Source organism: Priestia filamentosa (genome assembly GCF_900177535.1).
GTDB classification, from domain to species: Bacteria; Bacillota; Bacilli; order Bacillales; family Bacillaceae_H; genus Bacillus_I; species Bacillus_I filamentosa.
In genome coordinates this window covers 114,064-171,734 of record NZ_FXAJ01000006.1, presented here as the reverse complement: position 1 = coordinate 171,734, position 57,671 = coordinate 114,064, and the positions used below count along the sequence as shown (strand labels likewise).

The window sequence follows — 57,671 nt, the reverse complement described above, 5'->3', positions numbered from 1 at the left end:
GTGAGAGCCGTAAAGGTAGAAACTTTAGTAATAGCGAGATTGAAAAAGTTATTAAGGAGATCGAAAGAGAGTTACTAGAGGAAGCCATTATAGATCATACTTCTAAAACGGTAACATGGTTAGATATTAGAATGACCCAAGATTGGACTGTTGAACCTTTAAATAATCAATTGTATGACGGTTTGCCAGGCATTTACTTATTCTTTGCCGCATTGGATTATATGACTGAAGGAAATGATTATAAAACAATAAAACAATATCTTAAAAATACTATGTATACAATTTATGCAGAACGTACACTGTCAGCATTTTTAGGAAGTGGAAGTTTAATTTACCCTCTTCTTGTTGATTATTCATTAAATAATGACACTGAATCTTTACAAGTTGCAAAAGAGATTGCCGGTAGTTTGATGGAGAATTCACCAGAGGAAGTTAATCAAGATTGGATTCAAGGTCAAACAGGCCTAGTTGCAGTGTTCAAGAACTTATATGAAATAACAGAAGTTAAGAGTTATAAGCAATTTGCTCAACAGCTATTACAAAAGCTTCACAAGGCACCACAAGGGGAATATATGGGGTTTGGACATGGAGATAGTAGTTTGTACTATGCTTTATCTTTAATGGATGATAAAGATGTTAAGGGAATTAAGCAGATTATAGAGGATGAAGATAAGTATTACTCTAGAAGTGAAAAAGGCTGGCTTGATCCGAGATATAAGGAAGGCAAGATAAAGAATGCTTGGTGCCATGGAAGCCTTGGAATTTTATTAAGTCGACTAGCAACTGAACAGAAGCTTGAAGAAAGTATAAATAGCGTTGATGAAATCAAAGGAATGGACTATCTCTTTGAAAATAAAGAGGATGATTGCCTATGTCATGGAAATATGGGGGACGTAGAATTATTAATTCAGCTTTGTCATTCTTATAATGATCCTTCATTACACGAGATGTTAGAGAGCAAAGTAAATGATATACTGTCATATCGTGATCATAATGGACACTTCAAATTACAAGGAACAAAAGGCTTTAGAGCAAAAGGTTTATTTACAGGGCTAGCTGGTATTGGGTATCAACTTATGCGTTATCTCAATCGAGATATTCCAAACGTACTTTTGTTAGAGGCTCCAATCCTCGAAAGAGAAGGTAGATCATGAAGAAAGTTCAGTTCATAGAACAAGCTGAGCATAGTGAATGTGGTTTAGCCTGTGTTGCTATGATTTTAAACCATGCTGGAGCCCAAGTTCGTATACAAGAGTTGCGTGATAAATATGGAGTGCCTAGAGGTGGCTATAAGCTTACAGATTTAAAAAATATGATGGAGGAGTTTCAAGTTACGACTGCTGCAATAAAAGTTTCTGCAGAAGCTGTCGGGGACTTGAAAACTCCCTTTATAGCATTTTGGAATCAAAAACATTACATTGTCGTAGAAAGAACAAAAAAACAAAAAATTCTTATTTGTGATCCAGCTACAGGAAGAAGATGGATTGATCAACAGGAATTTAGAGAGAAGTTTTCGCAAATTGGCTTAATTGTAAAGGAAGTTGGAGAAACAAGCCGATTTGTTAGCGAAAGAAAAACTAACTTTCTTGTAAGCTTTCTCCTAAAGAAGTTTAAGAAGCCACTTCTTCTTCTATGTGGATTGACGATGATATTACAGTTATTTAGCTTAGCTGTTCCAATTACAATTCAAAAGTTGATTGATAACACTTCTTTCTTAAATGAATTCTCTATTGGTGCATTCACATTGTCAGTAATCATTGTTGGGTTGAGTTACTATGCTCTCCAAACTTTCAGGGGGCTTATAGTGGCTATGTTTCAAAAATCTTTTGATTATGAGCTAATGACACACTTTATGGGGAATATGCTTAGATTGCCTCTTTCCTTTTTTATTAATCGTTCAACGGGGGAACTAATCTTTCGATCAAACCTTAGTGTCTATATTAAACAAATCTTAACGCAAAAAGTAGTTCTATTATTTGTCGATAGTCTTTTCTTAATATTCTATATTGGTCTAATGTTCTATTACTCTAGTGTACTTACTACTATAAGTCTAATGATAGCTGCTGTAATCGTTTTTGTTTCAGTTGTAAATACAAAGCGAATTAAGAATTTTGTAGACTTAGAACTTATTGAGCAGGCAAAAGTGCAAAAAAGTATTACGGAGATTATTGAAGGAATTGAAACAGTTAAAACTACAGGAACAGAGAAGAACTTTTTTGATAGCTGGAAGGAAAATTTTCAAAAACAAATTTTTATCACTCAAGAGAAGGAAAGGTTTCAATCAAAGTTTGGCACTATCCCTCAAACATTACAATTTCTAATGCCTTTGTTTCTCCTTTGCACAGGTCTATCACTAGTAGGACAGAATCAAGTTACACTTGGTACCCTTGTTGCTTTTATTTCACTATCTGGGTCTTTTCTTAATCCAGTCATGAGTTTATCAGGAGTATACAACGATATGGTGATCTTGAAATCTTATTTTACTAAACTTGAAGAGGTTATCCATTATCCCGTTCATACATCTAATTGTAAGGAAGTTGAACTAGATTCTTTTAGGGAGATCTCCTTAAAGGGAGTAGAGTACTCGTATAGTAAGTATGATAAGCCAGTTATTTCTCAAATAGATCTCCAGGTTAAAAAGGGTGAGAAAGTAGCTATTGTTGGACCAAGTGGTTCTGGGAAAAGTACGGTTTTAAAGCTATTAGCAGGGCTTATTCATCCGACAAAGGGAGCCGTCTATTTTAATAAAATAAAGCTTGATGATGTATCAGAGAATACAAAAAATGAAAAGATTGCAACAATTAGTCAATCCCCAATGGTTTTTAATATGTCTGTTAAAGACAATATTACCCTAAATAAACCATTTGATTATGGAAACAAAGAGGACTGCAAAAAAATGGAGGGTGTACTTGAAGATTCCGATGTACTTTCCATTGTGCGGCATTTACCGTTAGGAATTGAAACAATGGTTTCGGAACAAGGAGCTAATTTATCAGGAGGACAAAGACAAAAAATTGCCTTAGCGAGAAACCTATATAGAGACCCAGAGCTACATTTACTTGATGAACCAACTTCAGCTTTGGATAATATCTCAGAGAGACATATAATGAAAACTTTATTTAAAAAAGATACAACTGTCGTAGTAATAGCTCACCGCTTACAAACGATTAAAAACATTGATCGAATTATTGTGATGAATGAAGGAGAAATAGTAGGCGATGGTAGTCATGATTACTTAATGAAAACAAATGTTTATTACAGAAATCTCTATACGGAGGAACAGAAGATGGAGGGAGTATCATGAATTATAAGAAGCTTATTATAAGTTTTCTTATTACAATAAGTTTAGCGATCAATGTGTATGTACCTAATAGCTCGGCTTCATCTTCTGAAACATCATCTTTAACCTTTATGCTTAAGGACGAAGCTGAGTTTAATGAAAAATTGAGAGAGATACAACGTATTGCTCCTGACGCAGAAATTAACAAGATAAAAGAGCTATATTTGATAGAAACAAACAATTTATCTCCAGCGGAATTTTCTAAATTAAATGATCCTTCTAATGAAGATAACCTTGTTGGACAGTTACCAGGTATCTATGTTGAAACAATAAACGCAGATACCGATGAACGGAACTTAATATTGTCTGATCATTATGAAAAGTTTAATTGGGGCTACAAGCGTATAACAGGTAATCTTTCAGAAGTGGATCAACCTAGAAATATGGCAGACGTAAAGGTTGCCGTAATCGATAGTGGAATTGATGAAAATCACCCACTCTTGAAAAATCACCTCCTTAAGGGGAAAACTTTTGTAGAAGGAGATTCTTCATTAGCTGATGATTTTGGGCACGGCACTTCTGTATCTGGGGTCATTACTACACTGGCCCCCAACGTCTCTATAGTTCCTTATAAGGTTATTGGGAAAAAAGACGGTGAATCAATGTGGGCGTTGCAAGCTATTGTAGAAGCAGTAAAAGATGATGTAGATGTAATTAACCTAAGTTTAGGTACTTACAAATCAAGTAGTAAGGAAGATGAGCAACTTATTATAAAAGCATATGAACGAGCAATCCACTTTGCCAAGAAGAATAAAGTTACTGTAGTTGCTTCCTCTGGAAATGAAGGATATAACCTTGATAATTTAGCAAAAGAGGAAGGGAAGCTTCATCTGCCAGGTGGCCTACCTAATCTAATTACAGTAGGAAGTACATTAAGGAATCAATCTATAGCTCCATATTCTAACTTTGGGCAAGAAATCGATGTTACAGCTCCTACAGGTTATTTTGGAGAGAACTATGAGACTAGGGGAGAAATTAATGTAACAGAAATGATGTTAACGACATTCCCTACTTCCAAGGACAACACTTTTATAGATCAAGCAGTTGGTTTACCAAAAGGATATACTCTTTCATTTGGAACAAGTCTAGCAGCTCCCCAAGTATCAGCTACAGCTGCTTTACTTATAGGAAGTAGTCTTGATGAGGGGAAGAAGATCAATCCAAATAGAATAGAGAAAACAATTTATAACAATGCAAAGGATCTTGGTGATAAAGGCAGAGACTCTTACTTTGGCTATGGAGAACTTGATATATATTCAACATTATCAGACGTGAAATGAGGTAATCACCATGAAAATATTAAAAAGTCCTATAATGGTTTTTAGCTTTATATGTATCATCCTAATTTCGATTTCGATCTCTCCTTTAAATATTGCAGAAGCTTCTGAGAACATTCTATGGCTTGCAATCTGCTTATTTTTGACACTTCTTATACATGAATTAGGTCATATGATTGGAGGGATATTAACTGGTTCTTCATTATTACAATTAACAGTGGGTCCTTTCGTTGTACAGCGTAATCATAGTTGGAGATTAAGAATGGGTTTTAATAATCAATGGAGTCATATTGGTGGCATAACAATGTTACAGATTGATAGTAGGAATGAAAAATTCTCCCAAAAAACAATTGCAACTTTCCTAGGAGGTCCGTTAGCTAGTTTCATCTTCTCCATGTTCATATTTGCTGATGGAGAATTTCTATATTATTTAGGAGTATTCAACTTGTTTATATTCGTAGTAACTATAGTCCCTTATAACTTTTCTGGCTTATTCTCTGACGGTTTTGTAATCATTAAATTTCTTACAAAGGATACTTCTTTCATTACGTATCATAAGATGTCTAAAATTTTGGTTGCTCCAGAACAGGCTGTGCAATGGGATTGCTCTTTACTTGAAGAAAGCGCAAGTATAGATCCAAACACCTTATCAGCAAGTAAATTGCCTTTGTACATGATGTTTTTATTCTATGGAACAGTAGCAGTAGGGGATAAGAGATATTTGAGAAAGTTTATTCATAGAATTAAAACCAATGAACTAGAGAAAATAAATAAGGTTTATAGAATAAATGTTATGCACTTCTACCTTGCTTCCCAATTCATATTAGGAGAAGAATTAACATTTGATGAAAATGATTTTAAAGAGGGACCTACTATTGACGTGGTTTCCAAGCTTCGCACGATGAGTATTCTTGAACAAGTGAAAGGAAAGCAAATCAATAATACCAAAACATACGTTGACTACATAAAGAAAAACCACACAAATCGGTATGCTTTTTGGAATGCAGAAAAAGTATTTGTCAAACAGTATTTGTCCCAGCATGCATAGATATTGTTGAATTTAGATATCTTGAGGAGGAGATTTCTATGAAAATGTGCATAATATCAGAATACAGCTTATTTCTAGAGAGTCTAACATCAACATTGAAGTTGAAAAATCCTAATTTAGAGATATCTACTATTCACTATAAGCAACATGATTATTTTAAGGAGTTAGAAGTTATTATTCAACAAGGGGGCAAGGTAATTTTAATTGATGTGTCTTCCATTTCTTTTGAGTTTCATCTGAACTTAGCAAAGTTGATAATGAAAAGATATCCAAACATCACTCTACATTTTATTGCTAGTGAAAGATTAAATGATCTTGCCCAACGAAGTGTTGAAAATGGCATTAAAGCATTCCATAGCAAGCACCTGAAGGTGAAGGAGTTATTAGCATTTCTAATGGATGATAGGAAAGAGCCAGACATTTTGATGAATGATCATTCTTCAAACTCCTTTAAGGAGATTGAGTTGAACATTCTTCAATTATTGGGGAAGGGGCATACAATAACATATGTTACTGAGAAACTTGGACTCTCCTCTCATCGGTTGGAAGGGTATTTATCTTCTATTACAAAACAGCTTGGTGTCCATAGTTATCAAGAAGCCATACAAAAAGCTTTCAATCAGAAACTGATAAACGTTGATTAAAATGTTGCGATAAATCATAGAATTCAAAACTTTAGTTATCAAATAGTAATGAATTAGGAAAAAAGAAACGATAATTATTACGTTTACGTATGAATTTTCTACGTTTACGTGATGATTATCGTTCTTTTTATGTGATAATTATTAATTTTAGAACGTTTAGTAGGGATTTTTCTGTAAATAAAAGAAAGGTATTACAATAAAAGTAAGAAAAGGGGGAGGGAAGATGGAATTAACTCAGCGTGAAGAAAGAATAGTAGCATATTTTTCTAAACAGCTTCAGTTAGAAAAGGTAGATCAAGTAAGGATGATTTTTGGATGGAAGCTATTTATTGCTGATTTAAAGAAACTGCTCATTGTTTATTCATTAGCTCTCTTACTAAATTGTTTCCTAGCTACATTTTTAACTCACGCATCATTTTATATGATTAGACAAGTCGCATATGGATTTCATAATAAAAATATATGGATATGCACAATAGTTAGTTGTATGATGTTTCCACTTTGTTCACTAATATTAAGTGGGATAGAAATCTCAGCTACTCTAAACTTCTTTATTTATTTCATTTCCATCCTTCCATTGCTATTCTTCGCTCCAATAGGCACATCAGTTAACTCAATCATCAATGATAAACACAAGGCTTATCTTAGAAGGAAACTTAAATTTAGATTAATTTTAATTACTTTACTTATCCTTTTTATTCCGAGCACCATAACCAAATACCTTGTTTTTGGAATCGCTATTGAAAGTATCAGTGTTATATTATCTACGATCTTAAAAGGAGTCGATCAAAAATGAAAGAACGTATTGAAAAAATGGTTATGAAAGTTTTTGGCTTATCTTTAGTTAAGTTAGGGACTATTGGTACTACTCAGATGTGTGCAGCTTTATTCCATGAAGTTGAAGTACCAGAGGAATTAAAAGAAAATATTAAATTTTAAACATTCTTTCAATATCTTCCTGCATATCATATAATTACAATATAGGTAATATGTAGGGGGGATTACTGTTAATATCAATTCAGGTTTAGCAACAGCTATAAATATACCTATTCAATTCCTATCTATCATTATTATAAATAGTTTTTTACAAAGTTATAAATTAACAGCAAAAGATTGGACCTTAATTTCTTTCTTTATTGTAATACCTACGTTCTCACTTTTTTATATAATCCATACAGATGCGGCTTTTTATCTTATATTTACGACAGCAATTTTCTTCTATTGGAGGCTAAAAAGTCGCGTTACAGTTTTACATGTTATTGTTTCATTTATTTTAGCCATTATAGCTGATCATTTAGCTTCTTTGATTTCTTTAGAGGTGATTGGTAATATCCATTCAGAAATCGTCTTTATTATATTTAGAAATCTTATCTTTTGTTCAATGTTATACATATTTGTCCTTTTATATAAAAAAGGGATAAAGTATATTCTTTCAAATCACATGATAAGCCACAAGCTTATGCCATTTATTACACTTATTGTATTACTCACCTTGATTGTCTTCTATATGAATATTTTTGCTATGTCTGATAAGAGTTCGTTTATCAATATAGCTTCAAATTTATGGATTTTTATAGTGTATTTAATTTTAATAACTGTTCTATTTGCGTTGATGTTACGTTTATCAATTAAACAGTATAAAATAAAGCAAAAAGAGAAAGAAAATGAAAATTTTGAGCTTTATGTAAAATCTCTAGAACAAGCTAATAATGATATGAGGAAGTTTCGACATGACTATGTGAATATTCTCTCTACATTAAGAGCGTATATTGACGAGGGAGATAATGCAGGTCTTAAAGAATACTTCAATAATCATATATTAGCTACACAGCAAAAGGTTGTAGATCACAATTTAACGTTAGGTAGACTTAATAACCTTGGGATTAAAGGAATAAAGGGTCTATTAACAACAAAGATTATCCAGGCACAGGAAAAGCAGGTAGAAATTGATCTAGAAATTACAGAACAAGTGAAGTTCATTAACATGGATACTATTGAGCTTAATCGGGTTTTAGGAATTCTATTAGATAATGCTATAGAAGCTTCTATTAACCAATCAGGTCCAATGATAAGGGTAGCTTTTATTAATCTAGAAGCATCTATTCTCATTGTTGTACTTAATAAGATTACGAATCCGGCCATTAAAGTTCATGAGATTTATAGAGAAGGCTATTCTACAAAGGGACCGAACAGAGGCGTTGGATTATCTATATTAAAAGAAATTGTCTCAAGAAGTGAACATATTACATTAAATACAAGGATAGACGATCATTATTTTATCCAAGAATTAGAGATAAAAGAAAGGAACATAAAAAATGGAAGTTATCATATGTGAAGACAATCCCAAGCAATTGGAAGAAATAACATCTACAATTAAGAATTATTCATTTATGGAAAACAACGGAATAAACGTTGCTTTATCAACGACGGATCCTTTAGATGTCTTAGAGTATGCTAAAGAAAATAAAGTAGACTGTTATTTTCTTGATATTGATCTAAACAATGATATGACAGGAATCAAGTTAGGAAGCGAGATAAGGAAAAATGATCCTCTCTGCAGCATTATTTTTGTTACTACTCATTCAGAGATGACATATTTAACTTTCATGTATAAAGTAGCGGCACTGGATTTTATCATAAAAGACGACAATGAAATGTTAAAGGAGAGAATCTTATCAACTTTAAAGGAAGCTTTTCGAAGATATTCTCAAATTGGAAAGAGTGAAGATACAAATAAAGTACATCTGAAAATAGGAGAGAGAACACGCAATATAGACTATAAAGACATTTACTTTTTCGAGTCTTCCGTAAACCTTCATAAAATTATTTTACATTTGGAAAATGAACAGATTGAGTTTTACGGAAAGCTAAAAGATTATGAGAATCTGGATGATAACTTTTATCGATGCCATAAAAGTTTTATTGTAAATAAACAACATATAGCAGAGGTTAATTCTAAAGAGAGAGAAATCTTAATGACAAACGGGGAAATTTGTTATGCATCTAATCGTCTCATCAAAGGCATAAATAATAAAAACCTACAAGAAAATAGATGAATACAGAATCTAATATGTAAAGCTAAAACCTAACCTATACTTTATAGATTGGGTTTTTTATATGTGCACTTTTAGAAGGACGGCCCCTAAAGAGTTTTTAAGGTTTTGAAGACTATATTTTTATGGAACACCGCAAAAAATATCAAAAATATTGAAATCACCTGTGTTAAATTATGGATAGAAGGGGGGAGGAGAGATGCATAAGGAATATGTAAAAGAGGTTCACAGCATTATTCAATATATTGAAAATAACATTATGAGCGAGCACCTCTCAGATAATATTGTAAAAGAGCTAAAATATTCCCCTTTTCACTTTCATCGTATCTTTCAACGGATTGTAGGCATGAGCATTAGCACCTATATAAAGAAACGAAAGATGACGTATGCTGCAAGTGATTTAATGAGAGATGAAGGGCGCATCTTAGATATTGCTCTTAAATATTGTTTTTCTTCACAGGAGGCTTTTACACGAGCATTTCAAAAGATGTATGGAATGAGCCCCGGAAAGTACCGGAAGTATGCTCGGAAACTAATGATGAAAAGGGAGGAAAAGAGTATGGATTACAATTTACCAAAGGGATGGATGCCAGCAGGGACACATCTTCAATATTACGATATGGGAATCGATTATAAGCAAGTTCATGAGGGAAAAGCATCAGGTTATATTACAGGAGAAGAGGGTAGTAATGTTGGGTTTGCAACAATGGGACAAACGTTTAAAGCAACCAAATATAGAGAAGAACGAGTACGTTTTTCAGGATTCTTGAAAACGGAAAATGTCAATAATGGTGCAATGCTTTGGATGCGAGTGGATGGGGAGAACGGGGAAATATTAAATTTCGATAATATGGAAAATCGTCCTGTTAAAGGAACAACAAACTGGAATCAGTATGAAGTTGTGCTTGATGTTCCAGAGAGCAGTATTGGGATTGCCTTTGGAATGATGCTTGCTGGAGAAGGGAAAGCATGGGTAGACAGCCTTGCTTTTGAAGTTGTTGATAAAACTGTACCAGTGACAGCTGAAAGTATTGAAGAGGCTATTCCTGAAGAGCCAGTAAATTTAACATTTGAACTGTAAAGATAGAAAAGCTGCATCCTAAGCAGCTTTTCTATGTATATAGTGAGGAAATGCGCATATATATTTCTTTTAAGAATAGAAATGTGTATACTATAAAACGTAATGATTACTATTTATGTCCATTTCTAGATAAGAGGTGATGATAGTGAACGAAAAAGGTTTGCAACTTCTTGCAAAAGGAATTATTGCGCGTTTGCCTCAGCAAAAGAGAATGATGTATCAGTATATTGAAAGCATGGAAGATCAGCTTGCAGCAAAGTGCGAGACAAAAGAACAATTTCTATTTTCACTCGTTGAAGAAGCGCCTTATGAACAAGGAGCTAAATTATTTGGAATGAGCTTAGATGAATTTACACTTACAATGAAGGAAATTGAAGACGAAATTAATAATAAGCTTGATCAAAAAATAAAGAATTGCAAGTGGATCGATTATACAAATAAAATACAACTACATAATAAAAACCCTCTAGGAGGAACCAAGTTTTTCTTACTTACAATGTAAAAAAGAGCTGTAGTGACAGCTCTTTTTTTAATGCCTTTTAACAAGCATCTTTTGAACTTCATGAGATGATAAAGGATGGCTAAAGTAGTAGCCTTGACCAATATGACAGTGGTTTTCACGGAGAAATAAAGATTGATCTTCATATTCAATTCCTTCTGCAACAACATAAAAATTGAGATTGCGACCCATATCAATGATTGTTTTGATAATGGCTGAGGTTCGATTTGTAGAATTTAAATTTCTGACAAAAGATTGGTCAATTTTTAAGCTGTTAATAGGAAGCTGATATAAGACGCTTAAAGAGGAATATCCTGTTCCAAAATCATCAATGGCAATTGAAACACCTAGAGCTCGGAGCTTTTTAATAGAATGTTTGAGACATGCTAAGTCTTGAAGAATACTTTCTGTAATTTCAAGCTCCAAGTACTTTGGATTAAGTCCTGTTTTTTGTAGAATTTGACTCACAGAAGCGACGAAGTCAAACTGCTGCAGTTGCTTGACAGATACATTTACGGCAATATGAACCGGCTCATATCCTTCATCTTGCCATTTTTTATTTTGCTGGCATGCTTGCTCAAGTACCCATTTTCCAAGAGGGAGAATTAAATTAGTTTCTTCTGCTAAGGGAATAAATTCTCCAGGAGAAATAGGTCCGTATGTTGGATGGTTCCATCGCAGCAAAGCTTCTAGTCCCACAATCTTTTTAGTTTCCAAATCAAATTGTGGTTGGTAGTTAAGATGAAGTTCTTCATATTTGATTGCCTTTCGTAAATTCTTTTCCAAAATTGATTTGCGTTTGTTTTGTTCTTTTAGCTTGTTTGTGAACAATTGATAGTTGTTTTTTCCCTTCTTTTTAGCGAGGTACATCGCATTGTCTGCATTTTTTATGACCGTTTCTTTAGATGCTCCATCACTTGGATATAAGCTAATACCAATTGAAAAAGTTGTGTAAATCTCTTCATCACTTAGTATGAAAGGTATAGAAAAACTGTTAATAATTTTTTGAGCAATTTCAACAGCTTCTTCTTGTGAGCTCTTTCTCAACACAATAATAAATTCATCTCCAGCGTAGCGAGAAATAATATGATCACGTTCAACAAGCTCACTCATTCGTTCAGCAACAGCCCGAAGCAGTTCATCTCCTGTTTTGTGCCCGAACGTATCGTTTACAGACTTAAAACGATCCAAGTCTAAAAATAAAAAAGCTACTTCTTCATCTGCATTTTTCAAAAGCTTTTCAAGGGATTTATATAGACCGTTTCGATTTAGTATCCCTGTTAAAAGATCATAGTAGGCAAGGTGGTAGACTTCTTCTTGGGCTTTTTTCTGCGGGGTAATATCTGTTCGAATAGAAACATATTCATATGGCTTTCCTTGTCCATTTAGAAAAGGCACAATTGTCGTATCGACCCAATAATAAGAGCCGTCTTTTGCTTTGTTCTTTATTTCTCCTTTCCATACTTTTTTCTTAGTAATGGTTCTCCACATGTCTACAAAAAATTCTCTAGGGTGGTAATGGGAATTTAAGATGTTATGGTTTTTTCCAATAAGCTCTTCACGACTGTATTTAGATATGTTACAAAAGGTATCATTAACATATGTGATAGTTCCTTTAGCATCTGTAATGCCAACGATAGAAGATTGATCAAGAGCATACTTCATACTTTTTAATTCTGCATTTTTAGCAGAAAGTTCGTTTAGTGTATAATCTAATGATTTTTCCATTGTGCTTTGATCCGTTATGCTATGTTCAAGTGAAACAATTTCAGTTAAATGATTATTTTCATCAAAGAAAGGGATGGCAATTGTATCAACCCAGTAATAAGATCCGTCTTTCGCTTTGTTCTTCATTTTACCCTTCCAAATGCTTCCTTCCTTTAAAGTTTCAAGAATATCTTGATAATATGAACGAGGATAGTAACCAGAATAGATAATGTCGTATGTTTGGCCAATAAGTTCTGCTTTTGTGAAATTAGAAATAGAGCAAAACTCTTCATTTACATACGTAATTCGGCCTGTCCCATCCATCTTACATAAAATACAGTCATCGAGATTTGTTTTAATCTCTTCTATTTTATTGGGATTCCGGCTAGTCTTTGCGATGAAACGTTCAGCTTGCTTCAATTTCCATTGCTCCTTACGTTTATATATTTCAGCTTCGATACTTTCTCATCATATATCATTAATTAAGTCTTCAGATTGATGAGTAAGGAAGAGGACAGCATATAGAATAAAAGAATTTAACTCTATAAATAAAACAATAAAACGATTATATTTACATTATTAGCTAAGAAATGTTAAGTATTGTAGAATCTAGGTCATTCCCTTAAATAGTATAAAATATTTATAAAAAAGTAAAAAAAGAAAAGATTTGTTTAATATAACTAAATATATTAACTGAAAAGAGGAAAGTTCTATTTTTCATCAACATTTTCCATTATACCTATAGAAAGGATGTTTTCTATGAATAATAAAATAAAACTTCCCCAATTGTTAGAATCTCATCGCAAGGAGATTGAAAATACAATAAAACCTGTTGTTCGAATAGAAGGAAAGAAAGGGATAACGTCTCTTTGGCAAAGTAAATTTAGAGGAAAACCATACTTGCCAAAAGAGATAGAACATCCAACAGGAAAGGATGGTACATATCTTACATTAGCTGCTCAAATTAATTTTGAAGAGGTACCACAAATGCCAGGATTCCCGACAAAAGGGATTCTTCAATTTTATATTGATAGTACGGATGATTTGCTTGGAGCAAACTTTGAAGATGAAACAGATCAAGCTCAGTTTCGCATTCTTTATCATGAACATGTGTTAGAGAACATTGAAAATATCGTGACAGATTTTAGATATCTTGACGATGTTGATACAACATATTTTCCTTTATCGTATGAAGCGCTTCTTTCTTTTACGCCAGATATTGAGCCTGTCTCAGAACGTGATTATCGGGTAGAAGAGCTATCTTTTGATTTATATGAAGAAATAGAGGATGGGGTAGAGCTTTGGGAACTATACGCCGAAAATACAGAAGTAACAGGAAGTAAAATAGGAGGCTATCCTTTCTTTACACAAGAAGATCCAAGAGTATATGAGCAAAAGTATAGAGAACACAACATTTTGCTTCTTCAAATTGATACAGATACAGAGCTCGATATTATGTGGGGAGATAGCGGTGTATGTAACTTTTTTATTAGAAAAGAGGATTTAGAAAAGAGAGATTTCTCAAATGTTATGTATAACTGGGACTGCTATTAAAACACCTTTTTAAAAGGTGTTTTTCTTGTTGTATAATGAATATTTTTTCCTGAAAAAACAAATAAATACGAGAAGGAGGTGTCTTGTCTTATGGGATTTTCTTTTTTTGTATTTTTATCTTTTCTCTCTATAACGCTATTCGTTACGATGAGAAAGAGCCTTAGCATTGTAGAAAATACTTTTGTTTATTTACTTGTTCTTATTATTAACATCAATGCAACATGGATTATAAATGAGGAACTCAAGCTTATTGTTGTTACAGAAGAGACAGCATCTTATGTAGGTTTTCTCTTAGAACGAAGCCTTATTATTCCGATCCTTTTTGTTATAACATTCAATTACTTTTATAGAAACATAACACCTCGAGCAATTATGATTACAGGCTTTATTCTTCTTATCTTTACCCTTTTACTCCGGAAATTCTCTAATATGCTGAATATTTATCACTATAGGCAATGGAACCTCTTTTATGAAGCTTTATATATTCTTGGATTACTTCTTATTATTTTTGTTCTTCATAAAGGCTTTCGTAGACTAATGAGAAAGGAAAAGGGGGAATTTTTATGATGATAGGACAGTGGAGTAAAAATGAAATCAGTATATGCGTCATGCTTATTGTTATTTATGTTCTTCCCTTCTTCCTCCCGAAACGGTTATCAAAACATATGACAATTTTAAGTTTTATATGGGGAGCAGCAGCTGGATTTCTAGTTGAATTCACGATTGGGGGAGGAGTCATTGATTTTTACACTGTAAATGATTCTAACTCATATGAATTGTTTGATTTTTTCTACTATATTATGTTCGCGCCTTTTGGTTACTTATTTATGAATTTCTATGAAGTGTTTAGTATTACAAAGAAAACATTTGCTTATTATGTGACAGCATGGAGTTTTATAGGCCTTTTTGCGAACTGGCTGTTTAACAAATTAGATATCATTCATTTTAAAAACGGTTATATGCTTTCATATTCATTTGCTGTTTTTTTATTAATCCAAACTATAACAGGATTATACTATCAGTACCTGAAACAAAAAGAACATTCAAGTGAAGTATAAAAAGCCGCATTTTGTTCCTAATGGGGCTTTTTTGCTTTGATGGGTTTTGGATGAAGAGATAATAAGGGAATAGATCATATAAGAGAAGGAGGAGTATAGAGATGCCTGAGGGACCTGAAATAAGAATTGCAGCAGATAAAGTTCAAAAAGCACTCACAGCTTATAATATAGGAGAAGTTTGGTTTGCTTTCCCACAGCTCAAACATTATGAAGAGATATTGCAAGGAGCAAGAGTGAAACGAGTAGATACGAAAGGTAAAGCAATGCTTATTAGATTTGATAATGGTTACACTATTTATTCTCATAATCAGCTTTATGGGAAATGGTATATAAGGGCAGCTTATAGCTATCCTAAAACAAATCGACAGCTTCGATTAGCTCTACATAATGAAAAGTATTCAGCTCTTTTATATAGTGCTTCAGATATCGAAGTTTTAAGAGATGAAGAAGTACCTATTCATCCTTTTGTCTCAAGAGTCGGGCCAGATATATTAAGTGAGAATGTAACAGAACAATATTTGAAAGAGCGTTTTCTCCGAAAAGAATTTAAAGGAAGAAGATGGTCATCTCTATTACTTGATCAAGGGTTTATTGGAGGCGTTGGCAACTACTTAAGAAGTGAAATTCTTTTTGTAGCAGGGATATATCCAAATAAGCGCCCGATAGAATGTACCGATGAAGAACTTCGGAGAGCAGCATGTGCAGTTAAAAAACTGATGATACAATCCTATGAAACAAGAGGAATTACGAATGATTTGCAGCTTGTGGAAAAGTTAAAGAAACAAGGGGAAGAAAGGTCTTCTTATCGTCATTGGGTGTTTGAAAGAGAAGGAGAGGCATGCAGGATAGATGGAACAGATATTGTAAAAATAATCGCGGATTCAAGAAGGCTTTACTATTGTCCAACATGTCAAAAAGAAAGTTAAAAAACAGCCGTCAGTAACGGCTGTTTTGTTTATTTGTCATAAATATCGTCTTCATTATGAGTAGCTAAAAAGGCGAGAGGATTACTATAACTAAAAGAATGAGCTGTGTTCGTTACAGTGAACGTTTGTAAAGTGATACTTTGAGATAGGAAATAAGCAATCTAGTTTGATGACCATTCATCTGTTAGAACAATACCTTTATTAAAACCTTCCTAAAGAACAGCATTTATATATGGAAGAGATGGTATTTTAATTGGGTCTTGCTCTTTAATGTTTGTTAAGAGTGTTTTATAAGCTGTGCTAATCTCTGTTTGCAGAGCGGGTTTATTATAAAAATAATCATCAATATCGTCAACAGTATCTAAGAAAACTCCATCCATCCCAATATTACTTTTGAATCGATGTGAAAGTAACCAAAAGTGTCTTTTAGAATATACAAGATAGTAAGCAAGATTAAGGGAGAGAAGAGGTAGAATTTTCTTTGTCAAAAAGAAAATGTTAAGGTAAAATTCAAATTAAAGAGAGGCATCGTTTTACATATTAATCAGGAGGGATTCCAATGACAATTTTAGTAACAGGCGGAGCAGGGTATATCGGTAGCCATACTTGTGTTGAATTATTAAATAGTGGTCATGATATCGCAGTACTAGATAACTTATCAAATAGTTCAGAAGAAGCTTTAACAAGAGTGAAAGAGATTACAGGTAAAGATTTTCCGTTTTATAATGTTGATTTGTTAGATAAAGAGGGCGTAGAAAAGGTATTTGAAGAAAATAACTTTACAGCTGTTATTCATTTTGCTGGATTAAAAGCTGTTGGAGAATCGGTTGCTATTCCACTTCGCTATTATCACAATAACTTGACAGGAACTTTTATTCTTTGCGAAGCAATGCAGAAGCATAATGTAAAAAACATTGTATTTAGTTCTTCTGCAACAGTATATGGAGTACCTGAAAAGTCTCCAATTACAGAAGATTTCCCACTTTCAGCAACAAACCCTTATGGTCAAACAAAGCTTATGCTTGAACAAGTTTTAGAAGACATTGCAAATGCAGATCCTGAGTGGAGTGTTGTGCTGCTTCGCTATTTTAACCCATTTGGTGCTCATGAAAGCGGACAAATTGGTGAGGATCCAAAAGGAATTCCAAACAACCTTATGCCTTATGTTACACAAGTTGCGATTGGTCGCCTTGAGAAACTAAGTATATTTGGTAATGACTATCCAACAAAAGATGGTACAGGTGTACGTGATTATATTCATGTTGTAGATCTTGCGGATGCCCATGTAAAAGCTCTTCATAAAGCAAATGAAGACAAAGGTGTTCATGCTTATAATGTTGGTACAGGAACAGGTTATAGTGTCCTTGAAATGGTCAAAGCATTTGAGAAGGTGTCAGGTAAAGAAGTGCCATATCAATTTTCACCGCGCCGCCCTGGAGATATCGCAACATGCTTTGCAGATCCAACAAAAGCATATAAAGAGTTAAACTGGAAAGCAACTCGAGGTTTAGAAGATATGTGTCGTGATTCTTGGAAATGGCAGTCACAAAATAAAGATGGCTATCGTCTTTCATAGTCTTAACTCAAAAAATCCCTTTCTTTATAAAGAAGGGGATTTTTTATTGGTTAGCAAGATAAGGAAGTACAGGGTCTATTCATAGCTAACATACCCTTACTATTATTCAGTTTGCATGCTCTCTTTCAGCAAGTCTAACCCTCTCAATAAGGGTCTGCTGCCAATTTCAAATACGATAATTAGCTGCTATAGGTGGTCTTATCCCATTTGTAAAGTTCTACATAATTCTAAATCCTTTATTTCATAAGGGGAAAAGTGTTAAGGTTATTATATATGGAATAAAGTGGAGGATGATTATGGAAGATAAAATAGAAATGGGATTCGGACAAAAATCCATCTCTAATCTTCTCTCGTTCAGTAGGAATATGGGGCGGGGCGCTAAGTAATATTCCTCATAGCAACCAGCTTTATAGTGAACGAGTTCTTTATATTCGGGCAAGCTATGAAAGTGTAAGTTCTTATGTAGAAGATTCTGCAAAGTTTATATAAGTGATAGTTCTTCATCATTTTCAAGAAAACTGTATAGTTCCAGACGTGGTTCTAGTTTTTGGAAAAGATGAGATACTCATAAAACAAAGTATTATAAAAGGAGGATAAACAGTTAGCAAAATCATAGCATGAACACTAAAAAAGTAGACAAAAATAGAAGAAAATAGTTTGAAACGAGGACACTAACATGAACAAAATCATAAAGAGAAGGCCTAGGAAACTTAGAACAACTTCACGTATACTCTTAATAATTATCGGTGCTTTTATCACAGCATACGGTTTAGAAGCAGTTTTAATACCAAACAACGTATCAGACGGTGGTGTTACAGGGATTAGTATCGTTGGTTCACAATTTGGACTGCCACTTGGATTGTTAATTGCTATCTTGAATATTCCGTTTGTATTTTTAGGATATAAACAAATTGGAAAGAGCTTTGCGATTTATTCAGTTATTGGAATTGCTTCATTAGCAGCAGGAACAATCCTTATGCACCATGTACCAACTATTATAGATGGAGATACGTTATTAGTAACGGTTGTTGGTGGTATTATCATTGGTTTTGGAATGGGACTAGCTCTAAGAAACGGTGGTGCGCTTGATGGCATTGATATGTTAGCAGTACTGCTCTCTAGAAAATTACCTTTTGGAACAAGTGATCTTATTTTATTCTTAAACTTGTTTGTTTTTATCATTGTATCTACTGTGTTTGGCCTTCAAGGCGCTATTCTTTCTGCAATTGCTTACTTTATTGCTTCTAAAGTGATTCACATTGTTGAAGAAGGATTGAGTGGTTCTAAGACGTTCAAAATTATTACTGTTCATCCTGAATTAATGGTTGAGACAATTCGTGATCGATTAGGGCGTGGTGCAACGTATAAGCAAGCTCAAGGCGGTTATTCAAATGAAAATTTCAAAGAAATTACTTGTATTATTAACCGTTTAGAAGAAAGCAAAATGAAAGAAATTATTAATGAAATTGATGAGAATGCTTTTGTTACAGTTTATGATGTAGCAGAAGTAAAAGGTGGTAACTTTAAGAAAAATAATATTCATTAAAAAACTTACATAGAAGCTTGGTTGCTTCCATGATAAAAAGCTGGATATCTAGAAGATATCCAGCTTTTTATGTAGGTAACTAAAATTTTAAAGAAGTAGTAAAAAGGGAACATGGAAATATCTCCTTTTTCTACTAGGGATAAGGATGTCAGCCTTTATGCTTATCCTATTCTAGCTATCTATTAGTTAATAAATGATTTAGCACCAATGTAGTGTTTTTGCCAGTATGGATTGTCAAGACGAGCATATTCAACACCAGCATCTCCTGCGTGAATCATCACGTTGTTACCAAGATAAACGGCACTATGAGAAGCTCCTTGTACATTGTAAGTACCTTCGAAGAAGACAACGTCTCCTACTTGTGGTGAACTAACACGTACACCGTTATTTTTCCACATTTCACGATGTGTTCTTGACAGGTCGATACCAACTTGATCAAATACATAGTTGATAAAACCGCTGCTATCAAGACCTTTCGTTGTTGTGCCACCCCATACATAAGGTGTTCCAACTACACTTTTTGCAGCAGCAACAACAGCTGCTCTTGTACTTGATACAGATTGGTTATTTTGTGCAGGAGCAGTTGGCGTTGTAGTAGAATTAGATGTGTTTGTGTTTGTGTTTGTATTTGTATTAGAACCTGCTACAGAACCAGTTGGTGCTAATGAAAGAGCTTTAGCTGTGTTAGGTCCTACAATGCCGTCAACTGAAAGATTATGAGCAGCTTGAAATTGTCTTACAGCTTGTTCTGTGATAGATCCGAAAATGCCATCAATGTTGTATTTATAGTAGCCTTGACTATTTAATTTTGATTGAAGATCTCTAACTTGTTGTCCAGAAGCTCCTTTACGAATAAGTGATGTGCTAGTTGGTGTAGTAGTTTGTGGTTTTGCTACAGTTGTATTTGTTTGCTCTTCAGGATGTGACTTAGCAAAAGCAAAAGCATTTTCACTTAACATTGGTGTTAGCGCTAGTGATGTAACTAAAGCTGATGAAATAACATATTTGCGCACCGTACGATTTGATTTCAAGATTAAAACCCCTATCCTAAATTATAATTTTGTCTTTTAATCATATAAAAAATGGAATATTCTATGGTTTTTATATGATTATATCTCACAATTTTCTATTGTAAGTATGAATTGTTAAGATTTGATAAAGTTGTCGAATTAAAAAGAAAAAGGGTACTAAATGATTAGTTATTATGTAGGAAAAAAGAATTATTTGGAAAATGTAATCGATAATTAGCAGTAAAAGCTCCTCAATCATCTCTGTGAAAGTTCTTGAAATTTTGTATAAATGATAAGATATTATAAGATATAAGCTAATAAGATTGATAGAATTCGAACACTAGAACAAAAATATAAGGTAAGAGGGGTTATATGAGTATAAGAGGACAATCAATTTTAATTGTTGAAGATGACCCTAACATTCTAGAGATTATTAAACATTATCTAGTTTTTCATGGATATGATGTTTGGGGAGCCCAAAGTGGTGAAGAAGCAAGGAAAATGTTTTTAGAAATCGATCCCTGTTTTGTAATTCTAGATTTAATGTTGCCAGGGGAAAGTGGAGAGTCTATTTGTAGGTGGATTCGTAAGGATATGCAAAGTAACGTCCCGTTAATTATGGTGACAGCAAAAGCAGCAGAAGATGAGAGAATTCGGGGGTTACAGATGGGTGCGGATGATTACGTTGTGAAGCCATTTAGTGCCAAAGAGTTAGTCGCAAGAGTTGAAACAGTGCTCCGACGCACAGAGAATCGATGTAATAAGATTACCTATCAAGGAATCACGTTAAAACCGAATAAATTTGAAGTCAAAGTCAACACAGAGGTTATCGATTTAACTCATCATGAATTTCAACTCCTCTATTATCTCATGAGAAATCCGGATCAAATCCTTTCGCGTGAACAAATTTTAAATGAGCTGTATTCCACACAGGAGAAATTTGTGAGCTATCGAACGGTTGATGTTCATATTAGCAAAATCCGGGAGAAGCTTGGAGCGGAGAAGGGGAACTTGATTGAAACAGTGAGAGGAGTTGGATACAGGTTTGTGGCTTATTAATCAGATTCGAGAAAAGATGATTCGAAAGTGGGTTGCTTTAAATATAGGAGTAACAGGATTGGTCATTGGAATCATTGGTTTTTCTGTTAAAGAACTAGCATGTCGTAAATTTAATGAATATGCTAGTTCAAGTCTTCATGCTCAACAATTTCGAAAAAGTATAGGAGAGGATCTTTTTAACGCTGGTTTGCTAACTTTAATTTTAGCTGTACTCATTCATTTATTTTTTGCCAAAAAGATTCTTAATCCTCTCAATCAACTATCACATACTACAAAGGAATTGGATGAAACGATAGATTCTCCTTTTCCTACTCATTTAAAAGATGAAATAGGACAGATAGCGAACAGACTAAACGAAATAACCAATCAAGTAAGTCATTTGCATAAACAGAAAAATCAAATGATGGTTGATCTTGGTCATGAGTTACGAACGCCGCTCACAACCCTAACAGGCTATCTCGAAGGCCTTGAAGAAGGCGTTTTTGTACCAAATGAACAAGTTTATTCTATTTTAAAGAAGGAATGCTTTCAGTTAACACACCTTGTGAATAAAATACAAGAACTGCATCAGTGGGAAAGTGGTCGGAAGAGCCTAGATCGTTATTGGATTGAGTCAGGAAGAGCCCTTCAATCAAGTATAGAGCCATTTCAAAATGAAATGAATAAAAGGGATATTGAACGCGTAATACAAGTGGAATCAGCTACTTTATACTGTGATTCAAATGCGTTACATACTGTAGTCTCACATATATTTGATAATGTTGTAAGATATAATATTGGAAAAAAGGTGATTGTAAAGGGAAAATCTTATCGAGACAATTATGTTATTTCAATCTCAAATCAAGGAATGCCTATTCCAAAAGAAGCTGAAAAGCAATTATTTGATCATTTTTTTAGAGTAGAAAATTCGAGAAATCGAGAAACAGGCGGATTTGGGCTTGGGCTATCTATTGCAAAAGAAATTGTTCATCAGCTAGGTGGAGAGATAGGGTTTTATAGTAGAAGTGGTTTTCATACTTTTTGGTTCACTATTCCAATTGAAAAAGAAGGACATTAATCTATCTCTTATAACTAATAAAGAATATTGGTTGGAGTTAAGAAGGAACTTTTTTGTATGTGTTTTCTCCTAGTGAGACTCTCAAAACGGACAGGATAGAATTTTTATCTCTTGAGGTGGATAAAGAAGGGTGAACAAGCTGGAGACTAAGATTCTAGAAACGTGGTTAAGAATTCCAAGATGGGTAAGGCTTTTTACACTTAGTGTTATTACAATCCTTGTCATCTTTGTAGCTTTATTTAAAGGAATAGAAGCTTTATTTTATATCGAAACACTAAGTTTCGGGAAAATACTTTTTTGTTTAGGAATAGCACTTTTTTTCTTATTTATACTTTATACTTTTTCTACAAAAGGTTAGGATAATTCAATGCCTTGTGAATCTAATAGAAATCGGAGAAGACCCACCATTCTGGAGAATGGTGGGTTATTAATTTCGTCTAAAAACGCTATTAATAATGAATATAATGCTCATTACAACAATCCAACAAATTAAAAAGCGGCTCATCTCATGAAGTAGCCAGATTCCCGTAAAATTTATATTCTTTGTCATTTTTAGAGCAGCATACATAAAGAAGATTGTTAAGAGTAGATCTAATGTTTTGTTGAGTAATCCTAAGAGTTATCTTTAGAAGAGATTGTAAAATGTTTCTGTGTTTTATCTCTTAAGCCTGAGGGTATATTTACACAAAGCTAATTAACCATGAAAGGAGATAAAATAAGATGAGGAAATCTAGACCTGTTATTGGTATTTCAAGTTCGGTTACAATTCATAATGGTCTTCCAAGTGTTCATTTGCATCAGAAATATGTGGATGCAGTTATTGAGGCAGGGGGCCTTCCGATAATCATTCCGGTGGGAGACAAGGAAATGGAGGAAGAATGGGCTTCATTGTGTGATGGTATTCTTCTTAGTGGAGGAGAAGACGTTGATCCTCAATCATACGATCATGAACCTGATCCGGAGCTTGGAAAAGTCAATGAAAATCGGGATAAAACAGAGATGGGTCTAATAGAGTATGCACGCAAAGAAAAGAAACCAATCCTTGCGATTTGCAGAGGGATAGCGGTGCTTAATGCGGCATTAGGCGGTGATATTATTCAAGATATTGAAAAGAATAATGAAGAGGCGATCAAACATTATCAAGAAGCCGCAAGACCGCAAGCTACCCATGAAATAGAAGTTGAAGAAGGAAGTAGACTGTATAAAATCATGGAGAACAATTCTAAAGTTCGGGTAAATAGTATGCATCATCAGGCAATTGGCGAGGTAGCCTCAAATTTAAAAGTTGTTGCTCGTGCTTCTGACGGTGTGATTGAGGGAGTCGAAGGGAAAGAACAAGATCCACTTCTCCTAGGGGTACAATGGCATCCGGAAGAGATGGCAAGTGAAAATCAGCTTATGGCTAATTTATTTGAAGAGCTTGTGAATGAATGCAGAAAAAAGAATAAAGTAGAAGCTTAAGGAAGCTAGGAATATAAGAAATAGAGTTAAAAAGAGTAGCGGATGTGATAGCGCTACTCTTTTTGATTTGCTATAAAACGATGCACACTAGAAAATTAATTTTACCTGCTGCTGTTAGAGTGTTTTAAAAAATTGTTTTTATGTTGAAACCTATTGTGGACTGTTGATCATCGTGAATATGCTAAAAATGCTTCAGGATAAGAGTGTATAAAGTAAGATACATAAGCAGAAAGTAATAACAAATTAAGAATAGAAGAAGTTTAGAGATGTTACATAAAGTCTTGGATGCGCAATTTCGTATTTGGATCGTTCTTTCCACTTCTTCTTATAGATACAAAAGAAATCTACATATAAGTAAACATCCTTAGTTTGCTCGTACAATCCAATGTATATATCTTAGTATGTAAATTAAGATATTCAATTAAGAAGTTTAACTTTCAGGAGGAGTCAGAATGAGCAGTTCACAACATCCACCCATTACATCAGCGGAGCTAGCAACGTTATGGATGACTTATCAGGAAAAAACGATGATCCTGAGGTTTTTAGACTATTTTCTTAAATACAATGAAAATGATCAGCAATTACTTCAACTTCATTATGACAGAGCAGTTAAAAGCTTAGATTTTATCAACACTGTTTTCCAAGCTGAAGGAGCAGCTATTCCTACTGGGTTTACTGAGAATGATGTAAATAAAGAAGCGCCTAAACTATATGATTTTATGTTTGATATTATGTATTTTCGATTGATAGCTCAAATCGAGACTGGTCTTTTTGCTCTTTATTCGAATATGTCCTATCGTGAAGATATACGACAGTTTTTTAAACGTCTAACTACAGAAGCTCAAGAGCTGTATGATCAGTCAACTCACTTGTTAATGGAAGCAGGTGTAATTTCTCGACCTCCATATGTTTCCATGCCAAAGGAGGTTCATTTTGTGAAAGATATAAACTATATGGATGGTCTGAAGTGGATAGGTGAAAAAAGATCTCTTAATACGATAGAAGTTTCCCTTATTCAACACGCTATTGATACGAACCTTGTAGGAATGCAATTAATGATCGGATTTGCTCAAGTAGCAAATGAGCAAAAGGTACGAAAATACTTTGTTAAAGGAATGGAATTATCAAAAAAAATTGAAACAGAGTTAGGCGATATATTACGACATAGTTATATTGAACCGCCTGCAACACATGCTGGAAAAGCAACAACTTCAACAGTTGCTCCTTTTTCTGATAAATTGATGATGTATACCGCTGGTTTGTTAAGCACATTTGGTCTCGGTAGCAATGCACTAGGAGGCGCATTTAGTTTGCGTAGTGATTTACCAGTAAAGCTGTTACAACTTGGAAAAGACATTTACAACTTTGCAAAAGAAGGCGGAAAAATTATGATTCAACAGGGCTGGATGGAAGAGCCTCCTCAGATTGAAGATCGAAATCAATTGACAAAAGGATAATGGGAAACGTATCACACTATTAATAAGGTGAATGGCTCCTTATATACTTTAAGAAATAAATACTTTATAATCCCTAAACCTAACGGATCCCTATGTTTTGATACGGAAACTCCGTGTTATGTGAACAAAAAAATTAGGTATTATAAAGTAAGACAGGGTTTCTATGCAAGGAAACTCTGCCTTTTTGTTTTTAAATTATTGACTTAAATCCATATCAATAGTCAAGTTCTAAGTTAAAACTATTATTTATTAGAGCTAAATACAAGATTTGCCGATCGTTTGGCCTGCTCGAGAACATTCATGACTTTCTCGCTATGTTCTAACATATTTGTAACTTTCTCCAAATCGCGTTCTTTAATAATACGTTCAAATTCAACAAATTCATCATACATTCGATGCCAATGGTCTGAGAGGTCTACTTGAATAGGTGCTTGCTTATTGAGGGAATAATCAAAGCATTGTATGTTATTTGCTGAATTAGCCATGTGTATGTAGCCTTTATTCCCTTGAATATTCATTGCATTGGGAGCTGTACTGTCTTTGGAACCTATACAGACACACTTGAAATTACCATAATCCATCAGCAATATGCCTGATGTATCAATCTCCCTTTCGATATTCGCCCAATACTCCACTTTCTTAGGACTTCCAAAGAAACCAACAACAAGATGAATATTATATAAATTAATATCCATTAAGGCTCCACCGGACATTTCCGGGTTAAAGGCCGGATGAATTTCTCCTGCTTTGAAAGCCTCATATCTCGATGAATATTGAGAATAATTACACTCCACTATTTTGATATCTCCAAGCTTAGGTAAGTAATTTTTCATAGATAAATAGTTTTTCATATATTGATTTGTAATAGCTTCCACTAAAACCAATTCTTTTTGCTGAGAAATCTCTTTCAGTTCAAGAAATTCTTGTAGAGTAGAAGTGAATGGTTTTTCACAAATCACATGCTTTCCGTTTAATAAAGCTTCTTTGGCGTATGAATAATGAAGGTGATTGGGAAGCCCAATGTAAATTGTATCTACATCATCATTTTCAAGCATTGTACCATAATCAGAATAAGTATGGGTGAATCCATATTTCTTTTGAAAAGACAGCAATTTTTCTCCATGACTAGGTTTTGAACTGATTGCCTTTAACGTAATCGTAGGGATGTCATGAATAAAGCTCAATAAATCCTCAACAATCTTTCCAGCCCCAACAATCCCTAAATTCATCTCAGCTGCACCCCTCTATGCCTTTTTCAAGTATCTCCATAACCGCTATTGTTTCTTCGTCTTTCACAACTTTTTCTTTACCATGTACGATTGCCTGATAAATATCATCATACACTCGAGCATAATCACCTTTTTCAGAGACTACTTTCTCCTCATGGTAGCTGTCGTTATCATCTAAGTACGTTAGAATGCCATAATGAGAAGGAGAATCAACCCCAAAATTGTCATGGCCTTTTGGATGATAAAATAATTTAAGATGTTCTTCCTGACGATCTTCCGTTTCCTTCACGAACACACCCTTTTTCCCGTATACAACAAAACTTGGACGCCCTTTTAAACGGAAAAAGCTTGATTTAATCGATACTTTGAGTGAAGAATAATAAAAGTCTACGTCAAAGTAATCATTCATTCTTCCAGCCCCCAACAATTGACGAACATCGTAATGAATGCTTTCTGGTGTCCCAAAATAGGATAAAGCTTGGTCGATCGTATGAACGCCATGTCCATATAAAAAGCTGTTATATTTCGAAAAATGGTCAGTAGCATTCGGTGTGTGTGGTCGGTAATAATCATAATTCATTTCCACCTCTAGCAAATCTCCAAGTTTACCAGACTGGATAACTTTTTTTGTTGTAAGAAAATCTGAGTCATATCGTCTATTCTGATAGCATTGAATCACGAGATTTTTCTCATTAGCATATTGGAAGATGGATACTGCTTCGTCTTTCGTTAACATGAAAGGTTTCTCAACAAGCACATGTTTCCCATGATCAAGCGCCATTTTTGCGAAATGATAATGGGACTCGGTATGTGTACACACAACAATTAATCCAATCTCATCATCATTCATTAATGTAGTGATATCATCTGTGTACAGAACATCAGGAACTCTCTCCCACTCTTTTTTGTCTAGGTTACGAGCATATATCGTTTTCACTTTCAAATAATCTCTATTTAATGAAAAAGGAAGATGATAACGGTTTGTACTTTTACCATTTCCAATGTATCCTATGGTTAGCATTCTAACCCCTCCTTAAGCTTCTTTTCATTTATTATAGAAGAAGAAAGCCCTCTGTAAAGGTTTTACAACCACATTGGTATATTGGATCACTTTATGATGCATATTACATTTTATTTTTGAACAAAATGTTTATTTTATAGTCCTACTTAACGTTATTTTAACTAAACCGGGGTGAGCCTTTTGAAAATACTAATGCAATTATCAGAAATGCATAACTTTACACCAAACGAGAAAAGCATTGCTTCTTATATTTTGATACATAGAGAAAGTATACTTCACTTAAATATTCAAGAACTTGCTAAAGTTACATATACCTCGCATTCAGCGGTGAATCGCTTAACACATAAACTCGGTCTAAGTGGCTTTAAAGAGTTCATTATAAAACTAGCCCAAGAATTCCAACAAACCGCGGATATTCCCAATGTGGATTCAAACTATCCGTTTAGTCTAGAGGCATCTTCACTTCAAGTGGCAAAAGATATTGCGGAATTAATGAAGGAAACGATCGAAAAAAATGTTTCGTTTATGGATGATAACTTGCTGTCACAAACGGCTCAACTGCTATATCAATCTGAAAGAATTTTTATATATGCTTCAGGGGATTCACAAATCCGAGCGAAAAGTTTTCAAAATAAGTTAATCAAAATTAACAAATATCCAATCATTGCTACTGAACTTTCTGAATGGGCTCATCATACTGTCAATCTTACGAAGCATGATTGTGCTATTTTCTTAACCTATCACGGAAAGTCATCTAGCTATATGAAAGCTGCTCAACATTTTTTAAACAAAAATATACCTTTTATAACGATTTCATCAACTAGTCAAAATGATTTAGCAAAACTTAGTACGATTTTTATACAGGTTCCTAATGATGAAGAGAAGTTCGCTAAGATCGGTACATTTTCTTCCCAAATTGCCTTTGAATATGTGTTAAATGTTATTTACTCCTGTATCTATAAAATCGACTATATGAAAAATAGGAGAAATTCAATAGACTTCTTGGAGCAGTTACACGCCAATGATGTGCTAAATGATATATAGAATACATTTAATTTTCTATCTCTATGCTAATCAAAAATGCTCTAACCCTTACTTAAGGAATAGAGCATTCTTAATTAGTTATGCATGAGTTTCTTTATTCGAGCGTTTATTTTCTATATAGATAAAAAAGCGTAATTGGATGGTTCTATGGGCAACATTCTAGTTTGGCTTTTATCTTAATGTTTAGAAAATCCAGTTATAAGGAGCTTTATCCTTTTTATTAATATCTCCTAGTAAAGGAAGTCGCTGCAACATGTTTTGTAAGTTATAAGCATCCCATGGAAAATGTTCTGTAATTCCTAGTCCTACAACATCATAAGCTTTTGCTACATCTTGAAGTAAGCGTATAATCGTCTCTATACTAGAACCTGTTGGAACTTGTTCTTTCATTTTTTCATAAGTAGCTGGATTGGCCATTAAAAGGGAGCGAAATTCTCTTAAATCGAGAACATCTAAGTCAAAGTGAACGATAACCTTAGAAGGTTTGCGTGAATCCAGCCAGTGAAGTACCTTTGAACTGTCTTCTTTAATATCATCTGGAGTGGCAATATCTATATTCATATCTTGTAACGGTTTAGAGTTAAGTGCCTCTATCATATCGTTCAACCCTACAAATAATACCTGTTCTGGTTTAAATGGACGTGGGACTTCTGCAACAAATTCCTTATCCCCGACACCCAACAAATTAGCAAGTACATGAGCATGGTGGTTTGGAAAATCCTCAGGAATTGAAACGTCAGGGTGTGAATCCACCCATAACAGAGCAGTTTCTCCATCATATCTCTCGTTTAAGTATGCAAAAGGAGCGAGTTCTACACCACAATCTCCACCAAGAATGATAATACTATCAGGACTGTGCTTTTGAATTAAACTTTTGGCAGAACGTGTTTGAGTTAATAAGGCACTCTTAGCAACAATACCTTGCTCTATTTCAAGGCTTGAATCTAAATCAATAGGTACTTCTTCAAATGGTCCATTCGTTTTAGGAGCAAGCCAGTTTAACAAATGAGCTCCAAGTACGTACGGAGGATTGTTTCCACCTTGCCATTGTGGCATTAGTAATCGAAGAGTCTTCCTTTTTGCTGCCTCTTTATGTTTTTTCACTTAGCATCCTTCCTTTCAAATGTATAAGAACTATGTAACAAATAATAAACCCTATAGTAACTATAGGGTCAATGGTGAACTATTTTTTTAGTACTTTCAATATGACATTTAGTAGAAAAAGAATAATTAACGGAGTTCTTTATCGAGATGAGTAGGATTCTTAAGTGTCTTCTCAAACAAATGTTGAATTCCATATAGCAGAAATGCTTTATAAAAAACATAAAGAAAAAACTTCAAATTATTGAATCGAATTTCTCGAAAGATCAAGATTTTTAGGGATTTCTAATTTTGCTGTTCATGTAGCGCACATTTAATGGAAGTGCCTCACATCTTAGTTGTCTATTCCTTTTCGTTTAATGTACTTTTTTCACCGCAATATTAATTATTCCACCTATAGATGTTTGTAACGAAAAATTGAACTTCAATAATATCTTTTTTTAAAAGGTAGTAACTACCTTTAAAATAATTGCAAAAATTCCCTTGCTGAAGCTGACAAGTAACTATTGGCTCTCCAAACTAACGCAGGCTCTGATATCCATGGATTATCTTGAATTGAGATAATGTTATATTCCTTATTTAATCTTTTACTTACCATAGATAATGGCAATATCGTTGCTCCAAATCCCATTTCTACTAAATTTAACAACATAGCAGAGTCATGACACTCACATAAGATATTTGGAGTTAAATCTAATTGTTGAAATGCGTGAATAATTTGATCAAATAATCCAGTTCCTTCTGTAGGTCTTAATAATAGGAGAGGAATCTCAGAGATCTCCTGTATGGTTATCGTTTTTTCGTCTAACTTATAATCAGTAGGTACAATTAATACACATGGATCAGTGTCCAATTTCTTCATCTCAACATCTTTTTGGGAAAACGGCCCACCTGTAATAGCAATATCAATCTGTCTGTTCTTTAGTAAATTCATTAAATGGGTAGAGTTACCTTCCCAAATATTAAAAGTGATATGTGAATATTGCTGACGAAACTTATTTAAGGTAGAAAGTAAAATAGGTGCACAATAAATTGTAGATCCTACTGAAAGGGTGCCACTTATTTCTTCACTGAATTCCTTAACTTCTAAAATTGCCTCTTCCATTCCATGTAGTAAACGCTTTGCTTTTTGGAGGAATAGTTCTCCTTGAGGAGTAAGAGTCACTTTTTTCTTTTTATTTCGATCGAATAAAATGACACCCAATTCTTCTTCCATCAATTTTAATTGCCGGCTAAGGGGTGGTTGAGCCATATGGAGATGTTCCGCTGCTTTAGAAATTGTCCCTTGTTCTGCAATAGCTATAAAATAACGTAATTGTCGAATGTCCATGTTTACCCTCCAAAAATATAATATATCATTTAAGTATTATATATAAACAATACAGATATTATCAATATAATAAACAGAGGTGTATAATTATTTCTACAAGCAACAATAGACTAACAATGATAGAAGAAGGAGAAATACAAATGAAAGTAATTGTAGGGATGTCAGGAGCCACCGGAGCTATTTTTGGAATTCGCCTTTTGGAGATTCTTAAAAACACAGAGATAGAGACTCATTTAGTCATGTCTTCATGGGCATCCGCAACTATCCGAGTGGAAACGCCTTACACAGCGAAGGAAGTTGAAAAATTGGCTGATTATACTTATTCTTATAAAGATTTAGGAGCCAAAATTTCTAGCGGGTCTTTCCAAGTGGATGGGATGATTGTTGCTCCCTGTAGTATGAAAACATTAGCCTCTATTCGGATGGGGTTAGCAGATAATCTTGTAACACGTGCAGCTGATGTTATATTAAAAGAACGGAAAAAGCTGTTATTATTAACACGTGAAACTCCCCTTAATGATATCCATCTTGAAAACATGTTGGCGTTATCACGTATGGGAACAATGATTTTCCCTCCAATGCCTGCTTTTTATAATCATCCGGAAAATATTGATGATTTAATTAATCATATTGTATACAGAGCATTAGATCAGTTTGGTATTCATCTATCAGACGCAAAAAGATGGGATGGAATACAAAAAGTAGAGAATAAAAACTAGACTGGGTTGGATTAGTATATCAAAAAGAAGCTTTCTTATTCTTTTAAAGGTATGCTATCCATTTTAATTGAGTGAAATGAATAGTTGAGAGAGGGTTAGTCATGAGCTGTAGAGACTAGCCTTTTTTATTTGTAGTAAAATCAATAAATAATAGAATGAGATGAAGAGTTATCTGGGAAGGTGAATTCCCTTTATATAACAAAGAGAAAGTAGTACTTACTTAGAAAAAGGTTTATAATATACCCTTTTTATATATAATGCATACATAATAGATATTTCTCATATTAAAAATACAAGAGTATAATCATCTTTGTAAGATAAATTAAGCAAGGTAAAGGAATAATGCAACGTAGGAGGAATACTTAATGGCTTACAGAGATTTAAGAGAATTCTTAGATTTACTCGAATCAGAAAACCAATTAGTTCGTATTAAAGAAGAAGTTATGCCTGAACCAGATTTAAGTGCGATTGGACGTTCTGCTCCAGACGTAGAGAATGCACCGGCCGTTCTTGTAGAAAACATAAAAGGTTATAAAACACCTGTTGTTTTAAATGTTCATGGTTCGTGGCAAAATCATGCTTTAATGCTTAACATGCCGAAGGATACACCGGTTAAAGAACAATTTTTTGAATTAGAAAAAATCTGGGATCGGTATCCGATTAAGCCAGTTTGGGTTGATAAGAAAGAGGCACCAGTAAAAGAAGTTGTAATTGAAGACGATATTAATCTATTTGATGTTTTACCTTTGTTCCGTATCAATGAATTTGACGCTGGGTTCTATCTTTCAAAAGCTTTAATTGTAAGTAAAGATCCTAATAAACCAGAGAGTTATGACGAACAAAATGCTGGTACTTATCGTATCCAAGTGAAAGGTAAAGATAAAGTAGGTATTCAACCTCTTCCATTCCACGATATTGCTGTTCATCTAAACCATGCTGAAGAAAAAAATGAACCCCTCCCAATTGCTATTTGCTTAGGGAACGATCCCGTATTAAGCTTTATGGCTAGTACACCAATTGAATATGCTCAATCTGAATATGACTTTGCTGGAGCTTTAAAAGGTGAGCCCATTGAATTAACAAAAAGTGAGAATGGAAATTTAGATATCCCAGCACGTAGTGAAATTGTGTTAGAAGGTTATATCATGCCTCGTGAAAGAGAAATTGAAGGACCTTTTGGTGAGTTTCCAGGAAGTTATTCAGGTGCTCGCTTACAACCAGTGGTGAAAATCACTAAAATCACTCATCGCCAAAATCCTGTCTTCGAAAATCTATACTTAGGTATGCCGTGGACTGAAATTGACTACTTAATGGCATTAAATACAAGCTTACCACTATATAAACAATTAAAACGAGACTTCCCAGAAGTTGAAGCTGTAAATGCAATGTATACCCACGGTATTGGAACGATCGTTTCTACAAAATCTCGTTTCGGTGGATATGGTAAGGCAGTGGCTATGAGGTTATTATCTACTCCTCATGGAATGCCTTATACAAAAATTGTCATCATTGTTGATGAATTTGTTGATCCGTTTAATCTAGAACAAGTGATGTGGGCTTTAACAACTCGTGTTCGTCCAGACAAAGATGTTTTTAAAGTTCCATATGCACCTGGTATGCCATTAGATCCATCTTCCGAGCCTGCTGGTATGCATACGAAGCTAATCATTGATGCTACGACTCCAGTTGCGCCTGACTTTGCTCGAGACACTGAGCTATTAGGAGTTCCAGAAAAAGCAAATGAATGGTTAGAAACGATTCGAAACTTAGTTAAAGAAGGAGGAAATAAATAATGAAATGTCCAAGATGTGATTCTGAAAAAGTAAGTTTATTAACTAAAGCCCCTGTTGATGATGCTTGGGAAGTATATATTTGTGACACTTGTACTTTGTCATGGAGAAATACGGAAAGTGATAACATCACTGATCCAGAAAAATATGATAAACGTTTCAAACTGAATCCTGCTGAATTCAAAGAATTGGATCAAATTCCTCCAATTCCTGAGTTGAAAAAATAATCGTTGAAATAAAAAGGATCCCTATTTATTTTCTAAATAGGGATCCTTTTCAATCTATAAATAGAATCTAGAGAATATTAATCTTGCATAAAGGACTATCTCTTTTGCCGATGTGGAAGCTGGGCGAGTCCTACTCTGCGTATTCTTGAAAACTATGGGGTTCAACGAGCTATTGAAGAAATGAATAAGTGACAAGAACAAATAAAGGTGATTTGTACCATGTTAGGAGCTCGATTAGTTCCTGAGTTATAAAGCGGTAAGGAATGGTATGAAGTAAGGGGAATAGACGTAATTAAAGCATTCAAAACGTATTAGTTTATAAACTAAAAGATCAAATCAGAAAGAAAAATGAATGTTCTTGATAAGAAACAGGACTAAATCAAAGGAGTATAACAGGGAATTTTGAAAGATTGAATACATACGAGTTAGGATAGAGAAAACTTGTCAAAAACCAGGCTTTTTCCCTTTATATAAAAATTTTAAAAAATAAAAAGGGAGAAGGCAACAGGTTATTCAGAACCAGAGAGCATATGCCTTCTCTACAGAATCAATCATTTCATTTTCTATCTAAAACTGAAGTTCTCTAAATCTTCTTGGTGATAGGTCGCTATGTTTTTTGAATGTTGTGACAAAATAAGAGACACTATTGAAACCGCAGGTGAACGCTATTTCCTTGACGGATAAATTCGTATTATATAGTAAGTTTTTTGCATTATTAATTCGATAGTTAATTAAGTATTGATATGGTGAAGCATTCATATGTTTTTTGAAGACTCTAGAAAAATGATAAGGGCTTAATTGAACGTGTTTTGCTATATCGTCTAAATTGATATCCTCACTATAATGATTTTCAATGTAAAGAATAGCTTTTTGGACAATTTCTTCTACGGATTGTGTTGCCTGGTTAGAGATTTCATTTAATTCACACAGAATCTTCTGGACAATAATTGAAGCTGCATGTTCATCTACTTTGTTTTTTTCCATCATTGTGAGAATATGATTCATACAACTTTTTATATTCCAGTTGTTATCAAGTGAATAGACACATCCGTTTCGATTAAAAAGCAGTTCAAAATAGTCTTCACTTGAGTTTCCCGTAAAGTGAAGAAATTCAAATTCTGTATCTTCTAGTGCTGCATACAAGTGAGGTTTCTGACAGTCAAGAAAGATAAACATATTCTCTGTTGCTAGGAATTCTTGGTTTTTGTAGTGAACTTTCATTTTCCCTTTCTTTACATACAGGAATAAATGCTCACCAAATGTATTTCTTTTCGTTTCATAAGCATCTGAACAATAATAAGAACCTGCATTTGTGATATGATAAAGCGCTTTCTTAGCGAATTTGCTTGGTGTATGAAAAAACGCTTTCGAATTTGCTAAAACCCCTTTTTCTCCCATATGAATTCCCCCTTATTATTAGCAATATTATTAAATAAAGAAGAAAAAAGCAATATTGTTAAAAAGAATAGCAATTTTTCTAAAGAAGTGAGCAATTTTTTTTAATGACCTTTTATTCACAGTTTAATAGAATGAGTTTATAACAGCAATAATTATACAAAGGGGATAAAAAAGTGGAAATGAGAGATGGTTTAGGTAATGAAATAAGCATGAAAAAGGCGCACATAATTCTAAACTTTTATAGAAAGTGAAAGCGCTTTTAACTTATTTGTTATTCATTACTAATCTCGCACACCGTAAAAAACGATTGAAAGTGAGGATAAAAAGACTGAAATTTGAAATCGATTTCATTTATTGGATGGGGATAAAATGCAGAAGTTTTATTACAAGCTAAGTTGACCAAGGTAACTTAAATACTTAAGGAGAATTATCATGGATAAACAAGGAAGGCAACATTCATTTTTGCGTACGATTATCCTGATCTCTACATTTGGTGGACTCCTTTTTGGATATGATACAGGGGTTATCAATGGAGCATTACCATACATGTCGAGAGCTGATCAGTTAAACCTTAACTCTTTTACACAAGGTCTTGTAACAAGTGCTCTTCTCTTTGGAGCCGCATTTGGAGCTGTATTTGGTGGTAGATTATCAGACTATAACGGACGTCGTAAAACGATTTTATATTTAGCAGTATTATTTTTTGTTTCTACAATTGGGTGTGCTTTATCTCCGAATGCTATAATTATAGTTATTTTTCGTTTCTTGCTAGGACTTGCTGTAGGGGGAGCATCTGTAACAGTACCAACATATTTAGCTGAGATGTCTCCTGCTGAAAGTCGCGGGAAAATGGTTACCCAAAATGAATTGATGATTGTGACAGGACAACTTTTAGCTTTTACCTTTAATGCAGTTATCGGAAATGTGTTAGGAGAGCATCCACACGTTTGGCGCTATATGTTACCTATTGCTGCAATTCCGGCTCTTCTTCTATTCTTCGGTATGTTTAGAGTACCTGAGAGTCCACGTTGGCTCGTATCAAAAGGAAAAAAAGAAGATGCTTTGCAAGTTCTTCAAAAAATACGCACAAAGGAACGAGCAAATTCTGAGTTGCAAGAAATTGAGAACGCTTACGTTCAAGAATCAAAAATGGACAAAGCAACGTTTAAAGATTTAACAGTTCCATGGGTGCGTCGCGTAGTTTTTCTTGGAATTGGGATTGCTGTTGTACAGCAAATTACAGGTGTGAACTCCATTATGTATTATGGGACTAAAATTTTGCAAGATGCAGGTTTTCAAACCGAGGCAGCTCTTATTGGAAACATCGGAAATGGAATGGTATCTGTTGTAGCTACAGTTGTAGGGATTTGGTTACTTGGCAAAGTAGGACGCCGGCCGATGCTTATAACTGGTCTAGCCGGTACAACAGTAACATTGTTACTTATTGCGATATTCTCTATTACACTTAAGGGTTCAGAGATTCTTCCATATATCGTTTTGGCATTAACAATTACGTTTCTTGCGTTCCAGCAAGGAGCCATCTCTCCTGTAACATGGCTTATGCTTTCAGAAATATTCCCTTTAAGGTTAAGGGGATTAGGGATGGGCGTAACTGTATTTTGCTTGTGGGGAGTTAACTTTCTTGTCGGATTAACATTTCCAGTATTACTAGACAGTATTGGTTTATCTTCAACATTTTTTGTTTTTGTAGTTTTAGGAATAGGAGCCATAACGTTTGTTGCAAAATGTTTGCCAGAAACGAAAGGGCTTACACTTGAAGAGTTAGAACAAGGCTTCCGTAGCTATAGCAGTGGAAGTTCTAAAGTCTTAAATAACAATAAAACAATTGGATAAGAAATGGAGAGGATTAATATGAAATTATGTTTTAACGAAGCAACAACATTAGAAAATTCTAATCTTATAAAAGACTTAGAGTACTGCAATAAGCATGGATACGATTATATTGAAATTCGCACAATGGATAAATTACCAGAATACTTGGAAAACCATTCAATCGATGATTTAGCAACTTTTTTTAAGACAAATCATATTAAACCATTAGCTCTTAATGCTTTAGTATTTTTCAATAATAGAACAGAAGAAGAGTATAAGGGGATTATTGAGGAATTTAAAGGTATGCTCGAAACAGCTCAAAAGATTGGTGCTCAATATATTGTAGCTGTTCCATTAGTAACAGAACAAAAAATATTAAAAGATGAAATTAAAGACAGTTGTGTAAAAGTATTAAATGAACTATCAAAAATGGCTGAGCCATTTGGCATCAAAATAGCAGTTGAATTCGTAGGGCATCCTCAATGCACAGTAAATACATTTGAGCAAGCTTATGATATTGTGCAAACAGTTGATCGTGACAATGTAGGATTAGTGTTTGATTGCTTCCATTTCCATGCAATGGGATCAAACCTAGAAGAATTTAGAAAAGCAGATATTAATAAAATCTTTATCGTCCACATTGATGATACAGAGGATTTCCCTATCGGCTTCTTAACAGACGAAGATAGAGTTTGGCCTGGACTAGGGGCTATTGATTTAGATGGCATCTTTTCAATCTTAAAAGAGAAGGGCTATGATGATGCCGTCTCTGTGGAATTATTCCGCCCAGAATATTACAAATTAGATGCTGAACAAGCAATTAAGACAGCAAAAGATACAACGATTAAAGCTGTCTCAAAACATTACAGTTATGAAGGAAAAGAATCGTTTTCTTTATAGGATAGAGAATTCAATTTCGTAACAACTTCAGACTTAAAAGCTCCTGTTTTTGGAGCTTTTGAGAACCAAGAGGGGATTTTTTGAAAAGTTTATCAAATAATTATGAAACTAAAGGAGGCCATATAGGATGGTTTTAAAAATAGGGGTTATTGGCACAGGAGCAATTGGACAAGATCATATTCGAAGAATTACAAACAAATTATCAGGTGGGAAAATCGTTGCTGTTACTGATGTTAACAAAGAACAAGCAAAAGCAATTGTAGAAACTCAAAACCTTGATGCAAAAATTTATGATGATGGTCATGAGTTAATTAAGGCAGAAGAAGTTGATGCAGTTGTTGTTACTTCTTGGGGGCCTACGCATGAAGAGTTTGTATTAGCAGCTATTGAAGTTGGAAAGCCAGTATTTTGTGAAAAACCTCTTGCTATTACTGCTGAGGGTTGTAAAAAAATTGTGGAAGCAGAGATTGCTACAGGTAAATCATTAGTACAAGTTGGCTATATGCGTCGTTACGATACAGGATATCGCGCATTGAAGAATGTAATTGAAAGTGGAAAAATTGGTGAACCATTAATTGTTCACTGCGCACATAGAAACCCTACAGTTCCTGACACATATACAGGAGATATGGCAATTGTTGATACATTTATTCACGAAATTGATGTATTGCGTTGGTTACTAAATGATGATTATGTATCTGTTCAAATCGTTGCACCTCGAAAAACAAGTAATGCATTAGAACACCTGCAAGATCCACTCATTGTTTTATTAGAAACAAAACAAGGTATCCGAATTAATGCTGAGATTTTCGTGAACTGCCAGTACGGATATGATATTCAATGTCAAGTCGTAGGAGAAACAGGCATCGCAAATTTACCTGAACCTTCAAGTGTCGTTTTACGCAGTGAAGCAAAATTATCTACGGAAATTTTAGTGGATTGGAAAGACCGTTTCATTGATTCCTACGATACGGAACTTCAAGATTGGATTAATTCAACGCTTAAAGGCGAAGTAAATGGACCAACAGCTTGGGACGGCTACGTTGCTGCTGTTACTTCAGATGCTTGTTTAGAAGCGAAAGAGTCAGGAAATATTGTGCAGATTTCTTTAGAAGAACGCCCTGAATTTTATAATAAAAATTTAGTTGTTGTAGAAAAAATCTAATAGTAGGAAGCACAACTGCTACTATATTTAGAATAAATAAGCGTTTATAGCAAAATAGTTTGATAATAAAAAACATGAATAAAGCCCTAGTGTATATGAGTATGCTTTGAGCTTATAAGGGAAAGGGGAAATTTACATTGCGTTTAGCTTATGATCCATCACATTATCGTGACAATACAAACTTAAAAGATACAATTGATACGGTTGCAAGATTAGGATATGAATATGTAGAATTATCTCCACGTAAAGATTTTATTTGGTTTTATGAGTATCCAAAAGTAGACAAGGCATTAATTAAAGACTTAAAACGTTATTGCAGTGATGCAGGGGTTAAAATCTCATCTGTTCTACCTGTTCAACAGTGGTCCTCTCCAAATGAGGAAGAACGACAAGCCGCAGTTCGAAACTGGAAGAGATGCATCGAAATCACATCTGAATTAGGTGTAGATCTAATGAATAGTGAATTTAGTGGGGATATAAGTCGTCCTGTTGAAAGTGAAGCTGCTTTTGTAAAGTCAATGGAAGAACTTATGCCTATTTTTGAAAGAGAAGGAATTAACTTAAATCTTCAGTCTCACCCGAATGACTTTATTGAGTTAAATACAGAAGCTATTCGTATGATTCGAGCTTTAGATAAAGACTGGATCAAGCTTGTTTATTCTGTTCCTCATGCTTTCTTTTATGATGATGGGATTGGTGATGTTGAGCAACATCTTGAGGAAGCAGGTGACTTGCTTGCACATGTTCTGATTGCCGATACGCTGAATCATAAAGCAGCATTTGGATTACGCTATATCGTCAATCCACCAGATGCAAAGGTAACCATTCACCAGCACTTAAATCCTGGTGAAGGGGAAATTAATTTTGAGGCATTATATCGAAAACTAAGAGAGATGAAATTCGATGGAATTGTAACAAATGCTGTATTTGCTTACCCTGACCGTCCTGAATGGTCAAATGAAGTTACGTTGAAATCGATTAGAGAAGGATTACATATTTAATTTCTTTTATAGTTAATTTTTAAGAGTTAGATATGTAATAGTAATAAGATTAAAAAGGCACTTTCTCCTTAATAAGGAGAAAGTGCCTTTTTAATTAAGAACGACAAGTATAACTTAAAACATATTGATAAGGACATAGAACGTATTAAGAAGGAACAGTGTTTTGTTACTCGAAACACGAATAAAGTTCTATATTGGACTTTGACTACTCTAATAGAGAACTTCAATTATTTTGATTTTTTAATTTTGCTTCAAACATATCAATAATATGTAGAAACCTTTCAGCTTCACGGAAAGTATGATCTGCTAGAAGTGGATGAATAATACTTTTAATTCTACATTCTTCGATGAGCTCTCTCGCAGTCTTTTTGAAATCCCGAAGAGAGGTTACGGAAACTCGGTTTTCATCAAGAAATTGATCAAGAAGAGGAACAGTTTGGGACTGTGGCTTCATAGATTCCAAATCTCTGGCTTGAAAAACTAATTGATCAAAGTCATTACTGAAATTTCTGGCCATATCTACCAATTTTCTTTCTGAGGGATCAAGGAGATGGCCTATAAATTTGGCATGATCAGCCATAATTCTTAGAAAGAATACGTTTTCTTTAATAATAGCATCAGCAAGGGGCTTTAATTTTCCCTCATTTAGCTCCATTAATCGTTTTCTAAAATAGTTAGCTTCTCTGCTAATATGATCAACTAAAAGAGGAAAGTTGTTTGCGCCTGGCATTTGACAGTTTAAAATTAAACCTAAGACTTTTCTTTTAAAAGCAAATATTCCTGTTGCTACTTGTTGAACTTCTGAATTGAACCTTTTCATGTGTGTAGGATCTATTTGATTCGTAAATGAATGTGCTCTTTGTTCTATTTGTTCAAATAGATGATAGAATTGATTTGCTTCTTGAATTAATTGAGTATCTTCTGCTCTAAAACCTAATCTAAGAAATAAAGAATGTTCTTTCATAATTCTTGACCAAAAACGAATTTCATCTAAAGATTTCTCTACAAATCCATTAGTCACCCTTATTCCCCCTAAGACTTAAAATCAAATTCAATTTCATACTATTCAAGTTTGAGGGGAGATATACGTGCCTTTCTGAGGGTGCTGAAGGATATTTTTATGAACCTTATCTCATGTGTGAAGGCCTTTTTCAGTAGCTTATTCTATTGCTTTGGCGTAGATGATATATTAGGTCATTAATATAGGAATCTTGATTTGAGTAATGTCTGAAAATACGATGTCTTTAGTATCTTCTTCTCCTATATCTATCAATTTCTAAAGGAAAGTCTCTCTTATACAAAAAGCATATTAACTTTCCATTGAATTATCCATCTAGCCCTTCATTTAAACAATAAATCTTGCTTTTGCATTCAATATATATTTCAACAATCTTTTTACTTACAATAACGGACACCAATTAGTGACCGTTATTGTATAGTACTTTATTTTTTTCTACTTATAATCATACGTGGGGCTTATCTTTTATATAACACCTTGGTCAAGCATTGCATCAGCAACTTTTAAAAATCCTGCAATATTAGCACCAACAACAAGATTTCCTGGTGCATCATAATCTTTTGAGGCTTTCATACTCTTGCTATAAATATCTTTCATGATGTCTTGTAATTTCATATCTACTTCTTCTTGGGTCCAAGCTAGTCTCGAACTATTTTGTGCCATTTCTAGCGCAGAGACTGCAACCCCACCTGCATTTGCTGCTTTAGCAGGAGCAAATAAAACGTTATGAGCGATAAAAGTATTGACAGCTTCTTGGGTAGAAGGCATGTTTGCACCTTCGCCAACGGCCTTAACCCCATTTGCAACTAATAATTTTGCTGAATCTTGACTTAACTCATTTTGTGTTGCACATGGTAATGCAATATCACATGGAATTGCCCAAATACCTGAACATCCTTCTTGATATATAGCATCCTGATGTTCTTTAATATACTCAGAGATTCTTGCATTTTTTACTTCTTTTAATTGTTTAACAGTATCTAAATTAATTCCATTTCGATCGTAAATATATCCGCTTGAATCACTGCATGCTACTACTTTTGCGCCAAACTGTATTGCCTTTTCCATTGCGTAAATTGAAACATTTCCCGAACCAGATACAACAACTGTACTATCCTTAAAACCTAATCCCTGATCTTTAAGCATTTCCTCTACAAAATATACCGTCCCATATCCTGTTGCTTCTTTTCGGCCTAAGCTTCCCCCATAACCAATACCTTTTCCAGTTAGAACACCTGCTTCATAAGCTCCTTTTAATTTTTTATACTGTCCGAACATATAACCAATCTCTTTAGCTCCTACTCCTATATCTCCAGCGGGAACATCAATATTTGGACCAATATGTCTACTAAGCTCTGTCATAAAGCTCTGACAAAAGCGCATAATCTCTAGATCAGATTTACCTTTTGGATCAAAGTCAGAACCGCCTTTTCCACCGCCAATTGGCTGTCCTGTTAATGAGTTTTTGAAGATTTGTTCAAAGCCGAGGAATTTTATAATGCTTGCATTAACAGAAGGGTGAAATCTTAGTCCGCCTTTATAAGGCCCAATAGCACTACTGAATTGAACGCGATATCCACGATTTACTTTTATGTTCCCTTTATCATCCACCCATGGAACTCTAAAAGTAATCATTCGCTCAGGTTCAATCATTCTTTCTAGTACGGCTTGGTTAATATATAGTGGATTTTTCTCCAAAACAGGTATTAAAGAATCAAGTACTTCTTTAACAGCCTGTTGAAACTCCCATTCGTTTGGATTTTGTATTTGTACACTGTTGAATAAACGATTCACAAAATCTTTTACAATCCTTGTTTGATTCGCTTCTCCTGTTTCCATTACTTTCATAAATGTTCAACCCCTAAAAATTTTAAAATTGGGAAAATTCCTTTTCTTAAATGTGTTTTCATTCTATAATTTTATAATTAATAGTTTCAATACTAATTTCCGATGAAATCAATGCGCTAAGCGCATTAAGATGGAGTGACTAAACATGGAGACAAGGCAAATTCAATATTTCTTAGAGGTTGCAAAGAGGGAACATGTAACAGAAGCAGCAGATGTCTTACATGTTGCTCAATCCTCTGTTAGCAGACAAATTTTTAATTTAGAAAATGAATTAGGTGTCAAACTTTTTATACGTGAGGGAAGAAGAGTGAAGTTAACTCCTTTAGGTAGAATCTTTTTTGAACGGATGAAACAAGTATGGAATATGATGGAGGATGCAAAGAGAGAAGTAGAAGAACATTTAAATCCTGAAAGAGGAATCGTTCGAATTGCGTTTCCAATTAGTATGGCTGCTCATACATTACCATCCATCATTTCTTCTTTTCGCACTCGGTACCCGGAGGCTAAATTTCAAATGAGCAATGCCCTTTATTATGATCTAATAGATGGTGTTATAACTGGTGAATTTAATTTGGCTATGATTGCACCAATGCCTGATCAGGAAAAAGAGAAGAAAATTAAAGGAGCTACTTTATTCACAGAAAATATAGTTGCGCTCATTCCTATTCGTCATCCGTTATCTGATCGAAAATCAATTAGATTAAGAGAGTTAAAAGATGATCCATTCTGTGTCCTTCCTGAAGAGTTTATATTTCGTAAACAAGTTGTTGAAGGATGTAATGATGCAGGGTTTTCACCACAAATTGCATTTGAAGGAAAAGATATTGATGCATTAAAAGGATTAGTCTCTGCAGGGCTAGGTGTAGCATTAATGCCAGAGATGACCTTGATAGATAATACCCCTCGGTCTACCGTTATGATTCCCATATCAGATGCGAATCTTACGAGAACAGTCGGAGTGATCTACCCAACACAACGCAAACTATTGCCAACTGAATCTTTATTTTATGATTTTCTACTTGAAACTTACGAAAGGTTAAATGAATTTAGAGAGTAAAAAAAGAGAGTTATTCTTAGTTCCAGTTGTTTATTTTTAAATATACACAACGTTCCCTTTTCATGTACATAATATAAAAATCCAAGAAAAAAAGGTTCAGATTGCTTGGCTTACAAACAATCTGGACCTTTTTTTCTTGGATAGGCTTCTTCTTTATGAAACATTTGTGAACGTATGATGAAAACGGTTGTTAAAGAAAAGTTTAAATCATATGATAGATATCAAACCATCACGTGTTAGTTTAGGGGGTGTCTCAATTGGGGCTGAGAAACTAAAAATCGGTGAACTTGCTAAGTTAACAGGGCTCACAAAGAGAACCATTGATTATTATACAAATATTGGTTTGTTAGAAGCAGAACGTTCTACTTCTAATTATCGTTTCTATGATCGCTCATGTATTGAGAAAATCGAATACATTGAAAAATGTAAAAAGAGAAATCAGTCTTTAGAGGAGATAAAAAAATCTCTTCAAGAGAAAGAAGCAGAGGAAATCGATATATTAGAACTGAGATTGAAAATGAAAGGTTTAGAAAAAGAACTAAATCAAGTGTTAGATCAAAAAGGTGATAAAGATGCTCAAGACTTGTTAAAAAAAGGGTTATCTAAAGAAAGTTTTTCTTTAATTCAATCACTCTTGTTATTGCTACATTAAAAGATAGAGGGGATACATTTAAATGCTTTTCCATCCTATGGATATTTTTATTTTTATTGCATTAGGCATCTCGATTTGGGCTCAATTTAGAGTAAAAGGTAATTTTAATAAATGGGCTGAAGTATCGACTAAAACAAGAATGTCAGGTGCAGAAGTGGCACGTAAAATTTTAGATGATAATGGATTACAGGCTGTTTCGATAGAAGTTGTGCCTGGAAAGCTATCTGATCATTATGATCCAATGAATCGAGTAATCAGATTATCAGAAGAAGTATATTATGGATGTTCTATTGCATCTGTTTCTGTAGCTTCTCACGAAGTAGGGCACGCTATTCAACATCAACAGTCATACAAGGCTCTTGTAGTAAGACATAAGATTTTTCCGCTAGCTAACTTAGCTTCAGGTATCGCTCCATTTATGTTTTTAGGAGGAATGCTTTTACAGCAGCTTTCGTTAATTGGAGTAGGAATTTTATTCTTCTCTGCTGCAGTAGCATTTCAATTGATTACATTGCCTGTCGAATTTGATGCGAGTAAAAGAGCGAGAAACTTAATGTTAAGTCAAGGTATTCTTTACAGTGATGAAGAACGTGGAGTAAAGAAAGTATTGAATGCAGCAGCTCTTACATATGTTGCTGCAACATTAATGGCTGTGTTTGAATTGGTTAAATTTGTAATGATTTTTTTCCAAGGTCAAGAAGAAGAATAACAATTATTTAGGAGGTGTAAACCTTACATTCGTAAGGTTTTAATTTGGATAATATTACTGTTAATTTTATACTTGTTGCTATTTTAATTGGACTTACAGCATTCTTCGTAGCAACAGAATTCGCAATTGTTAAAGTCAGGACATCGAGAATTGATCAGCTTGTTGCTGAAGGGAAAAGGGGAGCTATTGCAGCTAAGAAAGTTACGACTCACCTTGATGAATACCTTTCAGCCTGTCAGCTAGGAATTACTGTTACGGCAATGGGGCTAGGTTGGTTAGGAGAACCAACTATTGAACGTGTATTGCATCCTTTATTTGAAGCATTACATCTTAATGAAGCTACAACCACAATTCTATCTTTTGGTATTGCTTTTGCTCTTATGACCTATCTCCACGTTGTTATTGGAGAACTAGCACCTAAGACAGTCGCAATTCAAAAAGCCGAGTTGATTACGTTAACTCTTGCAAAACCAATTATCTTGTTCTACCGCATCATGTTCCCATTTATTTGGTTACTAAATGGATCAGCACGAGTGATTGTTGGATTGTTTGGTTTAAAACCAGCTTCTGAACATGAAATGGCTCACTCTGAAGAAGAACTGCGCTTATTGCTTTCAGAAAGCTATAAAAGTGGCGAAATTAATAAAAATGAATTGAAATATGTAAATAATATTTTTGAATTTGATGAGAGAATTGCTAAAGAAATTATGGTTCCTAGAACAGAGATGGTTACATTATCGATTAATGATTCTCTCAATGAGACAATTGAGACTTTAAAAGTAGAAAAATTCACTCGTTATCCGATTGTAGATGGAGATAAAGACAATATTGTAGGGGTTATTAACATTAAAGAAGTATTAACGTCTACACTATGGGAAGATAATGAAAAAACAAATCTTAGCGACTTCATTAATCCCGTTATTCAAGTTATTGAGACAATTCCTATTCATGAATTAATGATTAAGATGCAGAAAGAACGTATGCATATGGCTATCCTTATTGATGAATATGGCGGGACTTCGGGGTTAGTAACAATTGAAGATATTGTCGAAGAAATCGTTGGGGAAATTAGAGATGAATTTGATGAAGAAGAAATACCTGAAGTACGAAAAATAGCAGATGATCACTATATCTTGAATTCTAAGGTTCTAATTAGTGATGTCAACAATTTACTGAATCTAAACTTAGAATACGACGAAGTTGATACAATTGGAGGATGGTTCCTTACACAAAACTTTGAAGCTGAAAAGGGTACCGAAATTCAATTCGAAGGATATACGTTTAAAATCCGAGAGGTTGAAGGTCACCATATCTCTTTTGTAGATGTATTTAAAAGCTAAATAGAAAGAAAGAGAGAACTATGACAAGATAGTTCTCTTTTTTTAAGCTTTCTCACTTATATTTTCTTCAAGGGAATGATTCAGTTTTCTCGCAAGAGCTGTAAAAAAGCGATCACCACTTTCTTTTTGCAATGGATGTTAAAAAAACGTAGTAATCAATTTTGTTTGTATAGCGGAACAGTTTGCTTAATGAATAAAAAAAGGCAATGGAGGAGCCAAGTGCAAAGCTTATTTTAAAAAGTATATTTTCTTGTATAACCAGCAATAAAGGGTAAGTTTCTTATGTATATATCTTTAAATGAAATATCTTGAATTAAAAATAATTGACTTAAAGATATCGAGAGCATATAATGAACACATAATGATGCTAATAAATCACATGGCTCACTAAAATAGATATCTATAATAACGGCTTATACTGTGTATAAGTAGCCATTATCACGGTCATTATATAAAAGGATTGAATGAAAAAGGAGCGAAAAATTATGGCAAAAGTATTGTATATTACGGCACATCCACATGATGAAAAAACATCTTACAGCATGGCGGCAGGTCAAGCATTTGTGACGGCTTATAAAGAGCAAAACCCAAGTGATGAAATTGTTCATATTGATTTGTATAAAGAAAACATTCCACACATTGATGCTGATATTTTCAGCGGATGGGGCAAACTTCAATCAGGAAGTGAATTTGATCAACTTTCTAAAGAAGAGCAAAGTAAAGTAGCTCGTCTTGCAGAACTAAACGAACAGTTCATTTCAGCTGATAAATATGTATTTGTTACACCACTATGGAACTTCTCGTTCCCACCAGTGATGAAAGCATACTTAGATTCTGTAGCAGTTGCAGGGAAATCATTCAAATATACAGAACAAGGTCCTGTTGGATTGCTAACAGACAAAAAAGCCCTTCATATCCAAGCACGTGGCGGCTACTATTCAGAAGGTCCTGCAGCAGACTTAGAAATGGGTCATCGTTATATTGGCATTATGATGAACTTCTTCGGCGTTCCATCATTTGACGGTTTATTCATTGAAGGACATAATGCAGAACCAAATAAAGCAGAACAAATTAAAGAAGACGGTATTGCACGTGCAAAAGAACTAGCAAAAAGCTTCTAATAGCAAAAATAGCGGAGATGATTCTCCGCTATTTTTTATGTGGAAATATTTACTTTACACTAAAAATAATTAGAAAAAACAAATCATTAAAAAAATTCTGTAGTCTGAGCTTCTTTTTCGTTATAATAGAAACAATATTTTAAAAAAGGGGATGCACTCAATTGACAACAACAGTTAAAGGACCATTTAAAGCAGATCATGTTGGAAGTTTCTTACGTCCGAAACGATTGAAAGAAGCTCGTTTACAGAAACAAAATGGTGAAATTACAGTAGCACAACTGAGAGCTATCGAGGATGAGGAAATTACACGTCTTGTTCAAAAACAAAAAGAAGTTGGGTTACAGGCGGTAACAGACGGGGAATTTAGACGTGCATGGTGGCACTTTGACTTCTTATCTGAGCTTGTAGGTGTTGAACTTTATGAGACAGAGCAAGGTATTCAATTCAATGGAATTCAAACAAAAGCCCATGGAATTAAAGTTATTGATAAAGTAGATTTTGATGGACATCCAATGATTGAGGATTACAAGTTCTTACATAACCTTGCTGGTGATCATGTTGCGAAGTTTACAATTCCAAGTCCAAATATGCTTTTTTTTAGAGGAAATATTTCAGAAGAAGTATATAGTGATCAAAATGCCTTTTTTGATGATGTAATCAAAGCATATCAAAAAGCAATTCAAGCTTTTTATGATGCAGGATGCCGCTATTTACAGCTGGATGATACAGCATGGGCTGTTTTCTTCTCTGAACAAGGGCAAGAACAAATCACACAGCGTGGCTATGAACCAAAAGAGCTTGCTAAACTGTTTACAAGAGCTATTAATGAGTCAATTGAGAATAAACCGGAAGACATGGTTATTACAATGCATATTTGCCGTGGGAACTTTAGATCAACATATGTAGCAAGCGGAGGATATGATAATGCCTCAGAATACATCTTCGGAAAATTGAAGGTTGATGGACTCTTCCTTGAATTTGATGATGCACGTTCAGGAGGGTTTGAACCATTAAAACACGTAAAACGTGATGATTTACAACTTGTTTTAGGACTAATCACTTCTAAATTTGGTGAGCTTGAGGATCCTGGAAAAGTGAAGGGACGTTTGCAAGAAGCAGCACAGTACGTGGGTTTTAATCAAATTTGCTTAAGTCCTCAGTGTGGATTTGCTTCAACAGAAGAGGGAAATATTTTGACAGAAGAGCAGCAATGGGATAAAATTCGTCACGTAATTAACATTGCGAATGACGTTTTCAAATAAGAAACATCTTTTGCACCACCTTTTACTTTGTAGAAGGTGGTTTTCCCATAAAATAGATAAACGAAAGAGGAGGGAGATAAAAAATGTACCTAACAGTAGAAGAAGCAGCTGAATTTTTAGAAATTCCTGCTTCACAAGTTGAAAATCTCATCCATCATAAACAGATTCGGGCGATTCATGATGGCGAGCAGTTTCTCATTAATAAAGAGCAGTTTAACACACACTTAGAGCAGCTTGAGAAATATAAGAGGCTTGTTGAAGATCTTATGAATGAGCCATTACCTGAAGACATTGATGTGAAAGACGAAGACTAATTTAAAAAACCCTTTCGTATAATAATGCGGAAGGGTTTTCTGCTAGCGAACGATAAAGGGTAGACAATTTGAATCCTTAACCCTAAAATAGGATTCGACATAAAATAGCTTCTTTTGTATCTTTTCTTATCGTTAAAATGACAAAGAAATGAAACCTGCTTTTCATAAAACTCTGTTACAATGAAAGGAAAGATACCGTAACACAGGGTATTATAAAGCTATAAATCTCATTTTTTTATATATTTTGGAGGATAGACGAATATGACACTAGAAGATCGCTTGATCCAAAAGACATATTACAAACATTTTATAAATGACAATGAAAATCGCCATCCCATAGAAGTCCTTGGCGAAGCAGCAGTTGCAGAACAGGAGAAGGAATCCTACGATTTATCGGATATTCGCTTTGCTCAAGGAGAAGTTTATTATCATAGTCAAGATTTCGAAACGGCTATTTTTAAATGGGAGAACATTAATAGTGAACTCGAACCATGGGCGAAAAAGAATATTGGAGACACCTACTACAAGACAGGCAGACTATCAGATGCTGAGGAAATTTATCTTTCTTTGAAAGTAGATGATCCTATTTTAACAGCTGAAGTTTCCTTACAGCTTTTTTCTCTTTATATTGATCAGGATAATATTGAAAGAGCATATGAAGTGATTAAAGAAGCTGTTAAAGTGAACCCAGCTTACCCAGGAATAACAGAACTAGCACGTAAGTTTTATGAACGTCAAGAAGATTGGGAAAGTGCAACAGAGCTTGCGGTTAGTGAGTCTATTCGAACTGAAGATCTTTTTTGGTTTGCAACGGTTATTAAATATGCTAAAAATCAATATACAACAATCTTCTCACCTGATTATTTCTACCAAGTGCTTATCACATTTTATAAAACAGATCAGATGCACTTTAAAAAGCTTGTTTCTGCATTATGGGAAAGCTATAAAAACGAAGAGGCTTATCTAGAATGGATCAAAACAATCAATGACATTTTCCTTAATGTTGATATTGGTCTTTATGAGTATTGGCAAGAAATTTCATCTCTATATGAAGAATCTTATTTATATTTAATTAGTGGATTATACGATTTACAAGTTCTTCATGATTTCATTCCAACAACATTGGAAAATTGGTTGAAAGTAACAAGAGATGCTAAATCATTGTTCCCGGCTGCAGCCATTTGGACATGGAATGAGCAGTTCCCATCGACTATTATGGAGGAATCTGTTCAAAAAGCAGAAAGTACTTTATTTAACTCAGATAGCGATATTGATGGACTATCGTATAGCCTCAACATCGTGGAGTCGATGATGTCATGGGCAGAACAGCGCAATATTGAACTAGATCCGTCAGTTGCGAGTCTTTTAAATAAGAACGTTCATCATCTTCTTATGATTGACCCAGAAAATGATGAAGAAACAACTGTTAAAACACTTCATACTTTCTCAAGAGAAGAAGAGGAAAGAACATGGATGGTTGTTGATGGCTCTAGTGCTTACCGGGAAAAGAAATTAAGACAATCTCTTGATAAATGGGCACCACTAGGAGATTCATTGCTTTTTATTGTTCATCCAACATACACGTTTAATGAAGACGAACGTGAAGAATTAAGAAAGCTTGAGCAGTCCATGCCTGTTCATTTCCTTATTAAAGGAATGGACGCACATGGCGATATTGAAAGCCGATTACGTATGGATTTCCAAGATGCTTTAATTAGTGTAGGTGGAGACGAGAACTTAACATCATTTATTCAAGCGAATTTCTTTGAAATTATTGATGGAACTGAGAAGCGTCGCATTCATAAGCTGCTCTCTTTCATGCGAATCACGCTCCATGACCTTGGAAAAAGACGTGTTGAAGAAGAGCTTTATTTACAAGATCTTATCAATACAGAAGAACAAAAGATTGAAAAGCTTGGAAGTGATATCGAATTTTTACGTGAGCTAGAGAAGAAAAAATCTCGATATGTTACAGAGACATATGCCAAGTTAAAAGATGAAATCAAAGACAACTTTGAAAATAGTCTGCCAAATTTACTTCGAGAATGTACAGAGATTATTACAGAGGATAGTGATTTTGCCAATATCCATAAAGAAGTAAATGATAAAATGAATAAAGTAATTGAAGTTCAATGGACAAAAGTATTAACAGATCTTCAGCATGCTCTTCAACAATGGCTTTCTCTTTCACGTGAAGAGCTTGTCCAAAGTCAAGAAAGCTTCGACGATCTTGCCGTAGAATTTAATAATCGTTTTACCAGAGAAAAAGTAGAGCTTAAAGGAGACTTTAAGATTTTAGATGACTGGCGTCGTGATATTAGACGATTAACGGTAAGAATGCCAATTGAAGAACAAAACATTTTCCTTCAATCTAAATTTGCGCAGCTTATGTTCCAGCGCGCTGGGAAATTGATTGGTGCTTTAGCTTCTCAGAAAACAATGTACAATCAATATAAGAAAAATGTTGATAGTCAAGATTATGAAGAAGCAGCTCAAATGGTCACAAATCGTCTTTTTGCACAATTTAATTCTCTTGAGAATTCACTTAAGCTTGACGTAGAAACATTCTTCTCACAGCCATTTGAAGAGCTTACAATGCTTAAAGATGGAACAGAGGTAGCGCTTGAGAACAATCGTTTAACGCTAAAGGATATGAAAGAAAATCCAGGAGAATATTATAATCCAATTAAATTGTTCGAAATTCGTGTTCGTCAATATGAAGTCATGATTGAAGCGAAAGAAGAAGTAGATTATAGAGAGATTTTAGTAGAAGATAATTAAGAAAAGAGGCACCGCGAGTGAGCGGTGCCTCTTTTCTTAAAAATAATCCAAACTGTTACATTAATGAGTGAGAGCGTGCAACAATCAAGAGTATAGAAGGAGTCATTAGGGATAAAAACGAATATGTGTAAACTAGAGAAACGGAATTCTTTCTTTATATTGGGCAATTAAATGCTTATTATGGTTATCTGCTCCTTCCATATTTCCACTTTGAAAAATAGGTGGGGTTAGTCCAGCTTGAAGCATTTTCTCAATTACTTCAGAAAATAAAGTATTAAGGATAATAGCGCCAATAATAGTAGATCCTGAACCAAATTTAATATTGTTTTTATTTAGAAGTACATCCCCTTTTGGAATATGGTTATCTAAAACAACATCCACAACGTCATGTAGATAATGTCCACTTTCATGACGAGAAGGACGGCTTTTGGCATAAATGGGGGAAGTTAGCCCAATAACATATGCCCCTTTTTCTTTTGCTAGAAGTGCTACATCAATAGGAACTGGATTAACACCAGAGGTTGAGACAACGATACATATATCTCCTGAACGGATATCTTGTTCTTTCATAAATGTATGAGCATACTGATTTTGTCTTTCTAACTGTGAAGAACGAGATGCACCTTTGTGAAGCATTAATTCCTCTATAAAAATAGGATGAATGGGAGCTAAACCACCAGACCGATAAAATAGTTCTTCTGTTAACATATGTGAATGCCCACAGCCAAATAAATGAATAATACCTTGCGAATTAATACTATTTACGATTTGGGTTGCTGCTTCCTGTATAATCGTTTTTTCTTGCTTTTCTACTTTATAAAGTAGAGCTTTTATTTCCTCTATATATTGATTGCTCATAGCTAACTCCTTATATTTATTATCTAGTCATTGTAAAAGTGAATTTATAACGGTCAGCTCGATATGATGACTTTACAATTTCAAGAGGAGTACCATCTTCTAGATACGTATTTCGTTGAATAAATAAAATAGGTGCAAACTTTGAAACACCTAAATGTTCAATTTCAAGATCAGAAGATATGGAAGACTCTAAAGTTTGGGTCGCATATCCGATTTTAAGATGGATATGTTGTTCAATATATTGATAAAGAGATTCATTAACAATGCTTTCAGTTAAACCTTTAACCAAATTTGCTGACATATAGACTGTTTCTAAAGCCATTGGAATATCGTCAGCTAAGCGAATTCGTTTAATCTCATAGACAGGTGAATATTTAGCAATCTTAAGCTGTTCCGCAATCTTATCCGTACATGGAACGATAGTGAATGTCAATAATTTACTACTAGGAGTCATTCCTCGTGCTTTCATGTCTTCTGTAAAGCTAGTTAAACCAACGAGCTGCTGTTCTAATTTCTTTCCTAACACAAAGGTACCGCGACCCTTTTGACGATATAAGTAGCCTTCGTTAACTAAATTATTAATAGCTTGACGTACAGTCATTCGGCTAATTTGGAAACGTTCAGCAAACTCACGTTCAGAAGGAAGAGCATCATTTTGCTGTAACTCACCATTTTCTATTTGTTTTTTTATTTGTTCTTCGATTTGGTAATAAATCGGAAGAGGTGAGTTTTTATCAATCACTAGATTTCTCTCCTTTATTCTCTTAAAATAAGTAGTGAAATCCTACTTGTCCTAAGTTCAATTTTAATTTGAAATATTTTGTAGATGTAATACACCTGACAAAGCTTGTTGATCTGCAATTATTGTAACACAATTATGCTTTTTCAAAATAGATGCTGGAAAATCTTCAGTGATGTCCCCTTGAAGTAATTTATTCATTGCTTCAGCTTTCTTTTCTCCCGAAATAAGTAATAAGATTTCTTTACTTTTCATGATTGTTTCAATTCCCATAGTAATGGCATGTGTCGGTACATCCTCAATTGAATCAAAATAACGAGCGTTTGCTTGGCGTGTTGATTCCTCTAGCGTAACAACATGAGTAGGTGCATTAAATGATGTACCAGGCTCATTAAATCCGATGTGTCCATTTTCGCCGATGCCAAGAATTTGCAAATCAATGCCACCGTGATCTGCGATTAATTGATCATAACGTTTGCATTCTTTCTCAATATTAGGAGCTAGACCATTAGGTAAATAAGTATGCTCGATATCAATATGTTTAAACAATGAATCGACCATGTAGTAGTGATAGCTATTTGGATCTTCTTTTTCTAATCCGATATATTCATCTAAATTAAAAGAAGTTACATCTTTGTAAGAAGTACCATTTTCCTGATGATCTTCAATTAATGTTTGATATAAACCCGTTGGTGTTCCTCCAGTTGCAAGACCCAGGTTTACATTCTTTTTTTCTTGAACTTTCTTTATTAAAATCTCTGCTGCTTTGCTGCTCATTTCCTCATAGTTTTTTACTTGAATAATCTTCATTTTGTATGCTCCTTTTTATAAGCTAATGTTCCTCGGCAAAATGTCATTTCTACGTCTAAGTTTTCATTTAATATAACGATATCAGCATCTTTTCCAACAGCTATACTTCCTTTTCGATCGAAAATATTAAGTTGTTTGGCTGGATTGACAGATGTCATTTTCACAATGTCTTCTAGTGAACAATTTGTGTAGTTTATTGTATTTTTAATCGCATCATTCATCTTTAAAATACTTCCAGCAAGCGTTCCATTTGCAAGGGTCGCAGTTGTATCATCAACGTTAACTGGTTGCCCGCCTAAGTCGTACGTTCCATTTTTAAGCCATTTGGCACGAAGAGAGTCGGTGATTAAAATCATCCGATCACTTGTAATTTGATCGTAAGCAAGTTTTACCATCTCAGGTCGACAATGAATGCCATCTGTAATTAATTCAACAAACAGTTCTTTACGCAAGTAAGCAGCCCCTAGAACCCCTGGCTCCCGATGATGCAGTCCACGCATTCCGTTATATAAATGTGTTACATGCGAGAGACCTGTTTGAATAGCTTCATCAATTTGATCATATGTTGCATCTGAGTGACCAATAGAAGCAACGACGTTCTGACTTTTTAAATAAGAGACCAGTTCTAATCCACCCGGTTGTTCAGGAGCAAGTGTCACTAATTTAATATGGCCCTCTGCATTTTCCTGCCATTGTTTGAATAAAGACAAGTCAGGATCTTTAATATGAGTAGGTGGCTGAGCACCTGCTCGTTTTGGAGAAATAAAAGGACCTTCTAAATGAATACCCACTATTTCAGCCTGTTCGTTAACAGTTTGATTATTAATAAAATTTCCTACGTTTGTTAGAGCTTGTTCAATAGCTTCATTTGACTGGGTCATTGTTGTAGCCAAGAAGCTTGTTGTTCCTTCCTTTGGAAGAGTCGCAGCCATTGTTTTTAATGATTCTGGGGTCGCATCCATTGCATCAGCATTTGCTGCTCCATGAATATGAATATCAATAGCTCCAGGTACTAGTTTATAAGATGACGAACATTTAATGACTTGATCATTCTGTTCTGTTTTATACTCTGAGACTGATCCGATATCTTTAATTTTTCCATTTGAAATACGAATATATCCATTTTGAATTTTCCCAAAGTCACTATAAATAATTAAATTGGAAATAACGATATTTTGATTTTCTATCATACATAATCTCCTTTATAGAAGTAAAAAGTAATAATTAGTGAGGTAGGTAACACGTTCATTATGTTTTACCATTTGTATCTAGTATATACCATCTATATATAGTTGTCTATACCACTATAAGCTACGACAGAAAAATTCCACTACTTAATATCCAAATAACCCCATTAATATAAGATTTAACATTTTATTTGGTATAGACAACTATATGTTGGATGTGGTAGTATGAGGCAAAGAAAACGCTTTAAAAGGAGATAAAAACATGTTGAATTTTCTACAACGGATTGGTAAATCACTCATGTTACCAATTGCAGTATTACCAGCTGCTTCTTTGTTACTTCGTTTAGGACAAGAAGATTTACTAGATATTCCATTTATGGCTCAAGCCGGGGATGCTATTTTTGCAAACTTGGCATTGTTGTTTGCCCTTGGTATTGCTGTTGGGTTATCGAAAGATGGTAGTGGAGCAGCAGCACTTGCTGGGGTTGTTGGCTACTTTGTATTAACAAAGGGAACAGCTGCTATTGATAAAGACATAGATATGGCAGTTTTAGGTGGTATTATTTCAGGGATTACAGCTGGTTTGTTATATAATCGTTTTTCAGATATTAAACTTCCAGAATGGCTTGGTTTTTTTGCAGGAAAGCGTTTTGTCCCCATTATTACGTCAGTAGTGATGTTAGTTCTTGCAGGTATTTTTGGAGTAGTATGGCCTCCAATTCAAGAGTTAATTAATAATGTTGGGAATTGGATTACAGGAGCTGGAGCAGTAGGGGCTGGAGTATACGGACTTCTAAATCGTTTATTAATTCCAGTTGGACTGCATCATGTATTAAATAGTTTAGTTTGGTTTGTATTTGGAGAGTACAATGGAGCAACTGGTGATATTAATCGCTTCTTCGCAGGGGATCCAACAGCAGGACCATTTATGACAGGTTTCTTCCCAGTTATGATGTTCGGATTACCAGCAGCGGCTCTTGCAATGATTGCAGCTGCAAAAAAAGAAAAAAGAAAAGCTGTAACAGGTATGCTAGCTGGATTAGCTCTTACTTCATTTTTAACAGGTATCACAGAACCAATCGAATTTTTATTTATGTTCATAGCACCACTCTTATATGTCATCCACGCTATCCTAACAGGAATTTCAATGGCAGTTGCTGTAATGTTAGGTATTCATCACGGCTTTGGTTTTTCAGCAGGGGCAATTGATTACTTTTTGAACTTTGGTATCGCTCAAAAGCCGTTATTGTTAGCGGGAATCGGCATTATTTATGCCATTATTTACTTTGTTATATTCTATACTTTAATCAAAGCGTTAAATATCCAAACACCAGGTCGTGAAGAAGATGAAGAAATAGAGGAAACGGTAGATTCTGATTCAACAACAGGCGATAAATATGTAGATATGGCATCTTATTTTATTAAAGATTTAGGTGGAAAAGAAAACTTAACGACTATTGATAACTGTGCAACACGTCTACGTTTACAAGTTGCAGACACATCCAAAATTAATGAGTCTAATCTAAAGCGCCACGGAGCTCGAGGTTTAATGAAATTAGGAAAAACAAATGTACAAGTTATCGTAGGTACAGATGTTGAATTTGTTGCTGATGCAATGAAACAATTAGTGAAATCTGGAGCAGCAACGATCAATATCTCTAAAGAAAATGAACAGGAACGTTCTGAAGTAGAAACAGTTGACACAGCTCAGCTTGAGTTTGTTCTTCCATTTGAAGGAACTGTAAAACCTCTTAGTGAAGTAGAAGATGAAGTATTCTCTTCTAAAATGATGGGAGATGGATTTGCTATTGAACCAGTTAGTAATACACTAGTTTCTCCAATTGAAGGAGAGGTAATGAGCATC

General features: G+C 34.3%; 52 protein-coding genes (2 of these 52 only partly in view). 38 read left to right on the top strand and 14 right to left on the bottom strand.

The window, feature by feature from the left end; translation table 11 throughout:
- From B9N79_RS20095 to B9N79_RS20045, 11 genes are all read left to right on the top strand, one after another.
- Positions 1-1,154 carry the 3' portion of a type 2 lanthipeptide synthetase LanM family protein gene (locus tag B9N79_RS20095; RefSeq protein WP_040060793.1) on the top strand. Its footprint begins 1,912 nt before the window's first position, so 1,154 of the gene's 3,066 nt are visible here — the last part of the coding sequence; its start codon lies beyond the left edge, outside the window; the stop codon is at positions 1,152-1,154.
- On the top strand, positions 1,151-3,304 hold the full coding sequence (locus B9N79_RS20090) for a peptidase domain-containing ABC transporter (protein WP_046218096.1): 2,154 nt from the start codon (positions 1,151-1,153) through the stop codon (positions 3,302-3,304). Before B9N79_RS20095 ends, B9N79_RS20090 begins: the two co-directional genes overlap by 4 nt.
- On the top strand, positions 3,301-4,620 hold the full coding sequence (locus tag B9N79_RS20085) for a S8 family peptidase (protein ID WP_048896679.1): 1,320 nt from the start codon (positions 3,301-3,303) through the stop codon (positions 4,618-4,620). Before B9N79_RS20090 ends, B9N79_RS20085 begins: the two co-directional genes overlap by 4 nt.
- A 10-nt stretch (positions 4,621-4,630) precedes the next feature.
- Complete coding sequence (locus B9N79_RS20080) at positions 4,631-5,665, top strand: site-2 protease family protein (protein WP_046218097.1); 1,035 nt, start codon at positions 4,631-4,633, stop codon at positions 5,663-5,665.
- A 38-nt stretch (positions 5,666-5,703) separates the two neighbouring features.
- The gene (locus tag B9N79_RS20075) at positions 5,704-6,309 is read left to right on the top strand and encodes a helix-turn-helix domain-containing protein (protein WP_046218098.1); all 606 of its coding nucleotides are present in this window, start codon (positions 5,704-5,706) and stop codon (positions 6,307-6,309) included.
- 223 nt (positions 6,310-6,532) lie between these two features.
- Complete coding sequence (locus B9N79_RS20070) at positions 6,533-7,105, top strand: accessory gene regulator B family protein (protein ID WP_040060786.1); 573 nt, start codon at positions 6,533-6,535, stop codon at positions 7,103-7,105.
- On the top strand, positions 7,102-7,248 hold the full coding sequence (locus tag B9N79_RS20065) for a cyclic lactone autoinducer peptide (RefSeq protein WP_082023763.1): 147 nt from the start codon (positions 7,102-7,104) through the stop codon (positions 7,246-7,248). The genes B9N79_RS20070 and B9N79_RS20065 overlap by 4 nt, the downstream gene beginning before the upstream one ends.
- A 637-nt stretch (positions 7,249-7,885) precedes the next feature.
- Positions 7,886-8,644 carry a sensor histidine kinase gene (locus tag B9N79_RS20060; protein ID WP_158512785.1) on the top strand — a complete coding sequence of 253 codons (759 nt, stop codon included), beginning with the start codon at positions 7,886-7,888 and terminating at the stop codon, positions 8,642-8,644.
- A complete protein-coding gene (locus B9N79_RS20055; RefSeq protein WP_046218099.1) occupies positions 8,625-9,365 on the top strand; it encodes a LytR/AlgR family response regulator transcription factor in 741 nt (246 codons plus the stop codon). The genes B9N79_RS20060 and B9N79_RS20055 overlap by 20 nt, the downstream gene beginning before the upstream one ends.
- A gap of 196 nt (positions 9,366-9,561) precedes the next feature.
- Positions 9,562-10,443 (top strand): helix-turn-helix transcriptional regulator, encoded by an 882-nt coding sequence (locus B9N79_RS20050; protein WP_040060782.1) that lies wholly within the window; start codon positions 9,562-9,564, stop codon positions 10,441-10,443.
- A 145-nt stretch (positions 10,444-10,588) separates the two neighbouring features.
- Positions 10,589-10,945 (top strand): hypothetical protein, encoded by a 357-nt coding sequence (locus tag B9N79_RS20045; protein WP_019390801.1) that lies wholly within the window; start codon positions 10,589-10,591, stop codon positions 10,943-10,945.
- Positions 10,946-10,972: 27 nt separating this feature from the next.
- Here the strand turns inward: B9N79_RS20045 and B9N79_RS20040 are convergent, their stop codons facing one another.
- Entirely contained in the window at positions 10,973-13,069 is a 2,097-nt protein-coding gene (locus tag B9N79_RS20040) for a sensor domain-containing protein (protein WP_094041298.1), read from the bottom strand.
- A gap of 339 nt (positions 13,070-13,408) precedes the next feature.
- Here B9N79_RS20040 and B9N79_RS20035 point away from each other — a divergent pair, with 339 nt between their 5' ends.
- The 4 genes from B9N79_RS20035 (at position 13,409) to nei (ending at position 16,187) form a co-directional block, all read left to right on the top strand.
- Positions 13,409-14,203 carry a YwqG family protein gene (locus B9N79_RS20035; RefSeq protein WP_040060780.1) on the top strand — a complete coding sequence of 265 codons (795 nt, stop codon included), beginning with the start codon at positions 13,409-13,411 and terminating at the stop codon, positions 14,201-14,203.
- Positions 14,204-14,293: 90 nt separating this feature from the next.
- Entirely contained in the window at positions 14,294-14,770 is a 477-nt protein-coding gene (locus B9N79_RS20030) for a hypothetical protein (protein ID WP_085118838.1), read from the top strand.
- A complete protein-coding gene (locus B9N79_RS20025; RefSeq protein ID WP_040060778.1) occupies positions 14,767-15,261 on the top strand; it encodes a hypothetical protein in 495 nt (164 codons plus the stop codon). The genes B9N79_RS20030 and B9N79_RS20025 overlap by 4 nt, the downstream gene beginning before the upstream one ends.
- A 101-nt stretch (positions 15,262-15,362) precedes the next feature.
- Complete coding sequence (gene nei / locus B9N79_RS20020; protein ID WP_085118836.1) at positions 15,363-16,187, top strand: endonuclease VIII; 825 nt, start codon at positions 15,363-15,365, stop codon at positions 16,185-16,187.
- Positions 16,188-16,399: 212 nt separating this feature from the next.
- Here the strand turns inward: nei and B9N79_RS26245 are convergent, their stop codons facing one another.
- Positions 16,400-16,567, bottom strand: coding sequence for a hypothetical protein (locus B9N79_RS26245; protein WP_019390807.1), 168 nt, complete (start codon positions 16,565-16,567; stop codon positions 16,400-16,402).
- Positions 16,568-16,746: 179 nt separating this feature from the next.
- On the opposite strand from B9N79_RS26245, the gene galE reads away from it, so the two are divergent.
- Together galE and B9N79_RS20010 are read left to right on the top strand one after the other, a co-directional pair.
- Positions 16,747-17,763 carry a UDP-glucose 4-epimerase GalE gene (gene galE / locus B9N79_RS20015; RefSeq protein ID WP_046218102.1) on the top strand — a complete coding sequence of 339 codons (1,017 nt, stop codon included), beginning with the start codon at positions 16,747-16,749 and terminating at the stop codon, positions 17,761-17,763.
- 676 nt (positions 17,764-18,439) lie between these two features.
- The gene (locus B9N79_RS20010; protein ID WP_040060772.1) at positions 18,440-19,309 is read left to right on the top strand and encodes a YitT family protein; all 870 of its coding nucleotides are present in this window, start codon (positions 18,440-18,442) and stop codon (positions 19,307-19,309) included.
- Between the two features lie 182 nt (positions 19,310-19,491).
- Here B9N79_RS20010 and B9N79_RS20005 read toward each other — a convergent pair whose 3' ends face one another.
- Positions 19,492-20,340, bottom strand: a complete 849-nt coding sequence (locus B9N79_RS20005) for a C40 family peptidase (RefSeq protein ID WP_048896682.1) — start codon at positions 20,338-20,340, stop codon at positions 19,492-19,494.
- A 351-nt stretch (positions 20,341-20,691) separates the two neighbouring features.
- On the opposite strand from B9N79_RS20005, the gene B9N79_RS20000 reads away from it, so the two are divergent.
- From B9N79_RS20000 to B9N79_RS19980, 4 genes are all read left to right on the top strand, one after another.
- Positions 20,692-21,378 carry a response regulator transcription factor gene (locus B9N79_RS20000; RefSeq protein WP_019390812.1) on the top strand — a complete coding sequence of 229 codons (687 nt, stop codon included), beginning with the start codon at positions 20,692-20,694 and terminating at the stop codon, positions 21,376-21,378.
- A complete protein-coding gene (locus B9N79_RS19995; protein ID WP_019390813.1) occupies positions 21,365-22,435 on the top strand; it encodes a sensor histidine kinase in 1,071 nt (356 codons plus the stop codon). Before B9N79_RS20000 ends, B9N79_RS19995 begins: the two co-directional genes overlap by 14 nt.
- Positions 22,436-23,155: 720 nt before the next feature.
- Complete coding sequence (locus B9N79_RS19985; RefSeq protein WP_019390815.1) at positions 23,156-23,896, top strand: gamma-glutamyl-gamma-aminobutyrate hydrolase family protein; 741 nt, start codon at positions 23,156-23,158, stop codon at positions 23,894-23,896.
- Between the two features lie 452 nt (positions 23,897-24,348).
- Positions 24,349-25,353 carry a DUF3231 family protein gene (locus B9N79_RS19980; protein ID WP_040060765.1) on the top strand — a complete coding sequence of 335 codons (1,005 nt, stop codon included), beginning with the start codon at positions 24,349-24,351 and terminating at the stop codon, positions 25,351-25,353.
- Positions 25,354-25,595: 242 nt separating this feature from the next.
- Here B9N79_RS19980 and B9N79_RS19975 read toward each other — a convergent pair whose 3' ends face one another.
- Positions 25,596-26,582: a Gfo/Idh/MocA family protein gene (locus B9N79_RS19975; protein WP_048896683.1), complete on the bottom strand. Its 987-nt coding sequence runs from the start codon at positions 26,580-26,582 to the stop codon at positions 25,596-25,598.
- A 1-nt stretch (position 26,583) separates the two neighbouring features.
- Positions 26,584-27,603 carry a Gfo/Idh/MocA family oxidoreductase gene (locus B9N79_RS19970; protein WP_040060762.1) on the bottom strand — a complete coding sequence of 340 codons (1,020 nt, stop codon included), beginning with the start codon at positions 27,601-27,603 and terminating at the stop codon, positions 26,584-26,586.
- 180 nt (positions 27,604-27,783) lie between these two features.
- On the opposite strand from B9N79_RS19970, the gene B9N79_RS19965 reads away from it, so the two are divergent.
- Positions 27,784-28,647, top strand: a complete 864-nt coding sequence (locus B9N79_RS19965; RefSeq protein WP_019390819.1) for a MurR/RpiR family transcriptional regulator — start codon at positions 27,784-27,786, stop codon at positions 28,645-28,647.
- A gap of 183 nt (positions 28,648-28,830) precedes the next feature.
- Here B9N79_RS19965 and B9N79_RS19960 read toward each other — a convergent pair whose 3' ends face one another.
- Complete coding sequence (locus B9N79_RS19960) at positions 28,831-29,751, bottom strand: arginase family protein (protein ID WP_240516716.1); 921 nt, start codon at positions 29,749-29,751, stop codon at positions 28,831-28,833.
- Positions 29,752-30,208: 457 nt separating this feature from the next.
- Complete coding sequence (locus B9N79_RS19955; protein WP_040060759.1) at positions 30,209-31,078, bottom strand: LysR family transcriptional regulator; 870 nt, start codon at positions 31,076-31,078, stop codon at positions 30,209-30,211.
- A gap of 140 nt (positions 31,079-31,218) precedes the next feature.
- On the opposite strand from B9N79_RS19955, the gene B9N79_RS19950 reads away from it, so the two are divergent.
- From B9N79_RS19950 to B9N79_RS19940, 3 genes are all read left to right on the top strand, one after another.
- Positions 31,219-31,797, top strand: a complete 579-nt coding sequence (locus tag B9N79_RS19950) for a non-oxidative hydroxyarylic acid decarboxylases subunit B (RefSeq protein WP_019390822.1) — start codon at positions 31,219-31,221, stop codon at positions 31,795-31,797.
- Between the two features lie 365 nt (positions 31,798-32,162).
- Positions 32,163-33,590: a non-oxidative hydroxyarylic acid decarboxylases subunit C gene (locus B9N79_RS19945; RefSeq protein WP_046218104.1), complete on the top strand. Its 1,428-nt coding sequence runs from the start codon at positions 32,163-32,165 to the stop codon at positions 33,588-33,590.
- Positions 33,590-33,814: a non-oxidative hydroxyarylic acid decarboxylases subunit D gene (locus B9N79_RS19940; RefSeq protein WP_019390824.1), complete on the top strand. Its 225-nt coding sequence runs from the start codon at positions 33,590-33,592 to the stop codon at positions 33,812-33,814. The genes B9N79_RS19945 and B9N79_RS19940 overlap by 1 nt, the downstream gene beginning before the upstream one ends.
- A 567-nt stretch (positions 33,815-34,381) precedes the next feature.
- On the opposite strand, the gene B9N79_RS19935 is transcribed toward B9N79_RS19940, so the two are convergent.
- Positions 34,382-35,212, bottom strand: coding sequence for an AraC family transcriptional regulator (locus B9N79_RS19935; protein WP_048896684.1), 831 nt, complete (start codon positions 35,210-35,212; stop codon positions 34,382-34,384).
- Between the two features lie 432 nt (positions 35,213-35,644).
- Here B9N79_RS19935 and B9N79_RS19930 point away from each other — a divergent pair, with 432 nt between their 5' ends.
- The 4 genes from B9N79_RS19930 (at position 35,645) to B9N79_RS19915 (ending at position 40,111) form a co-directional block, all read left to right on the top strand.
- Complete coding sequence (locus B9N79_RS19930) at positions 35,645-37,066, top strand: sugar porter family MFS transporter (protein ID WP_040060754.1); 1,422 nt, start codon at positions 35,645-35,647, stop codon at positions 37,064-37,066.
- An 18-nt stretch (positions 37,067-37,084) separates the two neighbouring features.
- Complete coding sequence (gene iolI, locus B9N79_RS19925) at positions 37,085-37,945, top strand: 2-keto-myo-inositol isomerase (protein ID WP_040060752.1); 861 nt, start codon at positions 37,085-37,087, stop codon at positions 37,943-37,945.
- Positions 37,946-38,072: 127 nt separating this feature from the next.
- Complete coding sequence (iolG, locus tag B9N79_RS19920; protein WP_019390828.1) at positions 38,073-39,110, top strand: bifunctional inositol 2-dehydrogenase/D-chiro-inositol 1-dehydrogenase; 1,038 nt, start codon at positions 38,073-38,075, stop codon at positions 39,108-39,110.
- A 137-nt stretch (positions 39,111-39,247) separates the two neighbouring features.
- Entirely contained in the window at positions 39,248-40,111 is an 864-nt protein-coding gene (locus tag B9N79_RS19915) for a sugar phosphate isomerase/epimerase family protein (RefSeq protein ID WP_019390829.1), read from the top strand.
- A 223-nt stretch (positions 40,112-40,334) separates the two neighbouring features.
- Here B9N79_RS19915 and B9N79_RS19910 read toward each other — a convergent pair whose 3' ends face one another.
- Both B9N79_RS19910 and gdhA read right to left on the bottom strand, forming a co-directional pair.
- Positions 40,335-41,132, bottom strand: coding sequence for a DUF2935 domain-containing protein (locus tag B9N79_RS19910; protein WP_085118833.1), 798 nt, complete (start codon positions 41,130-41,132; stop codon positions 40,335-40,337).
- 462 nt (positions 41,133-41,594) lie between these two features.
- Complete coding sequence (gene gdhA, locus B9N79_RS19905; protein ID WP_046218108.1) at positions 41,595-42,977, bottom strand: NADP-specific glutamate dehydrogenase; 1,383 nt, start codon at positions 42,975-42,977, stop codon at positions 41,595-41,597.
- A 145-nt stretch (positions 42,978-43,122) separates the two neighbouring features.
- Here gdhA and gltC point away from each other — a divergent pair, with 145 nt between their 5' ends.
- From gltC to B9N79_RS19865, 8 genes are all read left to right on the top strand, one after another.
- Positions 43,123-44,034: a glutamate biosynthesis transcriptional regulator GltC gene (gene gltC, locus B9N79_RS19900; protein ID WP_040060746.1), complete on the top strand. Its 912-nt coding sequence runs from the start codon at positions 43,123-43,125 to the stop codon at positions 44,032-44,034.
- Positions 44,035-44,221: 187 nt separating this feature from the next.
- Entirely contained in the window at positions 44,222-44,686 is a 465-nt protein-coding gene (locus B9N79_RS19895; protein WP_019390833.1) for a MerR family transcriptional regulator, read from the top strand.
- Between the two features lie 22 nt (positions 44,687-44,708).
- Entirely contained in the window at positions 44,709-45,395 is a 687-nt protein-coding gene (locus tag B9N79_RS19890; RefSeq protein WP_019390834.1) for a zinc metallopeptidase, read from the top strand.
- 44 nt (positions 45,396-45,439) lie between these two features.
- Positions 45,440-46,735, top strand: a complete 1,296-nt coding sequence (locus B9N79_RS19885; protein ID WP_019390835.1) for a hemolysin family protein — start codon at positions 45,440-45,442, stop codon at positions 46,733-46,735.
- Positions 46,736-47,220: 485 nt separating this feature from the next.
- Positions 47,221-47,856: an FMN-dependent NADH-azoreductase gene (locus tag B9N79_RS19880; protein WP_040060743.1), complete on the top strand. Its 636-nt coding sequence runs from the start codon at positions 47,221-47,223 to the stop codon at positions 47,854-47,856.
- A 161-nt stretch (positions 47,857-48,017) separates the two neighbouring features.
- Positions 48,018-49,118 (top strand): 5-methyltetrahydropteroyltriglutamate--homocysteine S-methyltransferase, encoded by a 1,101-nt coding sequence (locus B9N79_RS19875; RefSeq protein ID WP_040060741.1) that lies wholly within the window; start codon positions 48,018-48,020, stop codon positions 49,116-49,118.
- Between the two features lie 83 nt (positions 49,119-49,201).
- The gene (locus tag B9N79_RS19870) at positions 49,202-49,432 is read left to right on the top strand and encodes an excisionase family DNA-binding protein (RefSeq protein WP_019390512.1); all 231 of its coding nucleotides are present in this window, start codon (positions 49,202-49,204) and stop codon (positions 49,430-49,432) included.
- Positions 49,433-49,693: 261 nt separating this feature from the next.
- Entirely contained in the window at positions 49,694-52,213 is a 2,520-nt protein-coding gene (locus B9N79_RS19865; RefSeq protein WP_046218109.1) for a tetratricopeptide repeat protein, read from the top strand.
- 132 nt (positions 52,214-52,345) lie between these two features.
- On the opposite strand, the gene B9N79_RS19860 is transcribed toward B9N79_RS19865, so the two are convergent.
- From B9N79_RS19860 to nagA, 4 genes are all read right to left on the bottom strand, one after another.
- Positions 52,346-53,071 carry an SIS domain-containing protein gene (locus B9N79_RS19860; RefSeq protein WP_019390514.1) on the bottom strand — a complete coding sequence of 242 codons (726 nt, stop codon included), beginning with the start codon at positions 53,069-53,071 and terminating at the stop codon, positions 52,346-52,348.
- 19 nt (positions 53,072-53,090) lie between these two features.
- Positions 53,091-53,813, bottom strand: coding sequence for a GntR family transcriptional regulator (locus tag B9N79_RS19855; protein WP_046218110.1), 723 nt, complete (start codon positions 53,811-53,813; stop codon positions 53,091-53,093).
- Positions 53,814-53,876: 63 nt separating this feature from the next.
- Entirely contained in the window at positions 53,877-54,620 is a 744-nt protein-coding gene (gene nagB / locus B9N79_RS19850; protein ID WP_046218111.1) for a glucosamine-6-phosphate deaminase, read from the bottom strand.
- Positions 54,617-55,810 carry an N-acetylglucosamine-6-phosphate deacetylase gene (gene nagA, locus B9N79_RS19845; protein ID WP_048896687.1) on the bottom strand — a complete coding sequence of 398 codons (1,194 nt, stop codon included), beginning with the start codon at positions 55,808-55,810 and terminating at the stop codon, positions 54,617-54,619. The genes nagB and nagA overlap by 4 nt, the downstream gene beginning before the upstream one ends.
- 259 nt (positions 55,811-56,069) lie before the next feature.
- Here nagA and nagE point away from each other — a divergent pair, with 259 nt between their 5' ends.
- Positions 56,070-57,671: the 5' portion of an N-acetylglucosamine-specific PTS transporter subunit IIBC gene (gene nagE, locus B9N79_RS19840; RefSeq protein WP_040060733.1), read on the top strand. It continues 294 nt past the right edge of the window; only the first 1,602 of its 1,896 coding nucleotides appear in the window; the start codon lies at positions 56,070-56,072; its stop codon lies off the right edge, out of view.

Excerpts from the sequence above, each read along its gene's own strand:
- B9N79_RS20090 (WP_046218096.1), top strand. The coding sequence starts at position 1,151 with ATGAAGAAAGTTCAGTTCATAGAACAAGCTGAGCATAGTGAATGTGGT.
- B9N79_RS20085 (WP_048896679.1), top strand. The coding sequence starts at position 3,301 with ATGAATTATAAGAAGCTTATTATAAGTTTTCTTATTACAATAAGTTTA.
- B9N79_RS20080 (WP_046218097.1), top strand. The coding sequence starts at position 4,631 with ATGAAAATATTAAAAAGTCCTATAATGGTTTTTAGCTTTATATGTATC.
- B9N79_RS20075 (WP_046218098.1), top strand. The coding sequence starts at position 5,704 with ATGAAAATGTGCATAATATCAGAATACAGCTTATTTCTAGAGAGTCTA.
- B9N79_RS20070 (WP_040060786.1), top strand. The coding sequence starts at position 6,533 with ATGGAATTAACTCAGCGTGAAGAAAGAATAGTAGCATATTTTTCTAAA.
- B9N79_RS20065 (WP_082023763.1), top strand. The coding sequence starts at position 7,102 with ATGAAAGAACGTATTGAAAAAATGGTTATGAAAGTTTTTGGCTTATCT.
- B9N79_RS20055 (WP_046218099.1), top strand. The coding sequence starts at position 8,625 with ATGGAAGTTATCATATGTGAAGACAATCCCAAGCAATTGGAAGAAATA.
- B9N79_RS20050 (WP_040060782.1), top strand. The coding sequence starts at position 9,562 with ATGCATAAGGAATATGTAAAAGAGGTTCACAGCATTATTCAATATATT.
- B9N79_RS20035 (WP_040060780.1), top strand. The coding sequence starts at position 13,409 with ATGAATAATAAAATAAAACTTCCCCAATTGTTAGAATCTCATCGCAAG.
- B9N79_RS20030 (WP_085118838.1), top strand. The coding sequence starts at position 14,294 with ATGGGATTTTCTTTTTTTGTATTTTTATCTTTTCTCTCTATAACGCTA.
- B9N79_RS20025 (WP_040060778.1), top strand. The coding sequence starts at position 14,767 with ATGATGATAGGACAGTGGAGTAAAAATGAAATCAGTATATGCGTCATG.
- nei (WP_085118836.1), top strand. The coding sequence starts at position 15,363 with ATGCCTGAGGGACCTGAAATAAGAATTGCAGCAGATAAAGTTCAAAAA.
- B9N79_RS26245 (WP_019390807.1), bottom strand. The coding sequence starts at position 16,567 with ATGGATGGAGTTTTCTTAGATACTGTTGACGATATTGATGATTATTTT.
- galE (WP_046218102.1), top strand. The coding sequence starts at position 16,747 with ATGACAATTTTAGTAACAGGCGGAGCAGGGTATATCGGTAGCCATACT.
- B9N79_RS20010 (WP_040060772.1), top strand. The coding sequence starts at position 18,440 with ATGAACAAAATCATAAAGAGAAGGCCTAGGAAACTTAGAACAACTTCA.
- B9N79_RS20000 (WP_019390812.1), top strand. The coding sequence starts at position 20,692 with ATGAGTATAAGAGGACAATCAATTTTAATTGTTGAAGATGACCCTAAC.
- B9N79_RS19985 (WP_019390815.1), top strand. The coding sequence starts at position 23,156 with ATGAGGAAATCTAGACCTGTTATTGGTATTTCAAGTTCGGTTACAATT.
- B9N79_RS19980 (WP_040060765.1), top strand. The coding sequence starts at position 24,349 with ATGAGCAGTTCACAACATCCACCCATTACATCAGCGGAGCTAGCAACG.
- B9N79_RS19975 (WP_048896683.1), bottom strand. The coding sequence starts at position 26,582 with ATGAATTTAGGGATTGTTGGGGCTGGAAAGATTGTTGAGGATTTATTG.
- B9N79_RS19970 (WP_040060762.1), bottom strand. The coding sequence starts at position 27,603 with ATGCTAACCATAGGATACATTGGAAATGGTAAAAGTACAAACCGTTAT.
- B9N79_RS19955 (WP_040060759.1), bottom strand. The coding sequence starts at position 31,078 with ATGGACATTCGACAATTACGTTATTTTATAGCTATTGCAGAACAAGGG.
- B9N79_RS19950 (WP_019390822.1), top strand. The coding sequence starts at position 31,219 with ATGAAAGTAATTGTAGGGATGTCAGGAGCCACCGGAGCTATTTTTGGA.
- B9N79_RS19945 (WP_046218104.1), top strand. The coding sequence starts at position 32,163 with ATGGCTTACAGAGATTTAAGAGAATTCTTAGATTTACTCGAATCAGAA.
- B9N79_RS19940 (WP_019390824.1), top strand. The coding sequence starts at position 33,590 with ATGAAATGTCCAAGATGTGATTCTGAAAAAGTAAGTTTATTAACTAAA.
- B9N79_RS19935 (WP_048896684.1), bottom strand. The coding sequence starts at position 35,212 with ATGGGAGAAAAAGGGGTTTTAGCAAATTCGAAAGCGTTTTTTCATACA.
- B9N79_RS19930 (WP_040060754.1), top strand. The coding sequence starts at position 35,645 with ATGGATAAACAAGGAAGGCAACATTCATTTTTGCGTACGATTATCCTG.
- iolI (WP_040060752.1), top strand. The coding sequence starts at position 37,085 with ATGAAATTATGTTTTAACGAAGCAACAACATTAGAAAATTCTAATCTT.
- iolG (WP_019390828.1), top strand. The coding sequence starts at position 38,073 with ATGGTTTTAAAAATAGGGGTTATTGGCACAGGAGCAATTGGACAAGAT.
- gdhA (WP_046218108.1), bottom strand. The coding sequence starts at position 42,977 with ATGAAAGTAATGGAAACAGGAGAAGCGAATCAAACAAGGATTGTAAAA.
- gltC (WP_040060746.1), top strand. The coding sequence starts at position 43,123 with ATGGAGACAAGGCAAATTCAATATTTCTTAGAGGTTGCAAAGAGGGAA.
- B9N79_RS19890 (WP_019390834.1), top strand. The coding sequence starts at position 44,709 with ATGCTTTTCCATCCTATGGATATTTTTATTTTTATTGCATTAGGCATC.
- B9N79_RS19880 (WP_040060743.1), top strand. The coding sequence starts at position 47,221 with ATGGCAAAAGTATTGTATATTACGGCACATCCACATGATGAAAAAACA.
- B9N79_RS19870 (WP_019390512.1), top strand. The coding sequence starts at position 49,202 with ATGTACCTAACAGTAGAAGAAGCAGCTGAATTTTTAGAAATTCCTGCT.
- B9N79_RS19865 (WP_046218109.1), top strand. The coding sequence starts at position 49,694 with ATGACACTAGAAGATCGCTTGATCCAAAAGACATATTACAAACATTTT.
- B9N79_RS19860 (WP_019390514.1), bottom strand. The coding sequence starts at position 53,071 with ATGAGCAATCAATATATAGAGGAAATAAAAGCTCTACTTTATAAAGTA.
- nagB (WP_046218111.1), bottom strand. The coding sequence starts at position 54,620 with ATGAAGATTATTCAAGTAAAAAACTATGAGGAAATGAGCAGCAAAGCA.
- nagA (WP_048896687.1), bottom strand. The coding sequence starts at position 55,810 with ATGATAGAAAATCAAAATATCGTTATTTCCAATTTAATTATTTATAGT.